Genomic DNA, 56,468 nt, shown 5'->3' with positions numbered 1-56,468 from the left:
CCAACCCAGGCACTGTCGAGATCTCGGTCCAGAACCTCGCCCAGCCGGCGCGCGTGGTCTCTTCGACCTACGTCACGGATACCGGGATCATCGCCCAGGCCGGCCGCACCCTGTCGATCGATCACGGCGGCGCCAACCCGATCGAGATCACGGTCGGCGTCAACGGTGCCTCGCTCGTCGACCTCCGCGGAATGATCAACGAAGACGTGAACAACGAAGGCCGCGTCCGCGCCGACGTGATCTTCGACGGTTCTCTCTATCGCCTGGTGATGAGCGGCACCCAGACCGGGGCGGCGAACGATGTCGTGGTCACCTCGGACATCCTGGGCGAGCCCTTCGGCTTCGGCCCCTTCGTCGATCCGACGTTGAGCGAACCGGCCGAGGACGCCGAGCTCACCGTGCTCGGGCTTCCGAACGTCACGCGCCCCAGCAATGAGATCAGCGATCTGCTCCCGGGGCTGACCTTCAACCTGCTCTCCGAAGGCGCAGCCTCGACCCAGATTCAGGTGGCGCGCGACGACGAGACCATCAACGGACAGTTCCAGGCGTTCATCGACGCGTACAACAGCGTCACCCAGTTCATTCGGGATCAGGCCCGCTTCAACGAAACCACCGAGTCGGCTGGGCCGCTCTCGGGCGACTCGACCCTTCGCGACATCGAGCTCCGGATCCAGGGCCTGATCGCGCAGGGCTTCGAGTTCACCAACAACCCCTTCACGTCGCTCGGCAACCTCGGGGTATCGCTCAACGGCGACGGCCTCCTGGAGCTCGACGCCGAAGCGCTCGCCTCGGCCCTCGAGACCAACTCCCCCGCCGTACGCCAGTTGCTCGGTGGCGCCGAGGTGGACGACCCGGAGAATCCGGGGGAGACGATCTTCTCGAACGGCATCGCCTCCCAGCTCGCGACGCTGCTGGACGGCTACACGAAGGATTCGGTCGACGACGAAGGCGAGACCGTCACCGCCATCCTGACCGGGCGCCTCAACGGCTTCGACGACCGCATCGCCAGCCTCGACGAACAGATCGCACGCCTCGAACTGCGGCTCGAGGAGCGCGAGACCTTCCTCGTCCGCCAGTTTACCCAGCTCGAATCCGTGCTCGCCGGGCTCCAGGGGCAGCAGAACTCGCTCCTCGGCCTGGTCCAGGTCAACAACAACAACAACTAAGCCCCCCGGAAAGAATGACGCGCGTTGGTCAACCCTTATCTCCAGAACGAGATCCGTACCGCGAGCCCCGAGGCACTGGTCGTGCGCCTCTACGAGCGCGCGATCCTCTGCGCCCGTGAAGCGCGTGAGCTGACCGAGGCCCAGCAGGCCGAGACCCGGAACGCCCGTCTCCGACGTGCCCTGGACATCGTGAACGAGCTTCGCAGCTCCCTCGACATGGACCGCGGTGGCGAGATCGCGGCCAACCTCGACGCGCTCTACGAGTTCGTGTCCCACCGCCTGCTGGCGGCGGGCATGCAGTCCGAGGGAGAGCCGATCGAGGACGCCTTGCGCATCCTCGAAATCCTCGTCGAACCGTGGCGTGAGATCGCCCACGGTGCGCGGGCGGCGTCGTGAGCACCTCTCTCGGCGCGCTCCTCGCCCGGCTCCAGCGCGAGACCGTCGCACTGGGAGCGGCAATCGACGAAGCGGATCTCGCCCCCCTCGAGGCCGCCCTCGAGCGCCGTGGCGCCTGCCTCGAGGCCATCCGCGCGCGACTCTCGGAAGAGCCCGATGATGCGGCGATCCGCGAGGTCGCCCGAGCCGCCTTGGAAGCCGCAGCCCCCCTCGAGGCCCAGCTCACGGACCGGCTGACCCGGGTCCGCGAAGAGCTGGCGTCGGTGCGGGGCGCGCGCGTGCAGCTGCGCCAGAACGCGCCGAGCGACGGCCCCCGCTTCGTCTGCGAGCGGGTCTAGTCACTCGCCGTGAGCGACGCACCCGAAACGATCCCCACCCCGGCGCTGCTCGAGGCGAAGCTCGAGGCCGCGCAGTCGGCCGCGACGGCCGACCTCACCGCGCTGCTGGGCAAGGCCGTCGAGTTCCTCGACCCCGAGATCGCGACGATCGAAACGTCGGACGTCGCCGACTCGGACGCGCCGGTCATCCATCAGCTCTGCCAATCGACCGGGACTCCCCCCTACGAGATCCACATCGTGATCCCACGCCCGGAAGCGGTGCAGCTGGCCGCGCTGCAGATGGGCGAAGAGGCCGACGAGGGCCGGGAGTTCGACGCAGAGGTCCGCGCCGCCTTCGGTGTCGTCACCAAGCTGATCCTCTCGACCCACCTCGCGCCGCTCGAAGAAGACGGCGTTCCCGAAGCCGAGGCGAAGGATGCCCGCGAGATTCCGGAGCCGGCGTCTGATCCGACCTGGATCATCGGCGAGCGCTTCGTCCGGGTTCGCTACCGACTCGTCATCGAGGGCCAGCCCGATGGCCGCTGCGACATCTTGTGGCCCTCGGGCGATGCGACCGTCGCCGCTGAAGCCGGCGACGGGGGCGTGCTCTGCGTGTTCTCGGACGACGAGGACGAACAGGTCGCGCTCGAGGATCTCGCGGCCGAGCTCGACTGGCCGGTCAGCCTCCTCGCCCCCCACCAGACCCGTGAGGAGTGGCAGGAGAGCTTCGACCATGCGATCGCGATCGTGGTGCCCTGGCAGCTCGGCGGCCGCGCCGGGCTCGACCTGGCCGAGTCGTTCCTGGGCGACCCCGTGACGAGCCAGATCCCGGTGCTCCTCTCTTCGGAAGCCCCGACCGAGTTCATGGTGCGGTCCGCGCTGCGCGCGGGCGCACACAGCTTCCTGATCCGCCCCTATCGCGCCGACGAGCTACGGGCCCGCATCCTCGGGTCCAGCTCGCCTGCGGAAACCGACGAGGGCGAACCGGCAAACGAGGACGCGGCCTAGTCGACCATGCTGAGGAGTGCCTTGCCCATCCGCCCCTCCGGTACGCGAGAATGCGTACACGTTCTACCGAGAAGTGCGCACTGCGTCACTTCGACACCGGTGGCGCACACCTCCCGCCATGGACTTCGTCGCCATCCTGGGAATGCTGTGTGTCGCGTGGACCTTCGCGGAGATCGTCCGGGCCTCGCACGGACGGTCGGCGCCTCGGTTCGGAGCCGTCGACGCGCGAGGCCGATCGATCTCGGTCACCGTCGACCGACGCTCCAGGGATCGACGTACGCAAGACTGATCCGCGCGGTCCAATTCTCCTTCGGTTCGTTCCCGTTCCTTCCGATGGAAGGCAACGAACCTTGCGGGGAAAAGAGATGACCGAAGAGCGAAGACGGCGCATTCGCTCGCTGACCGACGAAGCGGCCGAGCCGGAGGCGCCCGAGAACGCCTCTCCCGCGGACGCGGGCTCGCCGGGCGTCGACGTGGACACGTGCCTGGACTCCTTTGCCTCGATGCTGCGGCATTGGGGGCGCGGCACGTTCGACCTTCCGAGCACAACGGGCGCTGATGCCTCGAACCAGTTCGAGGCGTGGGCACGCCACCTCTTGCTCGGAACCCCGCCGCCCGGTGCTGAAGACGAAACCTCCCAGGTGCGGGATTGGATCGAGCTCGATCGCTTCGTGCGTCAGCACCGGAGCGAGGAACGCGAGCACGTGATCTCCAGCCTCCAGGACCTGCGGCAAACCCTCTGGGTGTTCGTGGAGTCGTTCAGCAAGGCGGTGTCCGCGGATCGATCTTCGGACGCGCGCGTGAAGAGCCAGCTCACGAACCTGCGCGAGGCGGTGAAGGCCGACGACACGAGCCAGCTCCGTCAGCAGGCGTCGGCAGCAGCCAACCTGATCGAGGGTGTGATCGAGGTTCGCGCGGCGCGCTACGAGAACCAGATCGAGCGCCTCTCGTCCCGACTCGACCAGCTCGCGACTCAGCTGATCGAGTCGCGCGAGAAGGGCGCGATCGACGCGCTGACGGGCGTCTACAACCGGGCCTCCTTCGACGAACACCTGACGCGCGTGACCCAGCTCGGAGCCGTGCTCGGTAGCTGTGCCATCGTCTTCATGATCGACGTCGATCATTTCAAGTGGGTGAACGACAAGTACGGTCACCAGGTTGGAGACGAGATCCTGCGGAAGGTCGCACGCGGCCTGAAGCGCTGCCTGCGTCGCCGCGACGACTTCGTCGGTCGGTACGGCGGCGACGAGTTCGTCGCCATCATCCGGGGTCGCACGCAGAAGGAGGCCCTCGAAGAGGGCGAACGGCTCCTGTTCGCGATCAAGGAGATCGAGGTGCCCCACGAAGGCGAGACCGTCCGCGTGTCCGCCTCGATCGGGGCCGCCGTCCTGATCTCGGGCGAGACCACCAAGGAGTGGTTGGGTCGGGCCGACAAGGCCATGTACGAAGCCAAACAGGGCGGCCGCGAGCGCGTCTCCGTCGCGGATGGCGACTCCGAGTAGCACGGAAAGAAGGTCTCTCCTCGTTTCACTCTGAAACGGGTTCGCGTTTCAGACTGAAACTCCGGGCGCCCAGGATGCACTCCCAACGCGCGCCACGCTGGCACGCAACTTGCCTTCCTACCTCTCGATGAATCGGGAGGTCGGCATGGCGGCAATCGAAGCGCAGGGTCTCGAGAAACGCGACTACTTTCGCGTCCAAACCCAGTTGCCACTCCGGGCGCAGGTCATCTCGGCTGGCGAGCGAAGTCGCTTGGAGCGAGAGATCTACGCGGGCGAGACGGGCGACCTGGGCGACGTCGACCCCCAGCTCGCCGCGTGGATGGACCGTCTCGAGGTCAAGCTCGACCGGATACTCGAGATCCTCGGAGAAGACCGGCAAGAGCTGCGGCCCAGCGAGGTCCACGATGTCGTGATCTCGGGCAGCGGGATCAGTTGGGTCACCCAGGACCCGGTCGCGCACGATGCGACGCTCCTGCTCGAGTTCGAGCTGCCCGGCCCGCCGGCCCAGCGCGTTCGTTGCCTGGGCGTGGTGGTCCGGACGATCCCGCGCGACGATGGAAGCGAGGTCGCCTGCGGGTTCTCCGCGATCCGCGAGGAGGATCGCGAATCCATCATCCGCCACTGTCTCGATGTCGAGCGCTTCGCGCTGCGTTCACGATCGACGGCTCGGGACGACGCGTGAAGACCCGTCGCGGAAGTCTCGGCGCGAGCCTGGCCGTCGCGCTCGTGTGTGCCTCGTTCGCCGGGGCAGCGCCCGAGGTTCCCGGACCGAGTGCCTTCGCTCTCCTGGCGCCACGCGCATTGAACGCGGGTTTCATCGACGGGGCCGGAAACTGCCGCGCCAGCGACGCGCTGCACCCCGAAATCCGTGCGGTACTCGAAGAAGTACGCAGCGGCACGAATCCGACAGCGTCCCAGCGTTCCCTCGATGCCGCGGAGCGCGAGTGGGGACCGTCGGGGAAGGCGGATCGCGCCTGCCAGCATCTCGAGTTGGCGCGCGCGTTCCTCCGGGCTGGGCTCGCACCCGAAGCCCGCGCCGAGGTCCGGCGGGCCGAAGCCCTGCTACCCGCCGGTCGACTCTGGAAAGAGGTGGCCACCTACTATCGGGCGGAGGCAGCCGTGCTCGAAGGCCGACGCGAGAGTGTCGCCGCAGCGACCTACCGAGCGCTCGAGGGCTCGGAACGAAAGACCCTCGCGCTCGCGGCCCGCTTGCGGCGGACCGACCTCGAGCAAGGATGGCCCCTTGCCGACGTCACGCGCGAGATCCAGAAAGCGTTCGAAGCCGATCTCGAAGAAGCCCGCGACCGCGGTCTCGACCTCTCCACCTGGGGACCCCGCGCCGCCGAGTTCGCCATCGACGCCGGGCAGCTCCGCTCTGCGCACCGCTGGTTGGCCGACGCCGAACGTGTGGAGGACGGCAGCGGCGTGGCGACGGTGCGCAAGGCTGACGTCCTGATCGCCCTCGAACGGCGAGAAGACGCGCGTCGTGCGCTGCGGCGGGTCTCGCAGAGCGGGAGTTCGGAGGCCGCCCGCGCCCTGGCCCGCGTTCGCCTCGCCGATCACGGCTTGCTCGGGGAAAGCCTCGAGGCACGCATCGAGCGGCTCGAGCCCCTTACCAAGACCGCGCACCCCGCGGTGCGCAGCCAGGCCCGCGACGCCCGGCTGGAGCTGTTGCTGGAAGCGGATCGCCTCGACGAGGCACTGATCGAAGTCGGGCGGCTTTCGCGGGACAGCAGCCCAGAGACCGCGAAGCCCCGTTTCGCGGACAACCTCGACCGGGCGATGATTGCGGCGGGCGCCCCCGAGGCGCCGTGCCCACTCGTCATCAAGCGACTCGGCAACGAACGCGACGCGTTCCTGCGGCGCGCTTCGGACCCGGGGCCGATGCTGGTGTTGGGCGACTGCTTCGTCGAGCTCGGCCTGGCACCGGCGGGCCTCGATGTCTACCGGGGGCTCGCGCGCCGCTTCGGCATCGAAACCGGCGAGCTCGGGCTGCGAATCGCCAAGGCCTCGATGGCCCTCGATCGCGTTGCCGCCCTCCGCGCTTCGCTGCGCGCGCAGCGCAACGACACGCGGCCCACGGCCCAGGCGCAGCGCGCGAGCCTCGAGTGGCGCTGGCTCGAAACGCGACTGGCGATCCTGGAGGAGCGCGACGCCGAGGCCCTCGCGAGTCTGCTGCGGCTGCTCGATGAGGAGACGCTCCCCGAAGCCATGCGCGTCGACGCAGAAACGGAGCTGGGCTTCGTGGTGTTGCGATCGCGGGCCCGAGGCGACGAGGTCGACACCGACGCGATCTCCGTGGCGTTGCTGCGATCGCTCAACGTCCCCGTGGCAGCCGTTCATCGAGAGGACCGGGGCCAGGCGTGGCTGTGGGCGAGCGATCTGCTGGGAGAACGCGGCCGACCCGTAGCCGCAAGGTCCGCCTTCCTGCGTGCCAGCGAGCTGCTGCCCGAGGGGCCGCGCCAGGCGCGGGCGCGCTTCCGCGCCGAGTTGACGCCCCCTGCGCGGGCCACCAACGATGTCGACCCCTCGATGTGGAACCGCTTGAGCCGAGCGCAAGACCGTGTCGACGACCTGCGAGCGGCGTTCGAGGGAGAACGCCCCTGAGTTCGAGCGACCTCGATCTCGAGACCCATCTGCGAGAGATGCGCGACCCGATGGCGCGCATCGAGCTCGCCGCGAGTCAGTGGCTACGTGCGCCCTACCCTGCGCCGGAAGGTTTCGCGACGACGATCCGCGATGCGCTCGCCGACCTCGATGCGCGCATTCAAGAGGCGCTCGCTCGGCTCGCGCCGTCCGCCGAAGTGCCGGAAGGGGATGCGGCCGGAGCGCTGCAGAGTCTCCTGGGTCAGCTGCGGCCGGTGCTGGCGGCGCGCGGCGTCCGACTCGATCCCTTCGAAGCGACCTCGGCGGTCTGGCCGGTGGACGCGCGCCTGGCGCGTCGCTCGTGCATGCACTTGCTGCGCGAGGCCGCGAACTGGACGGGTCCGGAGGGGCGACTGCAGCTGGCGGCGGCGCGATCCCCCGAGCACCAAGGCCTGTCGTTGCGCGCCCATGCCGGGGCCACCCCCCGGAACACGCCCGAACGGCCCTTCGAGGAGAGTGAGCGCTTCGCGCGGACGTCGGGCAGTCGCCTGACGTGGGAGGCGAACGCCCCGCTGCTCGAAGCCACGCTCTGGTTCTGCGAGGGAACCGCGAGGTGAACGTCTGGGTCCGGGTCGCCGATCCTCATTTGCAGCGGGACGTCGCCCTTGCGACGCGCCGCGCGGGACACGGTGCGTGGGAGGCCGATGCCGACGCACTGCCGCGGGATCGCGATGCCCATTTCGACGTCGCCGTCGTCGACCTCTCCGATGCGACGGGCTGGCAGATGCTGCGAACCCTGCGCAGCCAGGTTCCGCGCTTGCGACTCCTGGCGATCGGGCCCGCCCGCGAGCGGGGTTCCGTGATCCGCGCCCTGCGAGAAGGCGCGCACGGTTTCCTGCGGCGGCCCTTCGACGTCGAATCTCTCGAACGGGCGCTGGAGAGCGTCGCTTCCCGCGCGCGCAGGCGCCGCACGGACGCGGGCCTCGTCGCCGAGTCGCCCGCGATGCGACCGCTGCTGGCACACCTCGAGCGGGCGGCGCGCAGCGACGCCACCGTGCTCCTGACCGGAGAGACTGGCACCGGGAAGAGCCATCTCGCCCGCTGGCTCCATGAGCGCAGCCCGCGCGCGGGCAACCCGTGCGTGGAACTCGACGCGGGCGACCTCCGCGGAGAAGGCGACTTCGTGACCGCGGCGGCGGGGCAGCAGGCGGCCCCCCTCGAGCTCGCCGATGGCGGGACGCTGGTGCTCGAGGGCATCGAACGACTCTCTCCCCACGGCCAGGAGGCCGTGCTGCGGCTGCTGCAGCACCGCTCCGTGCTCCACACGCACCCCGCGGTGGATGTTCGGGTGGTGGCGACCAGCCGCTGCGATCTCGATCGGGCGGTCGCCGAGGGCCGCTTCTCCCGCGATCTCCGCGAGCGGCTCCGCGTCATCGACCTCCTCATCCCGCCCCTCCGCGAGCGGCGCGAAGATCTCCTACCGCTGGCGCGCCGCTTCCTGGCCAGCTTCGCGCCCTCCGCAACCCTTCCCCAGGCCCCGCTCCCGAGCGACCTCCAGCGCGAGCTCGCGCAGCACGCCTTCCCGGGGAACCTCCACGAACTCGAGAACTGGATGCGGCGCACCGCGCTCGACATGCCCGCCGCCGGACCGGAGCCTGCCGCCACCGCGACGACCGCGCATCGCATCGACGTCGAGGGATTCGATCTCCGCGAGATCGAATGCACGGTGATCGCTCGCGCTCTCGAGGTGGCCGAAGGCAACCGGGCCATGGCCGCACGCGCGTTGGGCATCAGCCCGCGCACGCTGCGCAACAAGATTCGACGCTACGCGCTCGACTGAACCCGGGCCGCGGGGTCGAATCTTCCGCGGCGCGTTTCAGCCTGGAAGGTCCCTGCAAGGCGATTGCAACGGACCGCCCACCAAACGCGACGGGACCGCGCGACGCGGCGTTTCGGGCTGGCACGCCCATTGCAGTTTCTTCCCCCGAACGCCTCGCACTCGCGAGAACGGAGGGAAGCATGGAGAGGCTGCTGGCCGGCCCGATCGGCGTGCTCGAGGACGCGATGCGCTTTCGCGCCACCCGCCAGGGGGTGCTCGCCGCGAACGTCGCCAACGCCGACACCCCGGGCTATCGGCGGATGGACATCGAGTTCCAGGACGCCCTCGATCGAGCGGCCGAGACCCTCGAAGCGACCCGCTCTCGCCACCTGACCGCGGGGCCGGAAGGCGTGCGCGTGGTCCGGGGTCCGCGTGGCACCCGTCCCGATGGCAACGGGATCGATCGTGACCAGGAAGCCCTGACCCTGTCACGCAACGCGGGCGCCTTCACCAAGCAGGCCAACATCCTTTCGCGGGTCTACGTGATCGCCCGCATCGCCGCGACCGGCGAGCAGCGCTAGCCGGAGGATTCCCCATGAAGTTCGGTGACATCATGGACATCGCGGCCTCGGGCCTCACCACCCAACGGGCCCGGATGGCCGCCGCCGCCTCGAATCTCGCCAACGTCCACACCACCCGGGACGACTCGGGTCAGGTGTACCGCCGCCGCGATCCCGTGATCGCAGCACGGCCCGTGGGCGGACCCTTCGGAAGCACGCTGGATCGCGCGCTCCGCACTGTCCAGGTGCAGGAGGTCGCGATCGACTCACGGGCCCCGATCGAACGCTTCGACCCGTCGCACCCCGACGCCAACGAAGAGGGCATCGTCGCGATGCCGCGGGTGAACGTCGTCAACGAGCTCGCGAACGTGATGTCGGCGAGCCGCTCCTATGAAGCCAACCTGGTCATCGTGCGCAAAGTGCGCGAGATGACCGAAGCCGCGATGCAGATCGGACGCTGAGATGGACGCGATTCAGGCGTTTGAGCGTCTCGGGCTCTCCGCGCTGTCCGGTGCGGAGCAGAAGCGACCCGCGGCGGGGGCGAAGCCCGCCGATGCGGTGAGCGACCCGCGCTTCGCCGACCAGATTCGCGAGAGCCTCGGCAAGACCAACGAACTCCTCGTGCGCGCGAACCAGGCCGCGTCCGACGTAGCGACCGGCGAAGGCGATGCCGTCGAGGCCGTCCTCGCACTGACGAAGGCCGAGGTGGCGTTGCGTCACACCGTGGCGATGAGCTCCCGGGCGCTCGAAGCGTACCGAGAAGTGATGAGGCTCCAGCTCTAGATGGGTGAGTGGTTCGAGAATCTCTTTTCGCAGCTCGCGGCCTTGTCGCCCGCGCGACGCATGTTGCTCGCGCTGTCGGCGATGGGATCGCTGGCGTTCTTCGGTTGGGTCGTCTTCGGCGGCGCCGCCCCCGAGTACCGGGCCGTCTTCCGCGGCCTTCCCGAGGACGAGGCGGCACGCGTCGCCGAGGCACTGGCCGCCGAGCAGATCGACTACCAGCTCGCCGACGGGGGGACCGCGGTCCTGGTGCCGGCCGTCGAGGTGGCGGAAGCGCGCATCCGACTGGCCGGAAAGGGGCTCCCCAGCGGTGGCAGCGCGGGCTTCGAGCTTTTCGACAAGCCCGCCTTCGGCGTCACCGACTTCGTGCACCGGGTGAACTACCTGCGCGCCGTGCAGGGCGAGCTGGCTCGCAGCATCGAACAGCTCGATCCGGTCGAGCGCGCGCGTGTGCAGGTGGTGATCCCCGAGCGCCGCAACGTGTTGTCGCGTGAGGAGCGCGCCCCGAGCGCGAGCGTGGTGGTGCGGCTGCGCCCGGGACACGAACTCGCCACAGAGCAGGTACAGGCCGTGGTCCATCTCGTCGCCAGCGGCCTCGAGAGTCTGGACGCGGCGAACGTCACGGTCGTCGATGGATCGGGACGGCTGCTGGCGCCCCTCGAGGACGGGATGCCCGGATCCCTCGGCGCCACGGGCGTCTCGAACTACCAGGAGCGGGTCGAGGCCGAGCTCGCCAATCGCATCGAGACGATCCTCGAGAAGACCGCCGGCCCGGACAGCGTCGTGGCGCGGGTCCGCGCGGACCTCGACTGGACCGAGGTGGAGACCACCGAGGAAGTCTTCGATCCGGATTCCCAGGTGGCGCGCAGCGAGCGCCGCAGCACCGAGACGAACAACGACGAGGCCAGTGGAACCGCGGGCGGTGTGCCCGGCGTGGCCGCCAACGTGCCGGGCGGGGATGCGGCCTTCCCCCCCGAACCGGCCGTGTCCTCGTCGCGTGAGACCGAGACGATCAACTACGAGATCAGCAAGTCGGTCAGCCGACGCGTGGTGCCGATGGGGCGCGTCGAACGGCTGTCGATCGCCGTGCTGGTCGCCGACCCGATCGCGCCCGAAGGGGCCGAGGAGTCTGCCGCTCCGTGGACGCCGGAAGATCTGAGCCTCTTCGAAGCGCTCGCCCGTCAGGCGGTGGGTTTCGACGCCGACCGCGGTGACCAGATCACCGTGCGCAGCGCTCCCTTCCACGCGCCCGAGGCGATCCCGCTCGACGCGCCGAGCTTCTGGCCCCAGTGGTCGCCACTGATCGTGACCCTGCTGCGCGGCCTCGTCGCGGTGGTCGCCCTGCTCCTGTTCGCGCGCCTGGTGGTGCAGCCCGTGGTCGCCGCCCTGCCCGAACCTGCAGCGGCCGCGCCCGTGGCCGCCGCCGGGCTCGAAGAAGGCGGCGCTGGCGATCTAGAGGCCCTCGGCGGCTCCGCCGCGACCGCCGCTCTCGGGGCCGGCGGTGTCGCGCCCGCGACCGAAGACGGCGCGCGCGCCCTGAAGAACTGGCTGAACCAGAGCTGATCCCGTGGACTACGACTCCTTAGCTGGCGCCGAGAAGGCTGCGATCGTGATCCTTTCGCTCCCCGAGGATCAGGTGCGCGAGTTCCTTTCCCAGCTCGACGACGACGACGTCGAGAAGGCGCTCGCGGCGGTCTCGCGCATGGACGAGATCCCGAGCCGCGTGCAGCAGCTCGTCCTCCAGGAGTTCCACGAGACCCTGGGACGTTCGGAGACCGAATCGATCCGCGGTGGCCGAAAGCGCGCCATGTGGCTCGTGCAAAACGCGCTCGGCGACGACCGCGCGAACAAGATCCTCGAACACCTCGGACGCGACGAGAAGCGCATCGACTGGACGCTGCGCTCGTACCAGCCCGGCTTCATCGCCGAGCGGCTCCAATTCGAGCACGTCCAGACCATCGCACTCGTTCTCTCCCAGATGCCGGCGGAGCGCGGTGCAGCGGTCATCGAAGCGCTCCCCGAGGAACTGCGACCCGAGATCGTGCTACGCCTGGCCAACCTCGAGCCGGTGAGCAACGACGTGATCCACCATCTCGAGCTCGGCATCGCCGACCTCTTCGAGAAAAAGGTCGTACCGACCACGCGCGTGGGCGGTGCCAGCTCCACCGCAAGCATGCTCAACCGCGTCGCGAAGGAAGACGGCACCGCGATTCTCGACGAGGTCGAGGTCAAGGATGCCGAGACCGCCCTGTCGATTCGAAAGCGGATGCTCACCTTCGAGGACCTCATCCACATCGACCGACGCGGCTTCCAGGCCTTCCTCCGCGAGGTCGCGACCGAAGACCTCGCGGTGGCGTTGAAGACGTCTTCCGACGAGATGAAGGACCAGGTCTTCTCGAACCTGTCGTCGCGCGCGGCGGAGCAGATCCAGGAAGAGATGGAGCTGCTCGGACCGATGAAGCTCTCGGACGTCGAAACGGTTCAGGAGCAGATCGTCGAGACCGCGCGCCGCCTCGAGAGCGAGGGACGGCTGTCGATCGAGATCGGAGGTGGCGATGAGATCCTCGTTTGAGGAACAGCCCCTCTACCGTGGTGGCGAGTTCGTCGCAGACGGAGTGTCGCAGGAGAGCGCAACGGTCTCGGCCGAAGACGAGATCGCGCACCGGATCGCTGCCGCTTGCGAGCAGGCGCGCCGCGAGACCCGTGCCGAGGTCGAAGCCGAATGGCAGCAGCGCGCGGCGGAACAGGTCCGCGCCTTCGAGGCGGCAGCGGAAGCGGTCCAGCGTCTCGACGCCGATGGCCGCAAAGAGATCGGTGAGGCACTGATCTCGCTCTCGATCGCCATCGCCGAGCACGTCCTGCGTCAGGAGCTGCGTGCCCATCCGGACGCGCTGTTCTCGCTCCTCGACGAGGCCCTCGACAGCCTGGCCCAGCGCGGCGAGACGGTGATCGAGCTGGCGTCCGAGACCCTCGGCGACCTGCGCGAACGCCACGCCGAAGCCCTCCATCGCCTTGAGCAGACCTGGGACGCCCGCTTCGCCGCCGATGCCTCTCTCGCCGCCGGTGACGCGCGCGTCGTGTCCGAGCAGCAGCAGGTTTCGCTCGCGATCGAACCTCTGCTGGCACGCATCGGTGAGGCGCTCCGCAACCCGCCCGTGGACGAGGAGGACGCGTGAACGCCTTCGCGTCTCAGCTCCACGCGTGTCGACACGCGCTCTCGGCGATCCCGGTCGCCGTGCCCCAGGGTCGGGTCCGAACTCTGGTCGGGAACGTGCTGTCGGCCGAAGGCGTGCATGCCGAACTCGGTTCGCTGGTGCGGGTGCATCCCACCCAGGCGGCCGCCTTCCATGCCGAAGTGGTCGGGTTCCGAGGCACCGAAACCCTGCTCCTGCCGCTCGCCGAGCCCGGTGGCGTGCGCGCCGGTGACGGCGTCGAGACCGACCTGCCCGCCGAGGGCGTCCCGGATGCTCGCGCCGCACTCGGGCGCGTGATCAATGGTCTGGGCGTGCCGATCGACGCGGGACCGCGAATCCGCACCCGTACCGAGACCGCGCCGCTGGCAACGCGCGCGCCGACCCTGCTGCGAGAACGGGTCCGCGAACCCCTCGACGTGGGCATCCGCTCCATCAACGCCCTGCTCACGGTCGGCCGCGGCGCGCGCATGGGCCTGTTCGCGAGCTCGGGTGTCGGGAAGTCGACGCTCCTGGGTCAGATGGCGCGCTCGACCAAGGCCGACGCGGTCGTCGTCGCACTGATCGGCGAGCGGGGCCGCGAGGTCCGAGACTTCGTCGAGGAATCCCTGGGCGAAGCCCTGGCCCATTCGATCGTGGTCGTCGCCACCAGCGACGATGCCGCCGTGCTGCGCCGCCGAGCCGCGCAGCTGGCCACCCAACTCGCCGAAGACCTCCGCGCCGAGGGGCGCCACGTGCTGCTCTTGATGGACTCGCTCTCCCGCTTCGCGGCCGCCCAGCGAGAGATCGGGCTGGCGGCAGGGGAGCCCCCGGCGACGCGCGGCTACCCGCCGTCGGTGTGGAGCGCACTGCCGAAGCTCGTCGAGCGGGCAGGCACCGTCGCGGGCGCCGGCAGCATCACCGCGCTCTACACCGTGCTCTTCGAGGGCGATGAACAGCACGATCCGATCGCAGAGGCGATCCGTTCGCTGTTGGACGGCCACTTCGTGCTGTCGCGACGCCTCGCCGAGCGCGGTCGCCACCCCGCGATCGACCCGCTGGCCAGCGTGTCGCGGGTGATGAGCGACGTCGCGACCCCCGAAGCGCTGGCGCTGGCGACGCGCGCCCGCGCCGTGCTCGCGACCTATGCCGACGCCGAAGATCTGATCTCGATCGGCGCGCATCAACCCGGTCAGAACCTGCGGATCGACGAGGCGATTCGCCTCGAGCCGACGTTGGCCGCGTTCCTCGCCCAGGAACGATCCGAGGCGTGCGATCTCGAAGCCAGCTGGAACGGGCTCGCGAGCCTCCTCCAGGAAGGGAGCGCCGCATGAACCTCGCGCGACTCCAGCGCTGGTTGCGGCTCCGGGATCGACACGTCGATCGCGCTCGCCAGATGCGGGCGGAGACCGAGCGACGCCGAGACGCCGCCGCCCAGCAGCTCGCGGCCTCGACGCGTGCCCTCGGACAGGCGCGGGGTGACTTCACCGAGCGCAGTCGCGACGGGGCGAACGCGATGTTCTGGGCCACGGCCCAAGCCGGACTCGCCCACGCGGCCGAGCGGATGCGCGAAGCCGAGCGCGCGCTCGGAGAAGCGAATGAGGAAGACCAGCAGGCACTCGCGGCGCTGGAAGCCGCCCATCGCAGCCGCGAGGGACTCGCGCGCATCGTCGATCGCGAGCAGGACACCGAGCGACGCGACCGCGAGCGGGCCGAGGAAGCCCAGCGCGACGAGGTCGGGCAGCGTGTCCGACGTCTCGCGAGCTGGGCTCTGGCCGTCTGGATCGTCGCCATGCCGACCGCGCCACACGCAGAAGGCGAAGCGCCTCCGTCGTCGGATCCCGGCAGCATCACGCGGCTCGTCGAGGAGCTGCGCCAGCGCGAGACCCAGCTCGACCGACGCGAGCGCGAACTCAACGATCGCGAAGTCCATGTCGGCGACCTCGAGAAGCGGGTCATGGCGAGCCTGGCCGAGCTCGAGGAGCTCGCGAGCGCGATCGAGAAACGCATCTCGGATTGGGAGCAGGCGAACGGCGACAAGTCGATCGCCCGCCTCGCGAAGATCTACGGGACCATGGATGCGCGCCGTGCCGCGCCGCTCCTCGAAGAGCTCGAGCTCGACCTCGCTACCCGCATCATCGCGAAGATGAAGCACAAGGAATCCGCGGCCCTGTTGCCGTTGATGTCGCAGGAACGCGCCCTGGCCATGAGCCGCAACGTGGCGCACCCGCTCGGCGGTCCGGCCGCCATGGGAGAGAAGCCTTGATCCAGATCGATGCCCTGTTGGAGGCGCCGCCGACCGCGCCGAACGCAGCCCCTGCACGCGAAGCCTTGACGCCGGAGGGCGAGGGGTTCGACCCGTTGCTGGCCCAGCTCTTCGCCGCGGCCGCCGCCCCGCTCGAGGAAGACGGGGCTTCGGAAGAGCTCGCGGAGAACGCCACTCCGGAGACGAACGCCGAGACAGCGACCTTGGCGGCTCTGCCGGCGGAGATCTCGCGGACACCGCTGCCGGTCACCGCCGGCTACGTCGAGCGCGCGCTCACGCGCGGCCCGGCGCGGGCGAACGCCCCGGCCGAGAATCGCCTCCCGCAGGCCGCCGGTAACGAACCGCGACTGGCGGTGGTCGCCGATCCGATTGCCGCTGCGACCGCAGCACCCCCGCGCGACGCGGCCGAGAGCGTTCCCGAGCCCGCCCTCCCCGACCGGTTCTTCGGTCTCGAACGCGGCCGCGAGAGTGTGGCGGAACGCGCAGTCGACCCGACTCCGCGCAACGAGCCCTCCCCGCTCGCCCAGTTCGTGACGGCCCGCAACGCGGCATCGGAGCAAGCCTCGGGCCGAGCGTTGGCCGAGGCGCAAACGCCGGCCGCCGAACCGGCGCTCCCCGTGCCGAGCGGCCTCGAGAGTGCGCGCACTCCGGTGGCCCCGCCAGCGGTGGACGTCGGCACCTTGGCAGGCCCGGCGCCCGCTGCGCCGACGCCTGCCCCCGCTGCCGTGGAGCAGGTCCTGCCCCAGCGTATCGAGTGGCTTGCCCAACAGGGCGGTGGCACCGCGCGGGTGCGACTCGATCCGCCTTCGTTGGGTGAGGTCGACATCGCGGTACGCGTGCGCGGCGACCGGGTCGACCTGCGCATCCACGCCGAACAGGCCACGGCCCACCAGCTGATCGCCGAGTCCGTCGACCGTCTGAGTGACGCCCTCGCCCAGCGGGACCTGCGCGTCGAAGGCCTCGAACTGCGCTCCAGCGATCAGCCGCTCGGACGCGATGCAAACGCATCGTTCCAGGACTTCGAGCGCTCGGGCGAGCAGACGCCGGCCCGCGACCAACGCGGCGCGAACCGCGGCAATGGCGCCGAGCAGGAAACCCGCGGCGATGCGCCCGCCGAACCCACCGCGTCCGACGGACGCGGGATCGACCTGCGGGTCTAGAGGAGGATACCCATGGAGATCGGAGACGTACTCGGCGGTGGCACCGTGGCCACGACCGCGACCCGCGAGAGCGGTGCGAACGCGACTCTCGGACAAGAGGACTTCCTCGCCATGCTGATCGCGCAGCTCGAGAACCAGGACCCCCTGGACCCCCAGGACGCCACCGAGTTCACCGCCCAGCTCGCCCAGTTCTCGAGCCTCGATCAACTGATCTCGATGCGCACGTCGATCGATGCGCTGACCCAGAGCGGGGCGAACAGCCAGAACCTCGCGGCGGCGGGTCTGATCGGGCGCGAAGCTCTGGTCGATACCCAACAAGTGGGCATCCCGGCTGGACCCGACGCCGAGCTCCCGACCCTCTTCTTGGAGGCCAGCCGTCCGACCAACCTCCAGGGGCTGGAGCTCATCAACGGGGCCAACCAGGTCGTCGCCCGACTCCCCAGCCAGACCCTGGCGCCGGGACGCAACGCGATCGACTGGGCCTCCTTCAACCAGCTTCCGCAGGCCGGCGTCTACACCGTGCGCTTGACGGCCGCTCCGGGTGAGGTCGCTCCCAACGTGCTCGTCCAGTCCCGGGTGACGGGGACGCGCCTCGATGGCGACGCGCCGACCCTGGTCCTGAACGGCGTCGAGACGCCGCTGGGCGCCCTGCGCGAGGTGAGTGAATGAACGCCGCCATCTGGAAGCGACAGCTGAAGCGCCTGCTCGCCTCCCTGCTCGCGCGTCCCGAGCCGCCGACCTTCGAGCAGCTGCTGCGCAAATCGATCCGCTCGATCGAAGCCGAATCTGAATCTCACACTTTGCTTTTCCCGCCCTCTCACTGAGGTAGAACCATGAGCCTTTCGAATGCACTCTTTGCCAGCGTCTCCGGACTCGACACCGCCTCCACGGCGATCTCGGTGATCGGTGACAACATCTCCAACGTCAGCACGCCGGCATTCAAGGAACGCCGCGCGCTCTTCGCCGACCTGCTCGGCCAGAACATCTCGACCTCGGGCGGGGTCTCCCAGATCGGCTCCGGCAGCAAGGTGCTCAACGTGGGCCAGGTGTTCACCCAGGGGACCTTCGAGTCCTCGGCGAACACCACGGACCTCGGCATCGAGGGCCGCGGCTTCTTCATCCTCGACGGCCAACAGGGCCAGACCTATTCGCGGGCCGGCCTGTTCAACTTCGATCGCGACGGCCTACTGGTCGATGCCCTGGGACAGCGCGTCCAGGGGTTCACGATCGATCCAGCGACTCAGACCTCGACCGGACAGCTGGCCGACATCCAGCTGAACGTGACGCTGGCCGACCCGCAGGCATCGACCGGCATCGAGGTCTCGATGAACCTCGATTCGGCGGCTCCGACGAACGGCCCCTTCAGCCTGGTCGACCCGTCCGGGACGTCGAGCTTCCAGACCTCCGTCACCGCCTACGACTCCCTGGGCGGTGGCCACGAGGTCACGGTCTACTACACCCGCACCGGCCCGAACGCCTGGACCTGGAACGCGACGATTCCGCCCGCGGATTCGACGGTTCCCCCGGGAGCCGGTGAGACCGTGGTCTCGATCGGGGCCGGCACGCTGGCCTTCGACACGGCCGGCAACCTCTCGGCCACGACGGGTGGCCCCCTGGTCGCCAACTTCACCGGCGGCGGTGCCCTCGCCCAGAACGTCGCGCTCGACTTCGGTGCGACGGGCACGACCGCGGTGACCACCCAGTTCACCGGGGACGGCGACGACTCGACGGCGCTTTCGATCACCCAGGATGGCTTTGCGACGGGCAACGTGAGCAACCTGACGATCGACCGCGAGGGCTTCTTCGTGGTGAGCTTCACGAACGGTCGCACCCAGGCGCTCGCGCGGGCCGCGCTCGCCACCTTCCCGAGCGTCGAGGGTCTCACCGCGGTCGGGAACAACCTGTTCGTCGAGTCGCGAGAATCGGGACAGCCGCTGATCGGCGCTCCGGAGACCGGCCAGTTCGGTTCGGTCCGGTCGAACGCCATCGAGCAGTCGAACGTGGACCTGGCGGATCAGTTCATTCGACTGATCATCAACCAGCGCGCCTTCCAGGCGAACACCCGAACCGTCTCGACCACCAACGAGCTGCTCGCCAACCTGGTGCAGCTGGGTCAGTAGCCCGAGGCGGGTCGGCTCGCACGCTTCGAACCGACGCGTGGATCCGAGCGGGCGCGGGGTCTCTCCGGAGATCTCGCGCCCGTTTCACTTCTGGCCTGCGTCGCGCAGGGAACGCAGCTCTACGGCGTGGCGTCGACCACCTCCGTGCGCCGATCCGTCCGTCACGCCGGGGCCGTGGGCCCCGAGCGTGGGTCAGGGCATGCCCTCGGTTTCTTCGCGGATGCGATCGGCCTGGGCGATCACGCGGGCGATCTCCTGGGGCTCGAGGCAAAGCGCCACGGCATCCGGATCTGCTTCGAAATCCGCGATCTCGGCTTCCGGGTCGACCACGATCTCGGCGAGGCGCTGCCCGAGGCTCGCGACCCGCGATTCTTCCGACGGCTCCTCGTCCCGTCGCATGATCGACTCGATCACCACGCCCGGGAGCGCCCAGCTGCGCACGGCCGTGGCGGCAAACTGCGGGCCCAGAGCCCGGGCCAGCGAAGCGGCCGTCTCTTCGTCGGGGCGCTCGTAGGCGCGGGTGGTGGCGCCCAGCTCGTTCAAGACCATCGGCTGCCCGACGTCGGCGAGCAGGCCGCAGAGGAAGGCGATCTCAATATCGCGCCCCATCGAGCGCATCACTTCCTTCGCGAACAACCCGGACGCCAGGGATTGGCGCCAGATCCGATTGGCGAGGGTGGGATACACCTGGCCCTGGAAGAGACCGGCGCGCAGACTCACCGCGACGGCGATCTCCGAGGCCTCTCGCATCCCCAGACGGGCCACGGCCTGGTGTGCCGAAGCCACACGAGTCGCGGCACCGAGCGCCACCGAGTTGGCGCGCCGCAGCAGCGCCGAAGCCAGCGCGGCGTCTCGATTCATCAGCTCCGCGAGATCGGCCGCACTCGTGGACTCGTCGCGCGCCATCGCCATGGCGCGCTGGGCGATGTCGGGCAGCGGGGGAAGCTCGAGGTCCCCCTTCTCCAGACGCTCGCGCAGCCGGCCCTCCCAGCGTTCCCAGCGAGAATCGCGAACCGATCGCTGGCTGACGGCTTCGGCACCCACGTTCATGAGGCGTTTCCCCTCGCATTGCGACCGCGCCGGAGCGCGTGTCCACCTTCGAAAACTCGGCCTCCGGAAGCGTGTGCTTGAGGAAGCGGGGGGATGTGCGCCTTCGTTGCCGGAGCTCGCTGGCGGGACGCGCCGCACTTCTCCCGAGATCGACTGCGGAGAAACACCTACCCCGCCGCTCGGGTCTCGAAACGACGGTGCGCTCTGCGCTGCGGCGCGTGAATCGCGAGAGAAGCGGCCCTTTCGACCCCCTCCGTTCCAGCTTGGAAGTTTCGGGCTGAGCCCTCCCCGCACGAATCGCACATGCCTACCGAGCAAAATTGGGTCTTTCACTCGATCCAGCAGGGTGCAGCGAGACCGATGAGGGCGCTGAAAGCACGCGAAGTGAAGCGAGTTTCGTTTCACGCGTTGTGTTTCGAGATGCAGGGATTCAAAGCGAAGGGCCTCCATGGACATCGCGACCCTAGTGGGAATCATCGCCGGCACCGTGCTCATCGTTGGATCGATGGCAACGGGTGGAGACCTCGGCTCGTTCTTCAACGTGCCCGGCCTCGCGATCGTCGTGGGCGGGACGATCGCCGCGACGCTGATCAACGAGAGCCTCTCTCAGGTGCTGGGCGCCATGAAGGTCGGCTTGCAGGCCTTCTTCGAGAAGAAGGCCTCGCCGGACCAGACGATCGAGGACGTGGTCCAGCTGGCTGCGAAGGCGCGGAAGGAGGGGTTGGTCTCCCTCGAGAACGACGTGATCGAGGACGAATTCCTCGCGCGCGGCGTACGCCTCGGCGTGGACGGTCTCGACCCGGACGCCGTGCACTCGATCCTCGGCGCCGAGATGAAGACCATGAAGCAACGCCACCAGCGGGGCCAGGCGATCTTCAAGTTCATGGGCTCCACCGCCCCTTCCATGGGCATGGTCGGGACCCTCGTGGGTCTGGTCCAGATGTTGAAGAGCCTCGAAGACCCGGCCGCCATCGGCCCGGCCATGGCCGTCGCTCTTCTGACCACGCTCTACGGCGCGATCATCGCGTTCGTCATCTGTATCCCCATCGCCTCGAAGCTCGAACACCGCACGGATGAAGAAGTGGCGGCGAAGAGTATGGCGATCTCCGGGGTCGAATCGATTCTGAAGGGCGAGAACTCGCTGGTGATCCAGTCGAAGCTCGAGACCTTCCTCACTCCCGCACAGCGGGAAGCGCGGGCCGAGAAATGAGCGACGACGCCGAAGAAGGCGGATTCGAAGAACCGACGGCGCCAGCCTGGATGGCCACGTTCGGCGACCTGATGAGTCTGCTCCTCACGTTCTTCGTGCTCCTGATGTCCTTCGCGAGCATGGACGTGCGGCGCTTCGCCGCGGTGGTGGGATCGATGCGCGATGCCTTCGGCGTGCAGAAGAGCCACCCCGGGCAGATGGAGGCGGTCTCGAATTCGCTGGTCCAGATCTCGGACACCGAGTCCACCCCCTACCTCAAGATCCTCGACTTCCCGACGCGAATGGCGGAACGGGACCAGTCGCTGATCGATCGTCTCAAGCTGACGCTCAACGACCAGGAGCTCGAGCGCCTGCTCCAGATCGAGAGCACGCCGGAAGGCGTCGTCGTCCGCGTCCCCGGACAGATGCTCTTCGATCCCGGCTCGGCCGAGCTGCGCCCGTCCGCCGTGGTCTTCCTTCACGAGATCGGCAAGCTGATCGAGACGACGCCTGGATCCGTGTCCATCGACGGTCACTCGGACCCCACCCCGACCGGGCAGAGCCGCTATGGCAGCAACTGGGAGCTGTCGACCGCCCGCGCCGTTGCCGCCGTCGTCCACTTGACCGAGGTCGAAGGCATCGATCCCGATCGGCTGCGCGCCACGGGATACGGATCCTCGCGACCGCTCCCGAACGCCGAAGACCCCGCCGACCACCGGCGCGTGGAGTTCGTGTTCTTGCGATCCCTGCCGGAGCTCGCCGCGGAACTCGGCGCCGGCCCCGACTCAGCAGCGTCCGCCTCCGGTGACGCGCGTCCATAGGAGCACCCTGGAATGCATTCGTCTGCAGCGGCGCACAAAGAAGCGGAGCGCGCTCCCGAGAACGTGCTTCTCGTGGCCTCGAACCCGCAGGTTCGCACGGCCGCCACGCGCGACCTCGAGAGTCGGGGCATGCGGTGCGTGGAGGCGTTCTCCTCCGCCGAGGCCTTGCGCCTGCTCACGACCGAAGACGTCGATCTGCTGATCGCAGACGATGCACTGCCGTCGGATTCGGGCCTGGACCTGCTCACCACCACCCGAGACCACTGGCCCCATGTCCCGCGCATCCTGATCTCGGGGCTCGAGGAGCCCGATCGGATTCGCGCTGCGATCAACAACGCGGCCGTCTGCTACCTGCTGCCCACGGGTTGGGACAGCACGAGCTTCGAAGCCGCGCTGGCAGCCGCCGGCCGGCGTGAACCGGCGCGCGCCGCGACTCCGCGCCCGCGCAAGACGCCCCAGCGCTTCGCGGGCATCGTCGGGGAGTCGAAGGCGATCGTCGACCTCCTCGAACTCGTCCGGCGGGTCGGCCCCACCGACAGCACGGTGCTCGTGACCGGCGAGACCGGTTCGGGCAAGGAGCTGATCGGCCGCGCGATTCATGAGGCGAGCGACCGCCGCGACCGAGCCTTCTCGGCCGTCAACTCGGCTGCCTTCCCCGAGACCCTGCTGGAGAGCGAGCTCTTCGGACACATGCGCGGCTCCTTCACGGGAGCGACCAACAACAAGAAGGGGCTGTTCGAGCAGGCGAACACCGGCACGGTCTTCCTCGACGAGGTGGCGGAGATGCCGCTCTCGATGCAGGCGAAGCTGCTCCGGTTCCTTCAGACCGGCGAAATCCGACCGATCGGTGGCGACAGCACGCGTTACGTCGACGTCCGGCTCGTGGCCGCGACCAACAAGGATCTCGTCCAAGAGGTCGAGAAGGGGAACTTCCGCGAGGACCTCTACTACCGCCTCGCGGTGATCCCGCTCCACGTGCCCCCGCTCCGGGAGCGACTCGCCGACGTCCCGCTGCTCGCCGAGCACTTCCTGCGCGACCTCGCGGGACGCACGAACCGCGACCGACTCCAGCTCTCGCCCGACGCCCTCGACACCCTGGTGGCCTACCAGTGGCCGGGGAACGTGCGGGAGCTCCAGAACGTGATGGAACGCGCCGTCGCCCTCTCGCGCGGCGAAGTCGTCGGCATCGACGTCCTGCCCCGCTTCCATCGGACACCGACCGAGCGTGCGCCCGACGGCGTCGTCGAGAGCCTCCCCGTACTCGAGCGCCGGCACATCATCGAGACCCTGGAGCGGGTCGGGTGGAACCGCAAGCGCGCCGCCCAGCTCTTGCAGATCTCCACGACGACGCTTTGGAGACGTCTCAAGGAATTCGGAATCGAGGGCAAGCCCTCCTCCGCCCGTCTGGGATCCGAGCGAATCCTTCGCTCGGCCGGGAGATAGACCATGGCCGAAGAAGCCGAAGAAACCACACCCGAAGTCACGGCGAAGCCTCCCATCATGCTCGCGTTCATCGTGGGCCTGGTCGGCGCTGCCATCGGCGGAGGCGGCGCCTTCGTCGCCATCTCTCAGATGCCACCGCCCCAGGCCGCTCCGGTCGAGGAGGCCGTCGAGGAAGACGCGGAGCCCGAAGCGAGCTTCGCCGACCGCGTCCACGCCCTCGACCCCTTCGTCGTGAACGTCAGCGGTGAGGGCTATCCGCGCTACGTGAAACTCTCGCTCGCCTTCGAGATGGACTCTCCCGCCTCGAAAGAAGAGTTGGAGGCCCACATCGCCAAGGTGCGCGACCTCACGATCCTGCTGATCTCGAGCAAGCGGCTCGCGGACATCGAGGACTTCGAGGGGAAGGCACTCTTGAAGGACGATCTGCGCGAGCGGGTCAACGCCGTGATCTCGAAGGGCAACGTGGAGTCGGTGCTCTTCACGGAGTTCGTGGTGCAATGAGCGAAGCCGAGGCCGGCATCCTCAGCCGCGACGAACTCGCGGCACTGCTCGACGCGATCGCGAACGAGGGCGGGGAAGAGACTCCCTGGCCGCGGAAGCGGCCCGCGCCCCCACGCAAGGGTCCGATCGCGCGCGCCCTGTCGGGTTTCGCCGAGGAGCAGACGCGGCTCTTGTCGACGCTGCATCAACGCTCGCTCCGCTTTTCGGTCTTCGCCTACGAGCCCCTCGGCACCGCCGAGTTCGCGGGCTCCATGCTCCCGGAAGACCTGGCGATCGTGTTCGAGATGCAACCGTCCGGAGAGCGCGGCCTGTTGGTCGTGAGCCGTGCCTTCTTCTACGGCTGGCTGACGATCGCGCTCGGCGGCGCCAATGGCGTATCGCTCCAGGTGCCCTCGCGCGGCTACTCGAGTGTCGAGCAGCGCTTCCTGCGGATCCTCGGCACCGAGATCTGCCAGCAGCTGGGCCGTTCCCTGCGCGAGTTCGCGGCCGTCGACCTGCGGGTCGACGACGTGGTGGGCCCCGAGCTTCTGGGCGACGACGTCCCGTCGCGCCTCTATGTCGCGAGCCTCGACGTCGCGGGCTTCGACGAGGTCGCTCGGCTTCGGATCGGACTGCCGTCCGCGTGGGTCGAGAGTTTCGCCGCGCCGGCCGGAAAGAGCGGCGCGCCCGGTCACGAGCTGGCGGCCGCCCTGCGCGAGACACCGATCGCCGTGCACGCCGAGATCGGGCACGCCGACCTCGGCCTGCGTCGGATCGCTGCTCTGCAGGTGGGCGACACGCTCACCCTCGATCCGGTGCCCGGCGGCGAAGTCCTCGTGCGGCTCGAGGATCGACCGAAGTTTCGCGCCGTGCGCGGCGCCATCGGATCGCGCCTGGCCGTGCGCGTCGTAGGAGAGGTCTAGCTGATGGCCGATGAAGAAACCGTCGAAGTGAATCCGGCGACCGAGGAGGCCCCTGCCGGCGAAGCGACGCCCGCCCCGGCAGCCGAGGCGCCCGCGTCGCCGCCCCCCGGAAACCTCGATCACTTGATCGACGTATCCCTGCGCCTCACCGTCGAGATCGGGGCTTCGAAGCTCCTGCTCGGCGAGGTCCTGCAGCTCGGCAAGGGGTCCGTCGTCGAACTCGACCGGAACTCGGGAGAGCCGGCGGATCTGTTCGTGAACGGACGCCTGATCGGGCGCGGCGAGGTCACGACCGTCGAAGACCGGCTGGCCGTGCGCATCGTCGAACTCACTCCTGGCGACGGCCAGGAGCGATCCGGATGAGAGGCCCACTGCCATGACGGGAAATCCCTGGGGAGTCCTCGCGGTCCTGCTCGTGTTGGCGGCGCTCCACTTCGGCTTGCGACGCTTCGCGTCCGCGCGCCCGGGTGGCGGACGCCGGCTGCGGGTCGTGGAGTCGTGTGCTCTGGGGACCCGCAAGCAGCTCCACCTCGTCGAGGTCCAGGGCGAACGCCTGCTCATCGGTGCGAGCGAGTCCGGCGTTTCCCTGCTGAGACGCCTGCCCGAGGCGCCCGTCGAACGCGCCCCGGAGGCTCCGGCGCGACGACGCTGGCGCCTGCGCACTGGCGCCGCGCTCCTCGCGACCGTGTGCTTCGGCCTGGCGGTCGCGGTTCCCTGGGCGGCGTCCGCGCAGGAGGCCAGCTCCCCTTCCCTCGTGCTGTCCCTGGCCGGTACCGACGATCCGGCGGAGATTGCCCCGGCGCTCGAGCTCCTCGCGCTGCTCACCGTCGTCTCGATCGCGCCGTCGATCCTGCTGATGATGACCTGCTTCACGCGGGTCGTGATCGTGCTCGCGTTCGTGCGCCAGGCCATCGGGGTTCAGCACCTGCCCCCGAATCAGGTCCTCATCGGCCTCGCGCTGTTCGTGACGCTCTTCGTGATGGCGCCGCTAGGCGAACAGATCAAGGTCGAGGCCTACGACCCGTACGTCGCGAAGGAGATCACGCTCGACGAAGCGAGCGAGCGGGGCCTGGCGCCGATCCGCACCTTCCTGCTCTCGCATACCCGCGAGTCGGACCTCGACCTGTTCGTGTCGATGTCGGGCGCGGAGGAACTCGCATCGCTGGACGACCTGCCCACGGCAACTTTGCTCCCCGCGTTCCTGATCAGTGAACTGCGGACCGCCTTCGAGATCGGGTTCATGGTCTTTCTGCCCTTCCTGGTGATCGACCTGGTGGTCTCCTCGATGTTGATCTCGATGGGCATGATCGTGTTGCCGCCGATCGTGGTCGCACTCCCCTTCAAGATCATGCTCTTCGTATTGGCCGACGGCTGGAACCTCGTGCTGGGTTCGGTCGTCTCGAGCCTGCGCGTGTGAGGCCACCATGGGAATCGAAGCCGTCTCCGATCTGCTCCGGGACACGATCTGGATGTCCCTCGTAATCAGCGCCCCGATCCTCGCGACCGCGCTCGCCACGGGTCTCGTGATCTCGATCTTCCAGGCCGCCACCCAGGTGAACGAGCAGACGCTGACCTTCGTGCCCAAGATCGTGCTCACCCTCGTCGCCTTCGGTGCGGGCTTCCCCTACTTCATGACCACCCTGGTCGAGTTCACCCGCCGGATCTTCGAAGCGGCGGCAGGGACCGCACCGTGAGCATCGCGATCCCGCTCGATTGGCTCACGGGCTTCGGCCTGGCGCTGACGCGCTTGATCGGCGCGTTCCTGTACGCGCCCGTATTCGGCCACGCCGTGGTGCCCGCCCGGGTGCGCCTGATGATCGCGCTCGCGCTCGCCTTCTGGCTGAGCTCCGGCCTCTCGGTCGACCCAGGAGCGCCGGGCTTCTCGCTCGGATTCGCGCTGCTGCGTGAGGCCACCATCGGCCTGGCCATCGGGTTCGCCGCTTCCCTCGTGTTCACCGGCTTCGCGCTGATGGGGGAGTACGCGGCGATGCAGGGAGGCCTGGGCGCCGCCGCGGTGCTCGACCCGAGCACCGGCAACAACTCGGTCGTGCTGACCTCGCTGGTGGGCGTGCTCGCCGGGCTCGCGTTCCTGGCGATCGAAGGGCACCACGACGTGCTGCGCGGCCTGGTCCTCTCCTTCGAGGCGCTGCCCGTGGGAGGCGCCGGCCCCGACGTGTTCGGCTTCGTCCAACTCGCGCAGCTCGGCTCGGTCATCTTCGAAGTGGGCGTCAAGCTCGCCGCGCCGTTCACGGCGGTAATGCTCGTCAGCAACGTCGCGGTCGGCATCCTGGGCCGCGCGATTCCCCAGCTCAATCTGATGTCGATCCAGCTTCCCGCCCAGATCGGCTTGACGCTCCTGATCCTCGGCCTCGCCGCCGGGCCGTTCGTCGACGAGATCGGCGCGGTGCTGCGCACCGAACTGCCCCGCGCTGTGACCGTGCTGTGGGAGACGCCGTAGATGGCCGACGAAGATCAGGCACAGAAGACCGAGCCGGCGACCCCGCGACGGCGTGAGGAAGCGCGCCGCAAGGGGCAAGTCGCCCAGAGCCGCGAGCTCCAGAACGTCGCGGTGCTCGGCGCCGCCCTGCTCGCCGTGCTGTCGCCCTGGGGTATGGCCCTGGGCGAGACGATGCTGCTCGCGATCCGGCAGTGCCTCTCGGTGGCCGCCGCGCCGCCGTCCACGCTCTCGGGTTACTACGCAGCCCTGCTCTCGATGGGGATCCCGGTCGCCTGGTCGCTCGTGCCGATCATGGCCGCGATTGCGCTGGCGGGTGCGCTGGCCCAGTTCGCCCAGACCGGACCGCTGTGGAGCCTCGAAGTGCTGCAGCCCAAGTACGAACGCGTCGACCCGCTGAAGGGCATGAAGCGCCTGCTCAACGGAGACCGACTCTTCGACCTCGTGAAGTCGCTCTTCAAGGTGGCGGCGGTCGGAGCCGTCGGCGCCTGGGTCGTCTGGGGAGACATCCCCGCCATTCTCGGCGCCTCGCGTGCGGACATCGCGTCGAGCCTCTCGCTCACCGCGAAGCTGTGTCTGGCGTTGGCGATCGCGCTCCTCACCCTGCTCACCTTGATGGCGATCCTCGACGTGGCCTACCAGCGGTGGCGGTACGAGACGCGGCTCCGGATGAGCAAGAAGGAAGTCCGCGACGAGATGAAGGAACGCGAGGGTGATCCCACGCTGCGCGGCCGCTTCAAGGCGATGCATCGCGACCTCTCGCGCTCGCGAATGATCGCGGCCGTGGCCGAAGCCGACGTGGTCGTCACGAACCCCACCCACTACGCCGTCGCCCTCGCCTACGACGGAGCCATGATGGCGGCGCCGAAGATCCTCGCGATGGGCCGCGACCACACGGCCGCGCGCATCCGCGAGGCCGCCGAGGAACACGACGTCCCGATCGTCGAGAACCCGCCGCTGGCGCGCGTCCTCGTGAAGACCGGCGAAGTGGGGAAGGAGATCCCCGAGAACCTGTTCCAGGCGGTCGCCGAGGTGCTCGCCTACGTCTACCGACTGCAGCCCCGTCGGGCGCATAGCTGGAGCACCGCGCCGTGATGGGTCGGGCCGACGATTGGATTCTGGGCGGCGCGCTCTTCTGGATCCTGGCGCTGCTAGTGGTCCCGCTGCCGGCGGTCGCGCTCGACATGCTGCTGGCCCTGTCGCTCACCCTCGCCTTGCTGATCCTGCTGGTAGCGCTCTACACCGACCGCCCGCTCGACTTCTCGGTCTTCCCGTCGCTCCTGCTGGTCGTCACGCTGCTGCGCCTCGGACTCAACGTCGCGAGCACGCGCCTGATCCTCTTGCGCGGCGCCGAGGGTCCCGACGCGGCGGGGCGCGTCATCGAATCCTTCGCTCAGATCGCGATCGGCGGGAACTACGCGGTCGGCATCATCCTGTTCCTGATCTTCGTGACCATCAACTTCGTGGTCATCTCGAAGGGCTCGGGCCGCATCGCCGAGGTGGCGGCGCGCTTCATGCTCGACTCGATGCCCGGCAAGCAGATGGCGATCGACGCCGATCTCAACCAGGGCGTGATCAACGACAGCGAGGCCCGGACGCGGCGCGAAGAGCTCCAACGCGAGTCCGACTTCTACGGGGCCATGGACGGTGCCAGCAAGTTCGTGAAGGGCGACGCGATCGCAGGCCTGTTGATCGTCGCGGTCAACGTCTTCGGCGGCCTCGCAATCGGGATGGCCCAGGCCAACATGCCGATCGGCGAAGCGCTCGAGACCTACACGGCCCTGACCGTCGGGGACGGTCTCGTGGGTCAGGTCCCGGCGCTCGTCGTCTCGACCGCCGCGGGCATCGTGGTCTCTCGGGCCGCGGGTGGCCGCCCCCTCTCGGACGAGATCAAGACCCAGATGGTGCTGCAGCCGCGCGCCCTGGTGGGCACGTCGGTGATGCTCGGGGCGCTCGCGATCGCGCCGGGCTTCCCCTTCGCCCCGTTCGCCGTGCTCGCGGCGGGCACGGCGGCCCTCGCACGGGTGGGTCTACGCAAAGCCGAGGAGCAAGAAGCCACGCCCGAACCGGTGGAGGCGCCGGCCACACCGGCCGCCGACCCGGCGAGTTCCCTGGACCTCGACGATCTCGAACTCGAGATCGGCTATGGACTGATCCCGCTGGTCGCCGCAGAACGGGGCGGGGACCTGCCGGCGCGGATCCGGGCATTGCGCGGTCAGCTGGCTTCGCAGCTCGGCTTCGTGGTTCCCCTGGTACACATTCGGGACAACCTCGAGCTCGAGTCGAGCCAGTACGCCGTCGCGATCCGGGGCAATCGCATCGCGACGGGCAAGGTGCCTCCCGGGCGACAGCTCGCCGTCGGTGGCGACGTCGAGAGCAGTGGCCTCCCCGGCATCCCCACCCAGGACCCCGCGTTCGGCCTGCCGGCGGTCTGGATCCAGGATCGTGACCGCGAAACCGCCGAGTCGCGCGGATTCACCGTCGTCGACCCCTCGTCGGCGATCACCACCCACATTGCCGAGACGATCCGCAGCCACGCCTCCGAGCTCTTGTCCCGCGCCCAGGTACGAGAGCTGCTCGACCGCTACTCGGAGCGCGCTCCCAAGGTCGTCGACGAGATCGTCCCGTCGATCGTCTCGCTCTCCCTGCTCCACCGGACGCTGCGCGCGTTGCTCGAGGAGCACGTCTCGGTGCGCGACATCGGCGCGATCCTCGAGACCCTCGCCGAGTACGCGCCGCGCATCGAGGATCCGGACCTCTTGACCGATCTCGTGCGCGAGCGTCTCGCCCGAACCGTGACATCGCCCCACCTCGCGGCCGACGGTTCCCTCCATGTGCTCACCCTCGAACCCGAGCTCGAACAGAGCCTCGCGGCCGGTGTGCAGCGCAGTCCGGGCGGCACCTTCCTGGCGATCGAGCCCGGCCCCCTCGATGGCCTGCTCCGCGGGGTCCAGTCTGCGATCGAGAGCACGACGGCCACGGCCCAGGGCAAGGGACCCGTCCTGCTGAGCACCCAGGCGATCCGCTCGCCCCTGCAGAAGCTGTTGGCGCGTGCAGTTCCACGGCTCTCGGTGCTCTCCCACAACGAGCTGCCCCCCGACACCCGGGTCATCGCTTCGGGTCAAGTGAGGTTGGCGCATGCTCATTAAACGCTTCGAAGCCGAGACGCCCCAGGATGCGCTCGCGGCCGTACGCGAGACCCTGGGACCGGACGCGTTGATCCTCTCGACGAAGAGTGTGCGCCGCCGCCGGGGAGCTTTCGGCCTGCTCGCGAAGACCGTGGTCGAGGTCACCGCGGCGAGCCAGCGCCAGGCGCCGGCCGAACCCGAAGCCTCTCATACGGGACGCGACGCCTCGTGGAAGAGCCTCGAGGTGTCGCGTGCCGTGGTTGCGCCACTCGAGCGCGAGATCCACGCGCTCCGCAGCTGGTTGGAACAGGCCGAGTTCGGGCGTACGCCACCGCCGAGCCTCGGACAGGAGATCGCCGAGCTCCGTCGCCTGACGCGGGCAATGGTGGCGCGGGTCCCCGAGGCCTCTGCCGATCGATCGTCCGCGCACTTCCGCGCGGCCGGGATCGCCGAGGGCTTCGCCGCCCTGCTCGGTCAGGACGCCGAGGCACGCATCGATACCGGCGAGGTCGCCGAAGAGGCGCGGATCGCGGCGCTCGCCGCACGCCTCGAGGGAAAGCTCGCCGCGCCGCGCCCGGAAGCCGGCCACACGCTCGTGGTGGGTGCGCCCGGGGTGGGGAAGACGACGACCGTCGGCAAATGGGCGGGACACAACGCGAACGCCGACACGCGAGTGGTCACCACCGACGCCCACCGACACGGAGGCGTCGCGTCGCTCAAGGGGATCGCGAAGGCCTTGGGCGTCCGGCTAGACGTGGCGACGTCCCCGGACTCTCTGGCGCGAATCGCCGAGAAGCGCGGCGGCCGCCTGGTGGTGGACACCCCGGGACAGGGCCGCGACGACCGGGAATCCCTGGCCGAGCTCTCCCACCAGCGCGCCGCGCTGGGGGAGCACGCGTCGGTGCAACTCGTGCTGTCCGCCGGCACCCAGGAAGCGGATCTCCGCCAGCAGCTCGCCCGCTACGCCTTCCTTCGCCCCGAAGCGGTCGTCGTGTCGAAACTCGACGACAGCGCCGCACTGGGCGGTCTCGTGAACGTCCTGCTCGAGCCCGACACCCCGCCGGTCTCCTGGGTTGGGACGGGTCAACGGATCCCCGACCACTTCGTCCCCCCCGATGCTTTCGCTCTCGCACGTCAGGTACTGCACACATGTCCATGAACGAAAAAGACGCTCCGATCATCGGCTTCCTCAGCGGCAAGGGCGGCGTCGGCAAGACCAACGTCGCGACCAACGTGGCCGTGGCCTGCGCGACGCGCGGCGCCCGTGTCCTCGTGGTCGACGGCGACCTCGGCCTGGCCAACGTCGACACGCTGCTCGGGCTCGCCCCGCGCAACACCTCGCGCGAACTCCTCTCGGGCCACTGCGCCTTCGAGGAGGCCATCGTCGAAGGCCCGCGCGGAATCCACGTCCTGCCGGCCGGGCAGGGAACGCGACGCCTCTCGGACTGTCGCCCCCACCAGCTCGCCCCCCTGCTGGTCCCGCTCTTCGCCGCCACCCGGCGCTACGACCTGGTCCTGATCGACATCGGGGCCGGGGTCGGCGAGACGGCGCTCGGCCTCGCCGCCTGCTGCGATCTGGCCGTGCTCGTGACGACACCGGAGCCCACCAGTCTGGTCGACGCCTACGCCACCCTGAAGGCTCTCGCCCAGGAAGCGCAGCTCCCGGTCGAGATCCTGGTCAACGCGTCGCGCAGCGAAGGCGATGCGCGACGCACCCACGATCACCTCGAGAAGATCGCGAAGCGCTTCCTCGACCTCTCCCCCGCGTTCCTCGGCCACGTCCCGAGCGACGACCGCTTGGCCGAGGCCGTCCGCCTGCAACGGGCGGTGGTCGAGTCCTTCCCGACCGCGAAATCGTCACGAACCCTGGTTCGAGTGGCCGAGCGACTGCTGCGCACGTCTCCGCGGCAACCACGCGTCCTCCGCGAAACCTCCTCCGTCTGAACGGGAGCACTGCACGATGCACAAAGATCTGAAGCGCGCCTTGGATGCGATCGGCGACATCCCGCCGATCCCGCAGGTTGCCAACCGGGTGATGACCGCCGTGGCCGATTCGTCGACCTCGGCGGACGACCTGCGCAAGATCATCGAGCTCGACCCGAGCCTCGCGGCCCGGATCCTGCGCGTCGCGAACTCGTCGCTCTACGGGTTTCGACGCGAAGTCGAGACGCTGCGCCACGCGATCACGCTGCTCGGCTTCCGAACCGTCGAGTGCACGGTCATGGCAGCATCGTTGCGGGACGTGTTCGCCAACTTCGGCCTCTCCGAGAAGCTCCTCTGGGAGCACTCGACGATGTGCGGGGTCGTGGGGGGGCGCCTCGCTGGCTACGGGCCGGTCGACGTCCCGCGCGAACCCGCCTTCACCGCCGGCTTGCTGCACGACCTGGGCAAGATCGTCATGGCCAACGTCTACCGCGCCCGGTACGCGAAGGTGATGGCCCGGGTCTACAACGAGGGCATCTCCTACGTCCAGGCCGAGAACGACGAGTTCGACTTCGACCATGCATTGCTCGGGGCCCACGTCGCCGAGACCTGGCAGCTGCCCCAGGCACTGGTGTTGGCGATTCGTCACCACCACGACGCTCCGAGCGAGCTCCCCGACACGATGAGCCCGGAACAGGTGCGCCTGACTGCGCTCACCACCGTCACCACCCGTGTGTGTACGCGGCTCGGCCATGGCCGACGCGGCCCGGTCGAGGGTCTGCAGCTCGGTTCGTCGGCGGCGTGGCACGCGCTCGGGCTCGGCGATGACGATGTCGACCCGATTCTCGAGGCCGCCGCCGAAGAGACGAAGCGCGCCGAGGGCATCTACGGCTGAGAAGGAGCTCCGCGATGGACATCGTTCGAGCGAGCGACCCGATCCGACCCGTCCGCGACGCACCGAGACCGAACCCGCGGCAGCGCCGTCCACCCGAGCGAGACCGAGAAGAGCGAACACGAAGAGAGACCGAGGAACCCCGCGACGATGCACACGGAAGCTCCGAAGCCTCCGGCGACGACGAAGAAGCGAGCGAGGAAGAACACCGTGGAAAGAACGTGGATGTACGGGTCTGAGCGAGCTGCCCGCGGACCCGACCCGCTCCGGGGGGAAGGCGCTCGTCCTTTGCACGTAGTGCAACCCGTGACTCGGATGAAGCGCGTAGCGATGTGCACCCCACCGGCACGTCACCCGCGGGTTCGCGCGGCACGCACCGAAACCTCGCTCAAGTGGTTCGCAGGAGGACCCCGATGAACCAATCCATGCAGAACGACGCTGGCCAGGCTGCGGGAGACGACCCGTTCATCGTCTTGCAGGGCGCCGTCAAGGTGTCCGGCGTTCGCCTCGCGAAGATCCTGCAAGAGGCCGGGATCGAGACCTGCGAGCTGACCGACGAGTGCGACATCGGACAGGTCCTGCAGTCGCTCTCGACGCCGCCGGACCTGCTGATCCTGTCGCTCGCAGACCTCCAGGAAGAGAGCCTCGCCTCGCTTCACGCGTCTCAGACCGCCACCCGCGGACGCACGATTCCGATCCTGGGGATCGCCACGCCGAACGAGCTCGGCAGCGATCTGCGCGCGCTGCGAGCCCACGGGGTGGTCGGTGTCCTCGACTCCCGTACCACGCCGAACAACGCCCTCGATCGCGTGGTCCGCCACATCGGTCCGGATCGTCGCGGCAGCGAGCGGGTCCCGTGCATCTTCCCGGTGATCGTGTCCCTCGATGAGGGACGCGGACGGCGCGAGTTCGCGCTCGACCTGTCGAACACGGGCCTGCGGCTCACGAGTGCGACCCAGCTCGAACTGAACTCGGACATCCAGCTGCGGTTCCGGCTTCCGCTGGTGCGATCCCGTCCGATCGAGACGTCGGCGCGTGTCGTCCGGGTCGGCGAGAAGCGCAATACCTGGGGCCGCTTCGAGATCGGCGTCTTCCTGACCGACCTCGAGCCCTCGGAGCACGCGGCGATCGAGTCGGAAGTCGAGCGTTTGCTCGGGAACTAGCGCCGTCGGGCGTCCTGCCCCACCGCGTCAATCCTGCTTGCTCTACGCCAATCCTCCTTGCGGAGTGAAACCGCGCTTGCGGATGGATCTGCGCAATCCGTGTACGGGAAATCCACCATGGGATCCGCGAGACCGCGCAGCTGCTCGGAGGATCCGCGTACCCACGCTGCGTAGAGAAACACTTCTTTTTCGAGGGAAGCGCGTATCGGGGCGAGTGCGCTCTTTTCCGAACAGCTGTCTGAAACCTTGGAGGGAGGAAGACAGCGACATGGATGCCAACGTCCTTCTCGCAGAACCGAACGAGATCCTGCGTAAGGGTCTGAGTTGTTCCCTGGCCCAGAGCCGACGCGTTCGCCGCGTCGTCGAAGCGCCCGACGCGGCGCGCGCCCTCGCGATCGCCGGACGCGAACGCGTCGACATCGCGATCGTGGGAACGGACATCATCGACGAGACCGCCGCGAACTTCATCGAGAAGCTCGAGTCGATCTCGACGGGCGTGCGCTGCATCGTGGTCGTTCGCGACGAGAGCCGCACGGCCTTCGACCGCGCGGTCACCTCGCGCGCGCTCGGCTTGCTCGGTCCGGGCAGCAGTACCCGCGAGCTCTGGGAAGCGATCGACGCCACCCGCACGGGGCGCCGCTACGTCTCGCCTGCGCTCGAGCGCGGGCTGATCGCGTCGCTCCACATGGGCGAGACGAACTCGACGAAGGCGGTGAAGACACTCACCCGCCGCGAGCGCACGATCCTGCAGCTGATCGGTGAGGGCGACTCGAACCGCGAGATCGCCACGCGCCTCGGCCTGTCGCGCCGCACGGTGGATACCCATCGCACGCGCCTCATGCGCAAGCTCCAGATCCACAAGACGGCGGGACTCGTCCGGCTGGCGGTGCGCGAAGGGCTCGTCGAAGCCTGAGGTCGTCGACCGGTCGGATCAGACCGTCCGGCCCAACACGTGGGCCAGGTGGTCGTTGAGGAAGCGACCTTCGGGATCGATCTCCCGTTGGAGTTCAGCGAAGTCGCGCAGCCGGGGAACGCGGGGAGCGAGCCTCGCGGCATCGAGCCCGTGGAGCTTTCCCCAGTGGGGGCGGCCCTCGTACTTCCAGAAGATCGGTTCGATCTCGGCGAAGTAGGCCTCGTGGTCCTCATCCGCGAACTGGTGGACCGAGATCGCGCAACCGGGGCGCTCGTAGAAGGGGCTGATCCAGACGTCGTCGGCGGCGATCCAGCGCATCTCGATCGGGAAGACCACGGGGATGTCCTTCGACTCGATCGTCGCGAGGACCTCGCGCAAGCATTCCGGGCCCACTTCGGCCGGCACCGTGTATTCCATCTCGCGGAACCGCACCAGGCGGTCGTGGCAGAGCACCTGGTGGGAGGGTCCGGTGCGAACGCTCGCGATGGCGTCGAGCCCCGACGCGATCATCTGGCGGTAGGCCCAGCCGCCCACCCAGGGCAGGCTGCCGAAGGTGCGAAACGCCTCGCGCACTTCGTAGACCGCGTTCGGGTCCTCTTCGTCCCAACCCGTCGCGTCAGCGCGCTCGTTGGTGGTCACGGTGATGACGGCATCGGTATGGGGCAGCGCCAGCAGCTCGAAGTGCCGGTTGTCGCCGATCCGCGCCTCGACGTCATCGAGCACCTCGTCGCGCAGCTCGGTGCGCGTGACCTGAGCGAGCTCGAGCGGCGCGCGGTTGCGCAGCCGCACCTGACTCACGACCCCAAGCGCGCCCAGCGAACAGCGGGCCGCATGGAAGAGCTCGGCGTTCTGGTTGGCGTCGCACTCCACGAGCGATCCGTCCGCGGTGACCAGGCGCAGTCCGGTGATGTAGGCGGAGAGCGAGCCCAGTGTCTTCCCGGTCCCGTGGGTCGAGGTCGCGATCGCGCCGCCCAGGGCCTGGTAGTCGATGTCGGGGAGGTTCGGCATCGCCTGTCCCCGTGCATGGAGCGCCGGCCCGAGCTGGTGGAGCCGCGTCCCCGCCCAGACCCAGGCCTCCCCGGTGGCGGCGTCCACGCTGGCGACGCCGCTCAAGAGATCCAGGGAGAGCAGCGCGCCTTCGCTCGGGACGAGGGCGCTGAAGGAATGGCCGGCGCCCACCGGTCGCACCACGCCCGCGCTCTCGGCGAGGGCCGCCACCAACGCGGACTCGCTATCGGGAGCGATGCGTTGTGCGGGCAGACAGCTCTGGTTGCCGCCCCAGTTCGTCCAGGGAAGCACCTGCCCGGGCGTGAACGCCTCCGCGTAGGGCTTCGACGCGCCCGTCGTCGTCGGGCGACAGGCGGTGAGCAGACCCGCGAGGCCGGCCCAGGCCGTCGCCGCGCCGAGCTCGCGTCGCGACAGACCGGTCACGGCGCCCCCTCGGTCTCTGCCGGGTCGAGGCCGGCGAGAAACCCGACGAGGGCACGCAGGTCGCTTTCCGTACACGCGCCGCACGTCCCCAGCGGCGGCATCTGACCGACGCCGCGGACCGTGCTGGCGACCAGGGCATCGATGCCACGGCCCCGTCGCTCGATCCAGTCGGCCTCGACTCCCAAGACCGGCACGCCGAGGCCCGGCTTCACGTGACAGACCGCGCAGGTCTGTCCGAACAGCGCCTGGGCACGCGGCGAGAGGGGTTCGGCTTCCGCGTCGGCGACCCCGAAGACGCCAGCGACGAGAGCACAGAGCCCCCAGGAGGTCCAGCGTCGCGTGTGGGCCATGCGCCTACGATATCCGGCCGCGGAACGAAGGACACGCCGGAACCGCACCGGCGGGCGCGCTTCGGCTCATTCGAGCACGCGCGCCTCTCGGGCCAGCACGCGTCGGGCCTCGGCATGCACGGCGGCGGCCTCGATCGTGTCCATACACGGCGAGATGCGCAGGTCCGTTCCGTCGGGCAGGCGCACGTTCGTCGCCTCGGGTCGCGGGCAGCGGCGATACAGACACGGGCTGCACGGGTAGTCGGCCGGTACCGCCTGGCCTTCGGACCAGAACGGGCCGTAGGTGCCCGTGTGCTTCGGACCGTAGAGTCCGACCACGGGGGTGCCCAACGCAGCGGCCAGATGCAGCGGGCCCGAGTCGACCCCGATGAAGAGATCGGCGCGCTCCAGAAACGACGCCAGCTGGGGGAGATCCGTCACGGGCCCGAGCCGCGTGCCCGGCGCTTCACCCACCAGGGCTTGCGCGAGTGCGCGTTCGCCCGCTCCTCCCCAGCTGAAGAACACCTGGGCTCCGTCCGCCGTCAAGCGACGACCGAGCTCGGCGAAGCGCTCGGCGCGCCAGGCCTTCACCGCTCCAGCCGGAGACACGCCCGGATGGATGACGACCCAAGGTCGATCCTTCGTCTCCGGAAGCTCGGGCACTGTCTGCGGCCGCGCCGGCAAGGAAGGGGCCGGCGCCTCTGCGGGGAGGAGTCCGAGAGGCTCGAGCAGCTGCAGGTTGCGGGTGATCTTGTGCGCCGCCGCAGGCAGAACGGTCGGCGTTTCGTGGTAGAACCATCCGCTCTGCTCTTTCGCGAAGGGTTCCGGTTGACCGATCCGCCGCGGCGCGCGCGACGCGAACGTGCAGACGCCGGAGCGAAAGTTCGCCTGGAAGTCGAGGGCTACCTCGTAACCCTCGGCGCGAATCTCGGCGAACAAACGCCGCCAACCGCCCACCGCGCGACCGACCCGGAGCGCCTTCAGGTCCGACACCCATTCGTGTCGGGGCAAAACGTGCAGACGATCCAGCTGCGGGTGCCCCTCGAGCAAGGGCGCGGCCCGGTCCTCGACCAGCCATCCGAGCTTCGCGTCGGGCAGCGCCGCGCGCAGCGCCGCGAGACTCGGCAGCACGTGGATCACGTCGCCGAGCGCCGTCAGACGGACCAGCAGGATCGAGCGGGGTTGCGACATGGCGGCTCAGCGGGGTTGTAGCGCACACGCCCCCGCCGCCCTCGGCGGCGCACGCCGAGCCCGCGAGCTGGCAGCATCCGCTCCAGGCACCGCACCGAACCGGGCAAGCCGCTCCCCCGCCGACACCCAAGCAAGCGAGCTGGCAACGCCCGCCCGGGGCACAGGACGGAACCGAGCAAGCCGCACCCCTGCCCGCGCCACCGCGGGTTTCCCCGTGCGTCCGCCACCGCCCGCTCGGCGCGCAGCATCCGCGGAGCGGATGCGGAGCCCACCAGATTGGTCGGGGTGGTGGGATTCGAACCCACGACGCTGACCACCCAAAGGTCAGGCTCTGGCCACTGAGCTACACCCCGACCCGGCCGACGCCGGACCGTCGGTCCAGAGGCGTCAGCGTAACGCTTCGGAAAGGCCGAGCCAGGAGCGTCGTCAGGCGCCCGGCGGCCCTGCGAACACCTTTTCCTCGAGCCACATCACCATGTCGCGCAGGGCGTCCTGGTTGATCTCGTGGCCCATCTCGTACTCGCGGAAGGTGAGCGGCACCTCGAGCGAGAGCAGCGCGTCGCGGGCCGCATGGGCCCGGTCGATCGGGATCATCGGGTCTTCCTTGCCGTGCATGATCAGCGTCGGCAAGCGGTCCAGTCCCTCGGTCTTCTCGGACTCGGAGGTCTCTTCCTCGGGGAGCCAGGTGGAGAGGGCGAGGAGTCCCGCGAAGCGCTTCGGATCGGCGAGCGCCAGCCGGTAGGCCATCAGCCCGCCCTGGCTGAATCCGAGCAGGACGATCTTCTGGGGATCGACGGGATACCGCTGGCAGGCGTCCTCCAGGAAGATCTCGATCAGGCCCTGGGCCATGTTGATCGCGGTGGGATCCGGCGGCCCACCCTGGGTGAGCGGAAACCAGCCGTACCCAATCATGTTAGGGGCGGGCTGGAAGGCCACCGGACCCTGGGGACACAGCACGATTGCGCGTCCTGCATGAAGGATGGGCGCGAGCCCGATCAGGTCGTGGCCGCTGGCTCCCCAGCCATGCAGGGCGAGGATCGTCGGGAAGGGGCCATCGCCCCCGGGCACGTGCGCGGTGTAGAGCAGTTCCATGGCGCGGCAGCATAGGGAGAGGAGCCCCGGCCCGCCCTCCCCCGGAGACCCTCGACGGACGGCGCCAGCCACCCGACGCGTGTGCCGGTGGGCCCAGGGCGTGTGCTATTCCCTCCTCCCCATGCCCGGCAAAAGCCTCCTCGACAAAGTTTGGGACGCCCACACCGTCCGCGAGCTCCCGACAGGCCAGACCCAGCTCTTCATCGGCCTCCACCTGATCCACGAAGTCACGAGCCCCCAGGCCTTCGCGATGCTTCGCGAGATGGGTGTTGCGGTGCGCTTCCCCGAGCGCACCTTCGCGACCGTCGATCACATCATCCCTACGCATAGTCAGGCGCGGCCACTCGCCGACGCCCTGGCCGAGGAGATGATGGTCGCCCTCGAAGAGAACACCCGAGGGGCCGGGATCGAGTTCTTCGGGCCGGGCAGCGGACGTCAGGGCGTGGTGCACGTGATCGGGCCCGAGCTCGGACTGACCCAGCCGGGCTCGACGATCGCCTGCGGCGACAGCCATACCTCGACCCACGGCGCCTTCGGGGCCGTGGCCTTCGGGATCGGAACCTCCCAGGTGCGCGACGTGCTCGCGACCCAGTGCCTCGCAATGGCCCGACCGAAGACCCGACGCATCGAAGTGACGGGCAAGCTCTCGGGCGGTGTCTACGCCAAGGACGTGATCCTGGCGATCATCCGACGCCTCGGCGTGAAGGGCGGCGTCGGCTTCGCCTACGAGTACGCCGGACCGGTGCTCGACAGCTTCTCGATCGAGGAGCGTCTCACGGTCTGCAACATGTCGATCGAGGGCGGCGCGCGCTGCGGCTACGTCAACCCGGACGATGCCACCGTCGAGTATCTGCGCGGTCGCCCCTTCTCGCCACAGGGCGACGCCTTCGAACCCGCTGCTTCCTGGTGGCGCGGCATGGCGTCGGACGCGGACGCGCACTACGACGATCGCGTGAGTCTCGACGGCAACGCAATCGCGCCTTCGGTCACCTGGGGCATCACCCCCGGTCAGAGCGTGGCCGTCGACGAAGCCCTGCCCCGCCTGGCCGAGCTGCCGGACGACGAGCGTGGGTCCGCCGAGGAAGCCTACGGCTACATGGGTCTGACTCCGGGAGAGCCCCTCGCCGGGACCGCCGTCGACGTGTGCTTCATCGGGTCGTGCACCAACGGACGCATCAGCGACCTGCGAGAAGCCGCCCGCGTCGCGCGCACCGGTAAGGTCGCGCCCGGCGTGAAGGCGCTCGTGGTGCCGGGATCGGAAGCGGTCGCGCGCCAGGCAGAGGAGGAAGGACTCCCCGAGGTCTTCCGCAGCGCGGGCTTCGAGTGGCGCGAGCCGGGCTGCTCGATGTGCCTCGCGATGAACCCCGACAAGCTGGTGGGTCGCGAACTCTGCGCCTCCTCCAGCAATCGCAACTTCAAGGGCCGCCAGGGTTCGCCGACCGGCCGCACCCTCTTGATGTCGCCGGCGATGGTCGCGGCTGCCGCGCTGCGCGGCGGGGTCACCGACGTGCGGGAGGTGCTCTAGGTGGCCGCACGAATCCAACACGTCGCGGGGCGCGCCTGCGTGCTGCGCGGTGACGACATCGATACCGACCGCATCATCCCCGCGCGTTTCCTGCGCTGCGTCACCTTCGACGGCCTGGGCGAACACGCCTTCGAGGACGACCGGGAACAGGCGAAGGGCGACCACCCCCTCGACGACGACCGCTTCATGGGCGCGCGGATCCTGGTGGTGGGGCGGAACTTCGGCTGCGGCTCATCGCGCGAGCACGCGCCCCAGTCTCTGATGCGCCGCGGCTTCGACGCCTTCGTGGGCGGCTCCTTCGCCGAGATCTTCGCGGGCAACTGCACCGCCCTGGGCCTGCCCTGTCTGGTGCTCTCGGTGCCCGATCTCGCGACGGTCATGGACAGCATCGATGCCCAACCCGACCAGCAGGTGGAGGTGGACGTGGACGCCCGCCAGGTCACCTGCGCGGCCGGGCGCTTCGACGCCCAGATTCCCGACGGCACCCGCGAACAGCTCCTCGAAGGCAGCTGGAACGCCACCTCCGTGCTCCTGGACGCCGGCGAGGCGATCGAGAACACCGCCCGCTCCCTGCCCTACCTGCGAAACTTCGCCTAGGCAGGCCCCCGCTACGCCAGGGCCCCCGCGGGCGACTCGCAAGAGGCCGATCCGGGCCGCCCTGCGCGCGTTGCCAAAAGCCCCCAATCATCAAGCCCGCCGGTGGGTTCGCCGATTCGGCTTCCGGGGCCGTGCGCAACCCAACTCTCTGCGCGCGGCGGACGGGGGGCACGTCATGGTGCAAACAAGGGGAGTCCAGGTCCTGGTGGGCCTGGCGATCGTCTTCTGGGCGACCTCGGCGGGAGCCGTCGAGGAAGACCTGGTGGCCATGGATCTCGAGGACCTGATGGAACTCGAGGTCACCACCGCAACCAAGAGTGCGCGGCGCGCGGCGGACACGCCTGCCGCCGTCACGGTAATCACGCACGAGGAGATTCGGCGCTCGGGGGCGACCTCGATCCCCGACCTCCTGCGACGCGTGCCGGGCCTCAACGTCGCCCAGATCGATGCGAACCGCTGGGCCGTGTCTGCCCGCGGCTTCAACGACGAGTACTCGAACAAGCTGCTCGTGATGGTCGATGGTCGCTCGATCTACACCCCCCTGTTCTCCGGAATCGTCTGGGCCGAGCACGACCTCATGCTCGAGGACATCGATCGCATCGAAGTGGTGCGCGGACCGGGCGGCACCCTGTGGGGCGCCAACGCGGTCAACGGCGTGATCAACATCATCACGAAGACTTCCACCGAGACCCAGGGCCTCGCCACCGTGTCGCGCGTCGGTACCCACGAGCGCTTCAACGGCGCCTCGCGCTTCGGCGGAGCGATCGGTGACAACGTTCACTATCGCGTCTACGGGAAGTTCGCCGACCGGGCCGACTACGAGAGTCGGCTCGGCGGGGATGCGCACGACGATTGGCAGAGCGTGCGCGCCGGCGGCCGCCTGGATTGGCAGGCCACCGAGGATTCCCTGGTCACGGTCCAGGGCGACTTCTACGACGCCGACGCCGAGCACACGATCGCACCGGTGGGCATCGAAGGTGAAGACGAGTACACGGGCGGAAACGTGCTTGCACGGGCGTCCCACCAGTTCTCCGACACCTCGGACATGTCGCTCCAGCTCTACTACGACCGCAACGTCCGCGATACTCCGATCATCGAGGAGCACCGCGACACCTTCGACGTCGACTTCCAGCACTCCTTCCAGCCCTTCGAGGGGAATCGGCTGGTCTGGGGCGCCGGTTTCCGTGCCTCGACCGACCGCATCTCCGGTCGCCTGGGCCTCGGCTTCCGGGGGCGCGCCCAGACCGACAACGTCGGCAGCTTCTTCCTGCAGGACGAGATCCAGGTCATCGAGGATCTGCTCTCGCTGACGATCGGCTCGAAGTTCGAGCAGAACGACTACAGCGGCTTCGAGGTGCAGCCCAGCGCCCGCGTGCTGGTGACGCCGAACGATCGCCACACCCTGTGGGCGTCGGTCTCCCGGGCGGTGCGAACGCCGGCCCGGTCGGACGAGGACGTCGCGATCTTCCAGCCCTCGACGACGGCACCGAACACCTTCCAGCAGATCGTCGGTTCGTCTCGCTTCGACGCTGAAGAAGTCATCGCCTACGAGATGGGCTACCGCACCCGACCCCTCGACCCGGTGACCCTCGACTTCGCATTCTTCATCAACGACTACGACGACCTGCGCTCGGTCGAGACGGTCTCCAGCTTCCCGTTCGGACCGATCACGCTCCAGAACCAGACCTTCTTCAACCGGTTGCGGGGCGTCGGCTACGGCAGCGAGATCGCGGCGCAGTGGGCGGTGACCGACTTCCTGAACCTGTCCGGCGGCTACCACTTCACGCGCACGGACCTCAGCTTCAAGTCGCGAGGGGCGGACGCAAACGCCCGCGACGCCGCCGAGACCGAGACGCCCCGACACGCCTTCCACATCGGGACGCGCATCAACCTGCCGTGGGACTTCGAGTTCGACACCACCCTCTTCTGGGTGGATCGCCAGGCGACCAACCGCACCAACAGCAACCAGATCGACGCCCACGCCCGCCTCGACATGCGGCTGGGCTGGCGGGTCCGCGAGAACCTCGAAGTCTCGCTGGTGGGCCTCAACGTGATCGAGCCCCAACAGGAATTCGCCGACTCGGTCTTCACTCGCGCGAGTGACGTACCCCGCAGCTTCTACGGATCGGTTCGCTGGCTGTACTAGTCGATGACCAAGCTCTCAACACCTCTTCATCGACGGCTCACGCTCGCTTTCGCGGCGATGCTCGGGCTGTGCAGCTTTGCGCCGGAAAGCCGGGCGGAGTACGACGAGTACAAGGTCAAAGCGGCCTTCTTGTTGAACTTCGCGAAGCTCGTCACCTGGCCGGGGGACACGCCCGCGGGCGGCAAGCTCGTCATCGGTCTACTCGGGGACACCGAGGGCACCGCGGTGCTGACGCGCGCACTCGAGGGCGCGAGCCTCGGCGGAACCCCCGTCGAGGTGCGTCACCTGACGAGCATCGACGGGTCTGCGGACTGCCGCATCGTCTTCCTGGCGCGCGACGGCGTCGTCACTCCCGAGAGCCTGCTCGCCGCGACACGCGGCGGACGGGTCCTCACGGTGAGTGAGATGCCCGGCTTCGCCTCCCAGGGCGGCATGATCAACTTCTTTCCCGATGGTCGAAAGCTCCGCTTCGAGATCAACCCGGGCGCCGCCGAGCGCGAGGGATTGAAGATCAGCTCGCGGCTCCTGGCTCTCGCGCGCGTCGTCGAGGAAGGCCGGTGATCGGAGAACGGCGCCACGATCGCTCGATCGACCGCCAGCTCGTCTGGGCGATCGCCCTCACGACGACGGTCTCCCTGCTTGGGGTCTTCGCCGCGTTGATCCTCTACGAGTCGCGCACCCTGCGCGAGGACCTCGTGTCTCGCGGGACGATGCTGGCGCGCGTGGTCGGCACCAACAGCGCGGTCGCTCTCTCCTTCGATGACGCCGGCGCGGTCCAGGAAAACCTGGCTGCGCTCAACACCGTGCCCGACGTGCTGGAAGCCCACGTCTTCGACATCCAGGGCCGCCCCTTCGCCGCCTACCGTTCGAACTCCACCGGGGTCGAGCCGGGGAAGGCACCGACACCGCGCCCCGAGGGCCACGAGTTCGGCGACCGCGGCCTCGAGATGGTCGAGAGCATCACCTTCCAGGGTGTCCAGGTCGGCACGATCATGCTCTGGATCGACACGAAGTCGCTCTCCGACCGGATCTGGATGTACCTCTGGATGGGTGCCGGCGTGAGTGTCGTCGCGCTGGTCCTCTCCTTCCTGATCGCGGGACGCCTGCGGCGACAGATCGCCCAACCGCTGGCCTCCCTGCGAGACAACACCGCGGCCGTCGCACAGGGCGACCTGACGCGTCCGCTGTCGCGCAGCGCCGACGACGAGATCGGCGACCTGGTGGGCTCGTTCAACGCGATGACCGTCGGCCTCCGGGAACTCGTTGCGCAGGTGCGCCAGAGCATCGGTGGCGTGAGTGAAGTGTCCCGCGTGCTGGAAGAGCGGAGCGCCTCATTGGCGAATCAGGCCAGTCGCCAGTCGGTCGCGGTCGCGGACTCGGCCGAGTCGGTCGAGCAGGTGAGTGACTCGATTCGCGACGTGAACGTGAACGCCGAGCGCCTCGCCGACGTCGCGCGCGAGACCTCGTCCTCGGTGCTGCAGCTCGACGCGGCGATCGGAGAGATCGCCAACCACATGGACCAGCTCGCCGGCGCCATCGACACCGCGTCCGGCGCGGCGACCCAGGTCACGACCAGCATCTCGCAGGTGGCCGGGGGCGTGCAGTCCCTCCAGGTGGCGTCGGCCGACACGGCGGAACGGCTCTCCGAGCTCAGCACCTCCGTCGTGCACGTCAAGGAGAACGCCGCCGAGACCTTCGACCTCTCCGAGGAGTCGAGTCGCGAAGCCGGCGAAGGCATGGACGCGGTGCGCGAGACGATCGGCGCCATGGGCGAGATCCAGTCGAGCTTCAGCGCCCTCGAGCGGCGCGTGTCGCGCCTCGCCGACAAGTCCCAGTCGATCGAAGAGATCGTCCAGGTGATCAAGGACGTCGCCGACCAGACGAGCCTGCTCTCCCTGAATGCCGCCATCATCGCCGCCCAGTCCGGCGAGCACGGGCGCGCCTTCTCGGTGGTCGCCGAGCAGGTGAAGGGCCTGGCCGACCGCACCCACCACTCGGCCCGCGAGATCACCGAGCTGATCCGCGCGGTCCAGTCCGATACCGAGACAGCGGTGCAGGCCGTGGGGGAAGGCGGCACCGTCGTCGAGCGGGGCGTCCAGCGCTCGAACGTCGCAGGCGAAGTGCTGAGTCGCATCCTCGACAAGACCCGAGCTTCCACCGACCACGTGCGACGCATCGTGGAGGCCACCGAGCGTCAGGCGCTGGAGCTCGATCGCGTCGAGCAGTCGCTCGTCGAGGTACGCACGATCGGCCGCGCGATCGACCAGTCCACGCACGACCAGCAGATCGCGACCAGCGAGATCGCCGACTCCGTCGACAACATCCGCCAGCTCGGCATGGCCGTACGCGACTCCACCGAAGAGCAGCGCCGCGGCAGCAGCTTGATCACGCGCGCCGTATCCGACTTCAGCAATCGGGTGCAGCAGATCGCCGAGGCCACCAGCGCCCAGGCGAAGAGCAGTGAGACGATTCAGACCGCGCTGCAGGTGTTCACGGACGTCACCGAGGAGAGCAAGGCCGGCGCGGAAGAGATCAACCAGGGCGTCGCCGGGTTGCTCGAACGCGCCGCTCGCCTCGAGAGCGAGATCGGTCGCTTCAAGACCGACCGGGAAGACCGCTAGCGGTTCTTGAAGGCGGGGTCGCGCTTCTCGACGAAGGCGGTCATCCCCTCCTTGCGATCCTCGGTCGCGAACGCCGCCGCGAACGCTTCTTGCTCGAGGGCGTGCGCGACACGCACGTCGGCATCCTGGCCCTGCTGCATCACGCGCTTCGCTGACGCGATGGCGAGCCCCCCCTTCGCCGCGATCGTCTCGCCCATCGCGACCGCCTCGTCGACCAGCTTCTCGGGAGGGAAGATCCGGTTCGCCAATCCGATGCGCGCCGCGGTCTCCGCATCGATGGGCTCTCCGGTCATCACGAGTTCCTTCGCCCAGCCGACACCGACGCGCCGCACGAGACGACTCGTGCCACCGAAGCCCGGCAGGATCCCGAGATTGACCTCCGGCTGGCCAAAGCGAGCCTTCTCCGAGGCGTAGATCCAGTCACAGGCGCAGGCGAGCTCGCAGCCACCTCCCAGCGCAAAGCCGTTGACCGCCGCGATGGTCGGGATCGAGAGCGCCTCGAGGGCCTCGAAGGTCTGGTGGCCGAGCCGCGAGAAGATCCCGGCCTCGCGGGCATCGAGTCCCTGCATCTCACTGATGTCCGCACCGGCGACGAAGGCGCGACCCTCTCCGGTGACGACGAGCGCACGCAGGTCGGGGTCGGAGGCCACCGCCGCGATCTCCTGACCCAGGGCCTCGAGGGTGGCGGCGTCGAGGGCGTTCAGCGCCTTCGGACGGTTCATGACGAGGAGCGCCGTGGCTCCTCGGGTCTCGCGGCGTACGATCGACATGGCGGCGGACGGTACCGGTTCGCCTGGCCGGCGGCGACCGACCCCGCGCGGGGAGCCTCGTGGTATGCTGCCGCGCCCCAACCCGGAGGCTCGCGTGCACACCTCGCGTTTCGCCCAGCTGGGCTTCGGCCTGGCGATCCTCGCCCTCGCGGCGTTCCTCGGCCCGCCGCTCCTGATCCAGCTCGGTGCGCTGACCTCGAAGGTCGGCTTCCCGATCCACATGCTGGGTGGGCTCTTCGCCGTGTTCGGCCTGCTCTTCGGCCTGCTCGGCATCTACGCCACCCGCTCCACCACCGGCCGCGCCGGTCGGGGACAGGCGCTCTTCGGTGCGTTGTCGAGTGGTGCGATCCTCGCGGTGGTCGGCGCCTCGGCCGGTCCGGCGGCGGGCCTCCCCGCCATCAACGACATCACCACCGACCCGGGCGACCCGCCCGCCTTCGTGGCGGCGCAGGACGCGCTCGGGATCGACATGGCCTATCCGGGCGACGCCTTCGCGAGCCAGCAGCGCGCGGCCTACCCGGACCTTGCCGCGCTCCGGCTGGAGAAGTCGCCGACGGCGGCGTTCGCGATCGTGCTGCAGGCGATGCGCGACCTCGGCTGGACGATCGTGCGCGAAGACCCGGCGGCGGGCGTGCTCGAAGCCAACGAGACCTCTCGCGTGTTCCAGTTCGTCGACGACGTGGTGGTGCGCATCCGCCCCGACGGCAGCGGCGCGGTCATCGATGTGCGCTCGCGTTCCCGCGAGGGCAGAGGCGACCTGGGCGCCAACGCCGCGCGGATCCGACGGCTCCTCGACGCGGTGCGCTGACCCAGCGCGCGCGTTCAGCCTTCGAGCGCGCGCTCCTTCGCCCAGCGGTAGTCGGCCTTGCCGCTGGGGGAACGCTGGATCTCGTCCACGAACACGAAGCGCTTCGGCAGCTTGTAGCCCGCGATGTGGGAGCGCGCGACGGCGAGGAGCACCTCTTCCGCGGGCGTCTGGTCGGGTCGCAGTCGCACCAGGGCCGTGACCTGCTGTCCCCAGCGTTCGTGGGGGGTCCCGACGACGACGGTGTCGTACACCGCCGGGTGGTGCTTCAAGGCCTGCTCGACCTCCTCGGCGAAGATCTTCTCGCCACCCGAGTTGATGGTCACCGAGTCGCGGCCCAGCAGCCGCAAGTCGCCGTTCGGTTCGAGCGCAGCCCGGTCGCCGGGCACCGCGTAGCGGACGCCGCCCACCACGGGAAAGGTCTTCGCCGTCTTCTCCGGATCCCCGAGGTACCCCAGCGGCACGCGCCCGGTGCGCGCGAGCCAACCGACCTCGCCACTGTCCTCTGCAACCGGGCCCGAGAGGTCCTCCCTCAGCACCAGGTTGTCGGGCGCCAGCTGGAAGCGTCCGGTCTCGGCCGCTCCTGCGCTCTTGGTTTCGTGGCGCGCCTGGGAGCCGCTCTCCGAGGATCCGAGCGCGTCGACGATCTGGACGCCGGGCAGCTGCTCCAGCAGCTCGCGCTTCAACGACGCGGTGAGGATCGCGCCCCCCGAGGTCAGAAGCCGCAGGGACGAGGTGTCGTAGTTCCCATGCGCCAGGGCGTCGGCCAGCGGACGCCCGAACGCGTCGCCCACGATCGTCATGGCGGTGACACGCTCGCGCTCCACCGTCGACCAGATGTCGTCGGGGTCGAGTCGCGCGGGATCGTTCTGCACCACGATCGTCCCGCCGAGGCTCCACATGTTGAACGCAACCCAATGGGCGGCCCCGTGCATGAAGGGCGGAGCGGGCAAGGCGCGGATGTCGCCGCGCACCGCGCGCTCCACCACCTCTTCGGCCGTGTCGACGGGCCGCGTGTAGAACGCCGAGCGGAAGATGTCTTCCTGGCGCCAGAGCACGCCCTTCGGCATCCCGGTGGTCCCGCCGGTGTAGAGGATGTAGAGATCGTCGGGCGAGAGGTCGCGCGGTGCGCTCGGGTCGGCCCCGGCGAGCGCCGCCTCGTAGTCGATCGCCCCGGGCAGGAGCGGCTCGCTGCTTTCGTCGGACACCTGGAGCCAGAGCCGGACCTGGGGGAGCTGAGCGCGAATGCGTGCCAGCGTCGGCGCGAAGCGCGCGTGGAAGACGATCGCGCGTACGTCCGAGTTCTGGAACAGGTAGACCAGCTCCTCGTCGACGTAGCGATAGTTGACGTTGACCGGCACGGCCCGCGCCTTCCAGCTACCGAGCATGCCCTCGAGGTACTCGTTGCCGTTGTGGAGATAGAGGCCGACGTGGTCCTGGCCGGATTCCCAGTTCTCGAGCCGGCCGCGTTCGACGTGACAGCCGAGGCCGGCCCGGCGCAGAACATCGGCCAGCCGCCGCGTGCGCTCGTGTGTGTCCCTCCAGAGAAAGCGGCGATCGCGAAAGACCAGACACTCCCGGTCGGGAACCCGCTCCGCGATCGCTTCCATGAGCCAAGCCAGATTGAACATGCTGCCTCCGGGCAGCACGGTAGTGGCCGCGCGCCCGCCCTGTCGAGATGCGCCGCGCACGCGCCGGTGGACTAGGCGCCGCGCGACGACAGCCGTCGGAGTGCGAGGAGGCCGTCGAGGGTCGCCTGTACGCTGGGCTCGGACGCCGGATCGGGTGCGAAGGTGAAGCCTCCGTCCAGGCCCTGCTCCGAGTGAAGTGCGATCAGGAGTTCCTCGGTGCCGAGCTCGGCGCCGGGGATCCCGTGGGCGTCGCAGTACACGAAGACCCGCGCCGTCTGGATCGCTCCGAAGCGATGGGTGACGAACCCCTTGCCGAGTTCGCGCCCACACCACTGCAGGATCGCGTCGGCGTCGTCGTGGTCGGTGTTGGCGAACACATGGGCGTACGCCGCGATCGCCTCCCAGGCCCCGGACTGCACCCGGTCGACCGTCCAATGCTCCGCGAGGAACTGGGCGGCTGCATCGAGCACGCTCGGACGCACGTAGGGCGTCTTGGCGAGATGCCCGGCGATCATGCCCGTCTCGAACACACGCGCCTCGAGGTCGGTTCCAGGGAGCCACCCGCCGTCCTCGGCCTGCATGCGCACGAGCGCGGAGCACCACCCCTTGACCGGACCGAGCGAGACCGCGCGCAGGTCGTCGGCCAACCCGAGTGCGCGCCGGAGTGCAAGGACGTCTTCCTCGTCGACAGAAACGGCGTCGAGCAGCGCTTGCGCCGATCCCTCGCCCAGGATGGCGCGGGCCCGCTGCTGCGATGCCGCATCGCCGTGCGCGTCGACGTAGGCGAGGGCCTTGGCGCACGCGTCATCGACGTTCATCGGACGAATCTCCCCGCGGTCCAGCCTCCGCGACGCGCCGACCGGACCGAGAGTGCGCGCGTGGGGCCCCGCGGAACGCCGTCGCACCGGGCGGGTTCGGCTGGGGGTTGGTAGTGTAGGCGCCCTCGCGCGAGGTTCGCCCCCCGTTGTCTGCTCCCTCCGACGACCGCAAACCGAACCGGCTGGCCCACGAGACCAGCGCCTACTTGCGGCAGCACCAGTGGAACCCGGTCGACTGGTTTCCCTGGGGCGAAGAGGCCCTCGAGCGCGCCCGGCGCGAAGCGCTCCCGCTCCTCGTGTCGATCGGCTACAGCGCGTGCCACTGGTGTCACGTGATGGAGCACGAGTCCTTCGAAGATCCCGAGACGGCGGCACTCATGAACCGTGCGTTCGTGTGCATCAAGGTCGACCGCGAAGAGCGCCCCGACGTCGACCAGATCTACATGGACACGGTCACCGGCCTGACCGGACACGGCGGTTGGCCCCTCACGGTGTTCTGTCTGCCCGACGGACGCCCGTTCTATGGCGGCACCTACTACCCCCCGGAACCGCGCCACGGCATGCCCGCGTTCCGCCAGGTCTTGCTGTCGATCGCCGAGGCGTACCACGACCGAAGCGAAGAGGTGCTCTCCACCGCCACCCAGATCACGGAGGCATTGTCCCGGAAGCCTGCTGGCGCCGATGCCCCTCCGCCCGGCCGGGCGTGCCTCGTCCGGGCCTGCCAGGGGATGCTGCAACGAGCCGACCCGCGCCACGGTGGATTCGGCGGCGCGCCGAAGTTCCCGACGCCCACCTCTCTCGACCTGCTGCTCGCGGGGATCGACGTGCTGCCGGCGCGCCAGGGCGTGGAAGCGCTCGAACACGTCGTGCGCACCTGCCGCGAGATGGCACGCGGGGGTCTCTACGATCACCTGGGAGGCGGCTTCCACCGCTACAGCGTCGACGCGCACTGGTGCGTGCCCCACTTCGAGAAGATGCTCTACGACCAGGGGCAACTCTTGCGGACCTACCTCGAAGCGTGGCGCCGCAGCGGCGCGGGCGACGACGACCTGCTCTGGCCGGTGCGCGAGACGATCGGCTTCCTCGAGCGCGAGATGCGTGCGCCCGACGGCGGTTGGTTCGCGAGCCAGGATGCCGACAGCGAGAACCCGAACGGCGTCCGGGAGGAAGGATGCTTCTACGTGTGGCGCCCCGATGCAGTGGCCGGGGTGCTGGGTGAGCCGGCCGAAGCGTTCTGCGACGCCTACTCGGTCACCGAAACGGGCAACTTCGAAGGCGGCCAGACGGTGCTGACGGACCGCGCGCGGGAGGTGCGGTCGCGATTCGCGCAAGAACGCGCCGCACTCTACACCGCGCGCCAGCAGCGGGCGGCACCGGACACCGACGAGAAGCGCGTCACTTCCTGGAACGCACTCACCCTCTCCGGCTTCGCGCGCGCGGGATCGCTCCTCGAAGAATCCGCTTGGCTCGACGCCGCTGCTGCTGCCGCCGATTTCCTCGACGCCCGCCTGCGCGACGACCAGGGACGCCTCTTGCGCGTCTGGAACCAGGGACGCGCCCACGTCCTGGCGTTCCTCGACGATCACGCGACCCTGCTCGAAGCCTGCCTCGATCTCTACCGGGCCGGCGCGGGCGAGCGCTTCCTCGACCGCGCACTGACACTCGCCGCCGCGCTCTGCACGCGCTTCTACGACGCCGACGAGGGTGACTTCTTCCTCACCCCCACCGACGGAGAACGTCTCGCCCAGCGCCCCCGATCGGACCACGACGGCGCCACCCCCCATTCGGCAGGTCTCGCGGCCCTCGGGTTGCTGCGGGTCGCGGCGCTCTCCGGTCGCGTAGAGCCGGATGGCGTAGCCCGCCGCGTGCTCCAGACCTACGGCAACGTGCTCGAACGCGCGCCCGAGGCACTGCCAACGCTGACTCGTGCCGCCTGGCTCGCGGAGCATGGCCCGTCGGTGGCGGTGATCGTCGGCCCGGACGACGCCCACCGACACGCGCTCGCGCTCGCGGCCCGCCGAGCGCTCACACCCGAGGACGGCGTGCTGGTGGCGACGCCCGACGAACGACCCGCCGGCGTCGACCCGAGCTGGCTCGCGTCGCGGGTCGCCATCGACGGCCGCGCCACCGCCTACGTGTGTCGCGGGACCACCTGTTCGCTACCGATCACGGCAGAGGCCGATCTCGCGCCACTTCCGCTCACCGAGGAGACGCCCGCCGCATCATGAGCCAAGCACGAAACCAGGACGCCTACGGCAAGGGGCACGAGGACGGGCTCGAACCGCTCGCTCCGCTCGACCTGACACAGACGGGGAGTGTCGACGCGCTGGTCCGTTCGATGAGCCAGACCGCGTTCGGAGGTCGGCGGCTCGGCGAAGCCGCCGATGTCCTCGAGGCGATGGTGCGCGACGAGAGCTGCTTCCGCGTCCTCACCATCTCCGGCGCAATGACGATCGCGAAACAGGGGCTCGTGATCTGCGAGATGATCGATCGCGGCTGGATCCAGGCGATCGTGTCCACGGGCGCGCTGATGACCCACGGCCTCTCCGAGGGAGCGGGGATGCTGCACTTCAAGCACCGCACCTCGATGCGCGACGAAGAGCTCTACGAGAAGGGCTACAACCGCGTCTACGACACCATCGAGCTCGAACAGAACCTCGACGACGTCGAGCGCATCCTGCAGGCCGCGCTCTCCGACCTCCCGGCGGACGCGGTGCTGTCGAGTGCGCTCATCTGCGAGCGGCTCGGTGAACGGCTGATCGCCGAGGGCGCAGGCCGCGGCGTCCTGCGCAGCGCTCGAGAGAAAGGCGTCCCGGTGTACGTGCCCGCGTTCACCGATTCGGAGCTGGGACTCGACCTCGCGATCTTCAACCACCTGCGACGCCGCGGCGGCGAGGCGCCTCTCGCCTTCGATCCGTTCCTCGATCTCGATCACTTCGCCGAACAGATTCGCCAACACGAGAACCTCGGCATCTTCACGATCGGCGGCGGGGTCCCCCGCAACTGGGCCCAGCAGGTCGGCCCTTACCTCGAGATCCTGCGCGCGCGGATCGGCAGTGACGAGCCCGTGCGCCGCTACCGCTACGCCGTGCGTATCTGCCCCGAGCCCGAACACTGGGGCGGGCTGTCGGGCTGCAGCTACACCGAGGGCGTGTCGTGGGGGAAGTTCGTTCCGGAGAGCGAAGGCGGCCGCCACGTCGAAGTCTTCGCCGACGCGACGATCGCGTGGCCCCTGGTCGTGCGGGCGGTGATGGAGCGCCTCGGTGGCTAGGACACCCGAGCCGCGCGGGCTGCGACCCGAAGCCCCGCGATGAGCGCGATGCGCCTCGCGCGCTGGGACGGGAACACCCTCGCGATCGAACGGGTTCCGCGACCTGAGCCGGCGCCGGGCGAGGCGCGCGTGCGCCTGACCGCCTGTGGCGTCTGCGGCACCGACCTCCACTTTCGACACGCGGGACTCTGGCCCGTCGGACACACGCCGGGGCACGAGATGCTCGGGCACGTCGTGGCCCATGGCGAGGGCGCGACGAGGCCTGCGATCGGCACCCGCGTCGCAGTCGAACCCCTGCGCGGTTGCGGGGACTGCACGCTCTGCACCTCGGGCCGCATGAACCTCTGCCCGCGGCTCGCGCTGTTCGGCATCCACCTGCCCGGCGGCTTCGCGGAAGAGATCTGCGTGCCCGGCGAACGACTCCATCCGGTGCCCGAACCGCTGACGCCCGCCTTGGGCGCGCTCGCCGAGCCGATGGCCGTCTGCATCCACGGGCTGCGCCAGGGTGGCATCGCCTCGGGCCAGCGGGTGCTTGTCCTCGGTGCGGGCACGATCGGACTGCTCACGATTGCCGCGGCGAAGGCGCTGGGCGCCGCCGAGGTCTGGATCACCGCCCGTCACGATCATCAGGTGGAGCTGGCCCGCGCACTCGGCGCCGACCGCGTGCTCGGCGAGGCCGAAGCACGCCCCGAGCAGCTCGCGCCCGACGCCGAGAACGCGGCCATCGACCTCGTCGTCGAGACCGTCGGCGGCAGCGCCAACACCCTCGAAGCCGGCATCGCGGCAGTGCGACCCGGCGGCATGATCGCGGTCCTCGGCCTCTTCGACCAGGTGTCGCTGCCGCCGTTCCCGCTGCTGCTCAAGGAGACCCATCTGGTCTGGTCGAACTGCTATGCCCAGGGGCCGCCGCGCGCCGACTTCGCCGACGCGATCGACCTGCTCGCCGCCGATGCCGGACGCCTCTCGGCCCTGACGACCCACCAGCGCCCCCTCGACGAGATCGAAACCGCTTTCGCGGTCGCCGGCGACAAGGGCACGGGAGCGGTCAAGGTGACCTTGCTGCTCGACTGAGCGACGACGCTTCACCCCGAGCGTGGCTTCCCGTATGGTGACCCTCCGCGCGCACCGACGGTGCGGGAACAGGAGGGAACGATGGGCAAGTGGAGCCGCAGCGAACTCGAGGACGCGTTCGAGAACTACCAGCGACTGGGCCTCGAGGCCGGGACCAGCGGCGACTGGAGCCCCTGGGCCGACCAGTTCACCGTCGATGCCACCTACATCGAGCACCACTACGGGCAGCTCGGCGGACGCGAGGCGATTCGCCGCTGGATCAGCGACACGATGTCCCAGCCGATCAACAACGAGATGAAGTACTTCCCGATCGAGTGGTACACGATCGACGAAGAACGCGGCTGGATCACCTGCCAGGTGTGGAACCGCATGGAGGATCCCGGCGACGGCAGTCTCCACCAGGCGTACAACTTCACGCTGCTGAAGTACGCCGGGAGCCACCTGTGGTCCTTCGAAGAGGACATCTACAACCCGGCGCACTTCGCCGAGATGATCCGAGGCTGGATGGACCGCAAGAAGCAGATCGCCGGCGGCGGCTAGCGCGTCGCGAGGCCTCCAGGGGCACCGCGAGGGCCCCCAGGAACACGCAAAAAACCGGTCAAAGGCCCCGATCGGTCGACCGATCCAGACGGGGTGCACGTCCGCACCCGCCAGAAGGACTCGTCGGCCCGCCTGCCCGCCGCGGTCGCCTTGGGGACCCTGCTCGGGGCCGCCTGGCTGGCCTGCGCGGGTGCGCCCGAGCCCGATCCGGCGAGCCTGGCCAACGCCTACCTGGCCCAGGGCCGCGAGGTCGAAGCGGTCCGCGAGATCGAGCTCGCGGTCCGCAGTCGGCCCAACGACCCGCGGCTGCGTCGCCGCGCCGCTGAGATCCACGCCGAACGCGGCGATCTCGCACGGGCGGTCGGCCATCTCGAGGTGGCACTCCAGGCCGTCCCGGACGACGTCGAGACCTCGATCGCGCTGGGCGCGCTCGAGCGGCGGCGACAGCGCGACCAGGACGCCTACACCGCCTTCAAGCGCGCCGCCCAGCTGGCGCCCGAAGACAGCCGGGCCGTCGCGGGCTGGGCGCTCGCTGCCGAAGCCCTTGGCCTCGAGGCCGAAGCCGAAGCCGCCTACGCCCAGTGGCGCGCCCTCGGCGACACCCTGCCGGCGGCACCGGCTCCGTGAGTGCGAACGCGCCGCTCCGGGTCCGGATCCTGCTGAAGACCACCGAACTCGGCGGTGCCGAGCGCTTGATCCTGAACTCCCTGCCCTACCTCGATCGCCGCCGCTTCGACTACGGTTTCGCGGCCCACGACGAAGAGGGGCCGGTCGCCCGCGCGCTTGCCGCCGCCGCGCTGCCCTTCGAGAAGCTGCCGCCGACGTCCCGCCCGGCCCGGGCCACCCGAGCCCTGCGACGTTGGCTCCGCGCGGAACAGGCGGACGTCCTGCACGCCCACCTCCCCGTGCCGGGGACGCTCGCGCGGATCGCGAGCCGCGGGCTGCCCACCCGCGTCGTCTACACCGAGCACACCACCCAGGACGTCTATCGCCCGGCCTCGCGCTGGTTGAACGCGGCCTCCTACCGCTGGCAGGACGCGGTCGTGGCCGTCTCCGACCGGGTGCGGGCCAGCGCACTCCGCGAGGTCGGGGACCGTTGGGGGTCGCGCATCTCGGTGATCCCGAACGGTGTCGACTTCGCCGCCCTCGAAGCGTCCGCGCGACAGGCCCCGAACCCGCGTCCGATCGCGCGTCGCGGCGCCGTGACGCTCCTGGTTCCCGCCAGCCTGCAGCGGGTGAAGGGGCACGACGTCCTGCTCGCCGCCCTCGGCGAACTCGGCGAAGGCGTGCCCTTCGATGTCTGGCTCGCCGGCGACGGCCCCGAACGCGACGCGATCGAACGCGCCGCGCGGCGCCTACCCGCGAACATCCGCGTCAGCCTGCTCGGCCACCGCAGCGAC

General features: G+C 69.3%; 57 protein-coding genes and 1 tRNA gene (2 of these 58 only partly in view). 49 read left to right on the top strand and 9 right to left on the bottom strand.

Features of this window, described 5'->3' with window-relative positions:
* The 21 genes from fliD to AAF430_03015 form a co-directional block, all read left to right on the top strand.
* On the top strand, positions 1-1,166 hold the 3' portion of the coding sequence (fliD, locus tag AAF430_03115) for a flagellar filament capping protein FliD (protein ID MEM7409210.1). The gene continues 298 nt to the left of window position 1, outside the view; 1,166 of the gene's 1,464 nt are visible here — the last part of the coding sequence; its start codon lies beyond the left edge, outside the window; its stop codon occupies positions 1,164-1,166.
* Between the two features lie 24 nt (positions 1,167-1,190).
* Complete coding sequence (gene fliS, locus AAF430_03110) at positions 1,191-1,562, top strand: flagellar export chaperone FliS (GenBank protein ID MEM7409209.1); 372 nt, start codon at positions 1,191-1,193, stop codon at positions 1,560-1,562.
* Positions 1,559-1,900 (top strand): hypothetical protein, encoded by a 342-nt coding sequence (locus AAF430_03105; GenBank protein ID MEM7409208.1) that lies wholly within the window; start codon positions 1,559-1,561, stop codon positions 1,898-1,900. The genes fliS and AAF430_03105 overlap by 4 nt, the downstream gene beginning before the upstream one ends.
* Before the next feature lie 9 nt (positions 1,901-1,909).
* The gene (locus AAF430_03100; GenBank protein ID MEM7409207.1) at positions 1,910-2,887 is read left to right on the top strand and encodes a hypothetical protein; all 978 of its coding nucleotides are present in this window, start codon (positions 1,910-1,912) and stop codon (positions 2,885-2,887) included.
* Between the two features lie 365 nt (positions 2,888-3,252).
* Positions 3,253-4,389 (top strand): GGDEF domain-containing protein, encoded by a 1,137-nt coding sequence (locus AAF430_03095; GenBank protein ID MEM7409206.1) that lies wholly within the window; start codon positions 3,253-3,255, stop codon positions 4,387-4,389.
* Positions 4,390-4,534: 145 nt separating this feature from the next.
* Complete coding sequence (locus AAF430_03090; protein MEM7409205.1) at positions 4,535-5,071, top strand: PilZ domain-containing protein; 537 nt, start codon at positions 4,535-4,537, stop codon at positions 5,069-5,071.
* Positions 5,068-6,996: a hypothetical protein gene (locus AAF430_03085; protein ID MEM7409204.1), complete on the top strand. Its 1,929-nt coding sequence runs from the start codon at positions 5,068-5,070 to the stop codon at positions 6,994-6,996. The genes AAF430_03090 and AAF430_03085 overlap by 4 nt, the downstream gene beginning before the upstream one ends.
* A gap of 38 nt (positions 6,997-7,034) precedes the next feature.
* Entirely contained in the window at positions 7,035-7,592 is a 558-nt protein-coding gene (locus AAF430_03080) for a hypothetical protein (protein ID MEM7409203.1), read from the top strand.
* Positions 7,589-8,815 (top strand): sigma 54-interacting transcriptional regulator, encoded by a 1,227-nt coding sequence (locus AAF430_03075; GenBank protein ID MEM7409202.1) that lies wholly within the window; start codon positions 7,589-7,591, stop codon positions 8,813-8,815. Before AAF430_03080 ends, AAF430_03075 begins: the two co-directional genes overlap by 4 nt.
* A gap of 179 nt (positions 8,816-8,994) precedes the next feature.
* Entirely contained in the window at positions 8,995-9,375 is a 381-nt protein-coding gene (gene flgB / locus AAF430_03070) for a flagellar basal body rod protein FlgB (GenBank protein ID MEM7409201.1), read from the top strand.
* Between the two features lie 14 nt (positions 9,376-9,389).
* Complete coding sequence (gene flgC, locus AAF430_03065) at positions 9,390-9,815, top strand: flagellar basal body rod protein FlgC (GenBank protein MEM7409200.1); 426 nt, start codon at positions 9,390-9,392, stop codon at positions 9,813-9,815.
* A gap of 1 nt (position 9,816) precedes the next feature.
* On the top strand, positions 9,817-10,137 hold the full coding sequence (locus AAF430_03060) for a flagellar hook-basal body complex protein FliE (protein MEM7409199.1): 321 nt from the start codon (positions 9,817-9,819) through the stop codon (positions 10,135-10,137).
* Positions 10,138-11,697: a flagellar basal-body MS-ring/collar protein FliF gene (gene fliF / locus AAF430_03055; protein MEM7409198.1), complete on the top strand. Its 1,560-nt coding sequence runs from the start codon at positions 10,138-10,140 to the stop codon at positions 11,695-11,697. It begins immediately after the preceding gene.
* Between the two features lie 4 nt (positions 11,698-11,701).
* The gene (fliG, locus tag AAF430_03050) at positions 11,702-12,706 is read left to right on the top strand and encodes a flagellar motor switch protein FliG (protein MEM7409197.1); all 1,005 of its coding nucleotides are present in this window, start codon (positions 11,702-11,704) and stop codon (positions 12,704-12,706) included.
* Positions 12,690-13,310: a FliH/SctL family protein gene (locus tag AAF430_03045; GenBank protein MEM7409196.1), complete on the top strand. Its 621-nt coding sequence runs from the start codon at positions 12,690-12,692 to the stop codon at positions 13,308-13,310. The genes fliG and AAF430_03045 overlap by 17 nt, the downstream gene beginning before the upstream one ends.
* On the top strand, positions 13,307-14,638 hold the full coding sequence (locus tag AAF430_03040; GenBank protein ID MEM7409195.1) for a FliI/YscN family ATPase: 1,332 nt from the start codon (positions 13,307-13,309) through the stop codon (positions 14,636-14,638). The genes AAF430_03045 and AAF430_03040 overlap by 4 nt, the downstream gene beginning before the upstream one ends.
* Positions 14,635-15,570 carry a hypothetical protein gene (locus AAF430_03035; protein ID MEM7409194.1) on the top strand — a complete coding sequence of 312 codons (936 nt, stop codon included), beginning with the start codon at positions 14,635-14,637 and terminating at the stop codon, positions 15,568-15,570. Before AAF430_03040 ends, AAF430_03035 begins: the two co-directional genes overlap by 4 nt.
* Positions 15,567-16,730, top strand: coding sequence for a flagellar hook-length control protein FliK (locus AAF430_03030; protein MEM7409193.1), 1,164 nt, complete (start codon positions 15,567-15,569; stop codon positions 16,728-16,730). Before AAF430_03035 ends, AAF430_03030 begins: the two co-directional genes overlap by 4 nt.
* Before the next feature lie 12 nt (positions 16,731-16,742).
* Entirely contained in the window at positions 16,743-17,399 is a 657-nt protein-coding gene (locus tag AAF430_03025; GenBank protein ID MEM7409192.1) for a flagellar hook assembly protein FlgD, read from the top strand.
* Positions 17,396-17,554 carry a hypothetical protein gene (locus AAF430_03020; GenBank protein MEM7409191.1) on the top strand — a complete coding sequence of 53 codons (159 nt, stop codon included), beginning with the start codon at positions 17,396-17,398 and terminating at the stop codon, positions 17,552-17,554. Before AAF430_03025 ends, AAF430_03020 begins: the two co-directional genes overlap by 4 nt.
* Before the next feature lie 9 nt (positions 17,555-17,563).
* Positions 17,564-18,850, top strand: coding sequence for a flagellar hook protein FlgE (locus AAF430_03015; protein MEM7409190.1), 1,287 nt, complete (start codon positions 17,564-17,566; stop codon positions 18,848-18,850).
* Between the two features lie 192 nt (positions 18,851-19,042).
* Here the strand turns inward: AAF430_03015 and AAF430_03010 are convergent, their stop codons facing one another.
* Positions 19,043-19,900 carry an HDOD domain-containing protein gene (locus AAF430_03010; protein ID MEM7409189.1) on the bottom strand — a complete coding sequence of 286 codons (858 nt, stop codon included), beginning with the start codon at positions 19,898-19,900 and terminating at the stop codon, positions 19,043-19,045.
* Between the two features lie 448 nt (positions 19,901-20,348).
* Between AAF430_03010 and AAF430_03005 the strand changes: the two genes are divergently transcribed.
* The 16 genes from AAF430_03005 to AAF430_02930 all read left to right on the top strand — a co-directional run bounded on the left by AAF430_03005 (position 20,349) and on the right by AAF430_02930 (position 35,230).
* Positions 20,349-21,110: a MotA/TolQ/ExbB proton channel family protein gene (locus tag AAF430_03005; GenBank protein ID MEM7409188.1), complete on the top strand. Its 762-nt coding sequence runs from the start codon at positions 20,349-20,351 to the stop codon at positions 21,108-21,110.
* A complete protein-coding gene (locus AAF430_03000; protein MEM7409187.1) occupies positions 21,107-21,910 on the top strand; it encodes a flagellar motor protein MotB in 804 nt (267 codons plus the stop codon). Before AAF430_03005 ends, AAF430_03000 begins: the two co-directional genes overlap by 4 nt.
* A gap of 12 nt (positions 21,911-21,922) precedes the next feature.
* Positions 21,923-23,353, top strand: a complete 1,431-nt coding sequence (locus tag AAF430_02995) for a sigma-54 dependent transcriptional regulator (GenBank protein ID MEM7409186.1) — start codon at positions 21,923-21,925, stop codon at positions 23,351-23,353.
* A 3-nt stretch (positions 23,354-23,356) separates the two neighbouring features.
* Positions 23,357-23,854: a flagellar basal body-associated FliL family protein gene (locus AAF430_02990; protein MEM7409185.1), complete on the top strand. Its 498-nt coding sequence runs from the start codon at positions 23,357-23,359 to the stop codon at positions 23,852-23,854.
* On the top strand, positions 23,851-24,756 hold the full coding sequence (locus AAF430_02985; GenBank protein MEM7409184.1) for a FliM/FliN family flagellar motor switch protein: 906 nt from the start codon (positions 23,851-23,853) through the stop codon (positions 24,754-24,756). Before AAF430_02990 ends, AAF430_02985 begins: the two co-directional genes overlap by 4 nt.
* A 3-nt stretch (positions 24,757-24,759) precedes the next feature.
* Positions 24,760-25,119 (top strand): flagellar motor switch protein FliN, encoded by a 360-nt coding sequence (fliN, locus tag AAF430_02980; protein MEM7409183.1) that lies wholly within the window; start codon positions 24,760-24,762, stop codon positions 25,117-25,119.
* A 13-nt stretch (positions 25,120-25,132) separates the two neighbouring features.
* Positions 25,133-26,173, top strand: a complete 1,041-nt coding sequence (gene fliP, locus AAF430_02975) for a flagellar type III secretion system pore protein FliP (protein MEM7409182.1) — start codon at positions 25,133-25,135, stop codon at positions 26,171-26,173.
* 7 nt (positions 26,174-26,180) lie between these two features.
* Positions 26,181-26,450 carry a flagellar biosynthesis protein FliQ gene (gene fliQ, locus AAF430_02970; protein ID MEM7409181.1) on the top strand — a complete coding sequence of 90 codons (270 nt, stop codon included), beginning with the start codon at positions 26,181-26,183 and terminating at the stop codon, positions 26,448-26,450.
* On the top strand, positions 26,447-27,214 hold the full coding sequence (locus tag AAF430_02965; protein MEM7409180.1) for a flagellar biosynthetic protein FliR: 768 nt from the start codon (positions 26,447-26,449) through the stop codon (positions 27,212-27,214). Before fliQ ends, AAF430_02965 begins: the two co-directional genes overlap by 4 nt.
* Complete coding sequence (gene flhB / locus AAF430_02960) at positions 27,215-28,306, top strand: flagellar biosynthesis protein FlhB (GenBank protein MEM7409179.1); 1,092 nt, start codon at positions 27,215-27,217, stop codon at positions 28,304-28,306.
* A complete protein-coding gene (gene flhA / locus AAF430_02955; protein ID MEM7409178.1) occupies positions 28,306-30,360 on the top strand; it encodes a flagellar biosynthesis protein FlhA in 2,055 nt (684 codons plus the stop codon). Before flhB ends, flhA begins: the two co-directional genes overlap by 1 nt.
* A complete protein-coding gene (locus AAF430_02950; GenBank protein MEM7409177.1) occupies positions 30,350-31,498 on the top strand; it encodes a hypothetical protein in 1,149 nt (382 codons plus the stop codon). Before flhA ends, AAF430_02950 begins: the two co-directional genes overlap by 11 nt.
* The gene (locus AAF430_02945; protein MEM7409176.1) at positions 31,495-32,283 is read left to right on the top strand and encodes a P-loop NTPase; all 789 of its coding nucleotides are present in this window, start codon (positions 31,495-31,497) and stop codon (positions 32,281-32,283) included. The genes AAF430_02950 and AAF430_02945 overlap by 4 nt, the downstream gene beginning before the upstream one ends.
* A gap of 16 nt (positions 32,284-32,299) precedes the next feature.
* A complete protein-coding gene (locus AAF430_02940) occupies positions 32,300-33,157 on the top strand; it encodes an HDOD domain-containing protein (GenBank protein MEM7409175.1) in 858 nt (285 codons plus the stop codon).
* A gap of 410 nt (positions 33,158-33,567) precedes the next feature.
* Positions 33,568-34,317 carry a PilZ domain-containing protein gene (locus AAF430_02935; protein ID MEM7409174.1) on the top strand — a complete coding sequence of 250 codons (750 nt, stop codon included), beginning with the start codon at positions 33,568-33,570 and terminating at the stop codon, positions 34,315-34,317.
* A 268-nt stretch (positions 34,318-34,585) separates the two neighbouring features.
* Positions 34,586-35,230 carry a response regulator transcription factor gene (locus AAF430_02930; protein ID MEM7409173.1) on the top strand — a complete coding sequence of 215 codons (645 nt, stop codon included), beginning with the start codon at positions 34,586-34,588 and terminating at the stop codon, positions 35,228-35,230.
* A gap of 18 nt (positions 35,231-35,248) precedes the next feature.
* On the opposite strand, the gene AAF430_02925 is transcribed toward AAF430_02930, so the two are convergent.
* From AAF430_02925 to AAF430_02905, 5 genes are all read right to left on the bottom strand, one after another.
* Positions 35,249-36,661 carry a D-arabinono-1,4-lactone oxidase gene (locus AAF430_02925; protein ID MEM7409172.1) on the bottom strand — a complete coding sequence of 471 codons (1,413 nt, stop codon included), beginning with the start codon at positions 36,659-36,661 and terminating at the stop codon, positions 35,249-35,251.
* Positions 36,658-37,011, bottom strand: coding sequence for a c-type cytochrome (locus tag AAF430_02920; GenBank protein ID MEM7409171.1), 354 nt, complete (start codon positions 37,009-37,011; stop codon positions 36,658-36,660). The genes AAF430_02925 and AAF430_02920 overlap by 4 nt, the downstream gene beginning before the upstream one ends.
* 66 nt (positions 37,012-37,077) lie before the next feature.
* On the bottom strand, positions 37,078-38,181 hold the full coding sequence (locus AAF430_02915) for a glycosyltransferase family 9 protein (GenBank protein MEM7409170.1): 1,104 nt from the start codon (positions 38,179-38,181) through the stop codon (positions 37,078-37,080).
* A gap of 277 nt (positions 38,182-38,458) precedes the next feature.
* Positions 38,459-38,534: transfer RNA gene (locus AAF430_02910), tRNA-Pro, on the bottom strand.
* A 73-nt stretch (positions 38,535-38,607) separates the two neighbouring features.
* Positions 38,608-39,273, bottom strand: coding sequence for a dienelactone hydrolase family protein (locus AAF430_02905; protein MEM7409169.1), 666 nt, complete (start codon positions 39,271-39,273; stop codon positions 38,608-38,610).
* A gap of 121 nt (positions 39,274-39,394) precedes the next feature.
* Here AAF430_02905 and leuC point away from each other — a divergent pair, with 121 nt between their 5' ends.
* From leuC to AAF430_02880, 5 genes are all read left to right on the top strand, one after another.
* Positions 39,395-40,798 carry a 3-isopropylmalate dehydratase large subunit gene (leuC, locus tag AAF430_02900; protein ID MEM7409168.1) on the top strand — a complete coding sequence of 468 codons (1,404 nt, stop codon included), beginning with the start codon at positions 39,395-39,397 and terminating at the stop codon, positions 40,796-40,798.
* Positions 40,799-41,395, top strand: coding sequence for a 3-isopropylmalate dehydratase small subunit (locus AAF430_02895; protein MEM7409167.1), 597 nt, complete (start codon positions 40,799-40,801; stop codon positions 41,393-41,395).
* Between the two features lie 175 nt (positions 41,396-41,570).
* Positions 41,571-43,541, top strand: coding sequence for a TonB-dependent receptor (locus AAF430_02890; protein ID MEM7409166.1), 1,971 nt, complete (start codon positions 41,571-41,573; stop codon positions 43,539-43,541).
* A gap of 3 nt (positions 43,542-43,544) precedes the next feature.
* Positions 43,545-44,102 carry a YfiR family protein gene (locus AAF430_02885; GenBank protein ID MEM7409165.1) on the top strand — a complete coding sequence of 186 codons (558 nt, stop codon included), beginning with the start codon at positions 43,545-43,547 and terminating at the stop codon, positions 44,100-44,102.
* On the top strand, positions 44,099-46,162 hold the full coding sequence (locus tag AAF430_02880) for a methyl-accepting chemotaxis protein (protein MEM7409164.1): 2,064 nt from the start codon (positions 44,099-44,101) through the stop codon (positions 46,160-46,162). Before AAF430_02885 ends, AAF430_02880 begins: the two co-directional genes overlap by 4 nt.
* Here the strand turns inward: AAF430_02880 and AAF430_02875 are convergent.
* Positions 46,159-46,932, bottom strand: a complete 774-nt coding sequence (locus tag AAF430_02875; protein ID MEM7409163.1) for an enoyl-CoA hydratase-related protein — start codon at positions 46,930-46,932, stop codon at positions 46,159-46,161. The two genes, AAF430_02880 and AAF430_02875, sit on opposite strands and share 4 nt — an antisense overlap.
* Positions 46,933-47,026: 94 nt before the next feature.
* On the opposite strand from AAF430_02875, the gene AAF430_02870 reads away from it, so the two are divergent.
* Positions 47,027-47,740, top strand: a complete 714-nt coding sequence (locus AAF430_02870; GenBank protein MEM7409162.1) for a DUF1499 domain-containing protein — start codon at positions 47,027-47,029, stop codon at positions 47,738-47,740.
* Positions 47,741-47,754: 14 nt separating this feature from the next.
* On the opposite strand, the gene AAF430_02865 is transcribed toward AAF430_02870, so the two are convergent.
* Positions 47,755-49,368, bottom strand: a complete 1,614-nt coding sequence (locus AAF430_02865; GenBank protein ID MEM7409161.1) for an acyl-CoA synthetase — start codon at positions 49,366-49,368, stop codon at positions 47,755-47,757.
* A gap of 71 nt (positions 49,369-49,439) precedes the next feature.
* Positions 49,440-50,186 carry a hypothetical protein gene (locus AAF430_02860; protein MEM7409160.1) on the bottom strand — a complete coding sequence of 249 codons (747 nt, stop codon included), beginning with the start codon at positions 50,184-50,186 and terminating at the stop codon, positions 49,440-49,442.
* Between the two features lie 146 nt (positions 50,187-50,332).
* On the opposite strand from AAF430_02860, the gene AAF430_02855 reads away from it, so the two are divergent.
* The 6 genes from AAF430_02855 to AAF430_02830 all read left to right on the top strand — a co-directional run.
* A complete protein-coding gene (locus AAF430_02855; GenBank protein MEM7409159.1) occupies positions 50,333-52,414 on the top strand; it encodes a thioredoxin domain-containing protein in 2,082 nt (693 codons plus the stop codon).
* Positions 52,411-53,457 (top strand): deoxyhypusine synthase family protein, encoded by a 1,047-nt coding sequence (locus AAF430_02850; GenBank protein MEM7409158.1) that lies wholly within the window; start codon positions 52,411-52,413, stop codon positions 53,455-53,457. Before AAF430_02855 ends, AAF430_02850 begins: the two co-directional genes overlap by 4 nt.
* A 39-nt stretch (positions 53,458-53,496) precedes the next feature.
* Positions 53,497-54,528 (top strand): alcohol dehydrogenase catalytic domain-containing protein, encoded by a 1,032-nt coding sequence (locus AAF430_02845; protein ID MEM7409157.1) that lies wholly within the window; start codon positions 53,497-53,499, stop codon positions 54,526-54,528.
* Between the two features lie 81 nt (positions 54,529-54,609).
* The gene (locus AAF430_02840; GenBank protein MEM7409156.1) at positions 54,610-55,068 is read left to right on the top strand and encodes a nuclear transport factor 2 family protein; all 459 of its coding nucleotides are present in this window, start codon (positions 54,610-54,612) and stop codon (positions 55,066-55,068) included.
* Positions 55,069-55,161: 93 nt separating this feature from the next.
* The gene (locus AAF430_02835) at positions 55,162-55,695 is read left to right on the top strand and encodes a hypothetical protein (protein ID MEM7409155.1); all 534 of its coding nucleotides are present in this window, start codon (positions 55,162-55,164) and stop codon (positions 55,693-55,695) included.
* Positions 55,692-56,468: the 5' portion of a glycosyltransferase gene (locus AAF430_02830; protein ID MEM7409154.1), read on the top strand. The gene runs 390 nt beyond the window's last position; the window shows 777 of its 1,167 coding nt (coding positions 1-777); its start codon is at positions 55,692-55,694; the stop codon falls past the right edge of the window. The genes AAF430_02835 and AAF430_02830 overlap by 4 nt, the downstream gene beginning before the upstream one ends.

The sequence above is a fragment of the Myxococcota bacterium genome, from assembly GCA_039030075.1.
Lineage (GTDB): Bacteria > Myxococcota_A > UBA9160 > UBA9160 > SMWR01 > JAHEJV01.
Note: the sequence above shows the minus strand (reverse complement) of the source record. Positions and strands in the feature narration are given on the sequence as shown.

Bases quoted from the DNA above. Each gene is read 5' to 3' on its own strand.
- AAF430_03095 (MEM7409206.1), top strand. From the start codon at position 3,253: ATGACCGAAGAGCGAAGACGGCGCATTCGCTCGCTGACCGACGAAGCG.
- AAF430_03090 (MEM7409205.1), top strand. From the start codon at position 4,535: ATGGCGGCAATCGAAGCGCAGGGTCTCGAGAAACGCGACTACTTTCGC.
- AAF430_03080 (MEM7409203.1), top strand. From the start codon at position 7,035: ATGCGCGACCCGATGGCGCGCATCGAGCTCGCCGCGAGTCAGTGGCTA.
- flgB (MEM7409201.1), top strand. From the start codon at position 8,995: ATGGAGAGGCTGCTGGCCGGCCCGATCGGCGTGCTCGAGGACGCGATG.
- flgC (MEM7409200.1), top strand. From the start codon at position 9,390: ATGAAGTTCGGTGACATCATGGACATCGCGGCCTCGGGCCTCACCACC.
- AAF430_03060 (MEM7409199.1), top strand. From the start codon at position 9,817: ATGGACGCGATTCAGGCGTTTGAGCGTCTCGGGCTCTCCGCGCTGTCC.
- fliF (MEM7409198.1), top strand. From the start codon at position 10,138: ATGGGTGAGTGGTTCGAGAATCTCTTTTCGCAGCTCGCGGCCTTGTCG.
- AAF430_03045 (MEM7409196.1), top strand. From the start codon at position 12,690: ATGAGATCCTCGTTTGAGGAACAGCCCCTCTACCGTGGTGGCGAGTTC.
- AAF430_03035 (MEM7409194.1), top strand. From the start codon at position 14,635: ATGAACCTCGCGCGACTCCAGCGCTGGTTGCGGCTCCGGGATCGACAC.
- AAF430_03025 (MEM7409192.1), top strand. From the start codon at position 16,743: ATGGAGATCGGAGACGTACTCGGCGGTGGCACCGTGGCCACGACCGCG.
- AAF430_03020 (MEM7409191.1), top strand. From the start codon at position 17,396: ATGAACGCCGCCATCTGGAAGCGACAGCTGAAGCGCCTGCTCGCCTCC.
- AAF430_03015 (MEM7409190.1), top strand. From the start codon at position 17,564: ATGAGCCTTTCGAATGCACTCTTTGCCAGCGTCTCCGGACTCGACACC.
- AAF430_03010 (MEM7409189.1), bottom strand. From the start codon at position 19,900: ATGAACGTGGGTGCCGAAGCCGTCAGCCAGCGATCGGTTCGCGATTCT.
- AAF430_03005 (MEM7409188.1), top strand. From the start codon at position 20,349: ATGGACATCGCGACCCTAGTGGGAATCATCGCCGGCACCGTGCTCATC.
- AAF430_03000 (MEM7409187.1), top strand. From the start codon at position 21,107: ATGAGCGACGACGCCGAAGAAGGCGGATTCGAAGAACCGACGGCGCCA.
- AAF430_02995 (MEM7409186.1), top strand. From the start codon at position 21,923: ATGCATTCGTCTGCAGCGGCGCACAAAGAAGCGGAGCGCGCTCCCGAG.
- AAF430_02990 (MEM7409185.1), top strand. From the start codon at position 23,357: ATGGCCGAAGAAGCCGAAGAAACCACACCCGAAGTCACGGCGAAGCCT.
- AAF430_02985 (MEM7409184.1), top strand. From the start codon at position 23,851: ATGAGCGAAGCCGAGGCCGGCATCCTCAGCCGCGACGAACTCGCGGCA.
- fliN (MEM7409183.1), top strand. From the start codon at position 24,760: ATGGCCGATGAAGAAACCGTCGAAGTGAATCCGGCGACCGAGGAGGCC.
- fliP (MEM7409182.1), top strand. From the start codon at position 25,133: ATGACGGGAAATCCCTGGGGAGTCCTCGCGGTCCTGCTCGTGTTGGCG.
- fliQ (MEM7409181.1), top strand. From the start codon at position 26,181: ATGGGAATCGAAGCCGTCTCCGATCTGCTCCGGGACACGATCTGGATG.
- flhB (MEM7409179.1), top strand. From the start codon at position 27,215: ATGGCCGACGAAGATCAGGCACAGAAGACCGAGCCGGCGACCCCGCGA.
- flhA (MEM7409178.1), top strand. From the start codon at position 28,306: ATGGGTCGGGCCGACGATTGGATTCTGGGCGGCGCGCTCTTCTGGATC.
- AAF430_02950 (MEM7409177.1), top strand. From the start codon at position 30,350: ATGCTCATTAAACGCTTCGAAGCCGAGACGCCCCAGGATGCGCTCGCG.
- AAF430_02945 (MEM7409176.1), top strand. From the start codon at position 31,495: ATGAACGAAAAAGACGCTCCGATCATCGGCTTCCTCAGCGGCAAGGGC.
- AAF430_02940 (MEM7409175.1), top strand. From the start codon at position 32,300: ATGCACAAAGATCTGAAGCGCGCCTTGGATGCGATCGGCGACATCCCG.
- AAF430_02935 (MEM7409174.1), top strand. From the start codon at position 33,568: ATGAACCAATCCATGCAGAACGACGCTGGCCAGGCTGCGGGAGACGAC.
- AAF430_02930 (MEM7409173.1), top strand. From the start codon at position 34,586: ATGGATGCCAACGTCCTTCTCGCAGAACCGAACGAGATCCTGCGTAAG.
- AAF430_02920 (MEM7409171.1), bottom strand. From the start codon at position 37,011: ATGGCCCACACGCGACGCTGGACCTCCTGGGGGCTCTGTGCTCTCGTC.
- AAF430_02915 (MEM7409170.1), bottom strand. From the start codon at position 38,181: ATGTCGCAACCCCGCTCGATCCTGCTGGTCCGTCTGACGGCGCTCGGC.
- AAF430_02905 (MEM7409169.1), bottom strand. From the start codon at position 39,273: ATGGAACTGCTCTACACCGCGCACGTGCCCGGGGGCGATGGCCCCTTC.
- leuC (MEM7409168.1), top strand. From the start codon at position 39,395: ATGCCCGGCAAAAGCCTCCTCGACAAAGTTTGGGACGCCCACACCGTC.
- AAF430_02890 (MEM7409166.1), top strand. From the start codon at position 41,571: ATGGTGCAAACAAGGGGAGTCCAGGTCCTGGTGGGCCTGGCGATCGTC.
- AAF430_02885 (MEM7409165.1), top strand. From the start codon at position 43,545: ATGACCAAGCTCTCAACACCTCTTCATCGACGGCTCACGCTCGCTTTC.
- AAF430_02875 (MEM7409163.1), bottom strand. From the start codon at position 46,932: ATGTCGATCGTACGCCGCGAGACCCGAGGAGCCACGGCGCTCCTCGTC.
- AAF430_02865 (MEM7409161.1), bottom strand. From the start codon at position 49,368: ATGTTCAATCTGGCTTGGCTCATGGAAGCGATCGCGGAGCGGGTTCCC.
- AAF430_02860 (MEM7409160.1), bottom strand. From the start codon at position 50,186: ATGAACGTCGATGACGCGTGCGCCAAGGCCCTCGCCTACGTCGACGCG.
- AAF430_02850 (MEM7409158.1), top strand. From the start codon at position 52,411: ATGAGCCAAGCACGAAACCAGGACGCCTACGGCAAGGGGCACGAGGAC.
- AAF430_02845 (MEM7409157.1), top strand. From the start codon at position 53,497: ATGAGCGCGATGCGCCTCGCGCGCTGGGACGGGAACACCCTCGCGATC.
- AAF430_02840 (MEM7409156.1), top strand. From the start codon at position 54,610: ATGGGCAAGTGGAGCCGCAGCGAACTCGAGGACGCGTTCGAGAACTAC.